This is a genomic window from Leucobacter sp. NPDC077196, assembly GCF_040687075.1.
In the GTDB taxonomy this organism is placed as follows: domain Bacteria; phylum Actinomycetota; class Actinomycetes; order Actinomycetales; family Microbacteriaceae; genus Leucobacter.
This window is the reverse complement of record NZ_JBFBML010000009.1, coordinates 56,410-108,252: the sequence shown is the minus strand read 5'-3', so window position 1 is coordinate 108,252 and position 51,843 is coordinate 56,410. Positions and strand designations below refer to the sequence as shown.

At 64.8% G+C, this 51,843-nt stretch carries 49 protein-coding genes, 2 tRNA genes, 1 pseudogene and 1 riboswitch; of the genes and pseudogenes, 24 read left to right on the top strand and 28 right to left on the bottom strand.

Going from position 1 to position 51,843, the window contains the following annotated elements:
* From AB0O71_RS10635 to AB0O71_RS10620, 4 genes and pseudogenes are all read right to left on the bottom strand, one after another.
* Positions 1-527, bottom strand: a pseudogene (locus AB0O71_RS10635) (arsenical-resistance protein); the annotation flags it as partial.
* Complete coding sequence (gene trxA, locus AB0O71_RS10630; protein ID WP_346057242.1) at positions 524-856, bottom strand: thioredoxin; 333 nt, start codon at positions 854-856, stop codon at positions 524-526. The pseudogene AB0O71_RS10635 and the gene trxA, both read right to left, overlap by 4 nt.
* Positions 853-1,830, bottom strand: coding sequence for a thioredoxin-disulfide reductase (gene trxB, locus AB0O71_RS10625; protein WP_346057241.1), 978 nt, complete (start codon positions 1,828-1,830; stop codon positions 853-855). Before trxB ends, trxA begins: the two co-directional genes overlap by 4 nt.
* 199 nt (positions 1,831-2,029) lie before the next feature.
* Positions 2,030-3,478 carry an NAD(P)-binding domain-containing protein gene (locus tag AB0O71_RS10620; RefSeq protein ID WP_346057240.1) on the bottom strand — a complete coding sequence of 483 codons (1,449 nt, stop codon included), beginning with the start codon at positions 3,476-3,478 and terminating at the stop codon, positions 2,030-2,032.
* Between the two features lie 262 nt (positions 3,479-3,740).
* Here AB0O71_RS10620 and AB0O71_RS10615 point away from each other — a divergent pair, with 262 nt between their 5' ends.
* Both AB0O71_RS10615 and AB0O71_RS10610 read left to right on the top strand, forming a co-directional pair.
* Entirely contained in the window at positions 3,741-4,127 is a 387-nt protein-coding gene (locus AB0O71_RS10615) for a metalloregulator ArsR/SmtB family transcription factor (RefSeq protein WP_346057239.1), read from the top strand.
* Positions 4,128-4,130: 3 nt separating this feature from the next.
* Positions 4,131-4,565 (top strand): low molecular weight phosphatase family protein, encoded by a 435-nt coding sequence (locus AB0O71_RS10610; RefSeq protein ID WP_346057238.1) that lies wholly within the window; start codon positions 4,131-4,133, stop codon positions 4,563-4,565.
* Between the two features lie 69 nt (positions 4,566-4,634).
* On the opposite strand, the gene AB0O71_RS10605 is transcribed toward AB0O71_RS10610, so the two are convergent.
* From AB0O71_RS10605 to AB0O71_RS10575, 7 genes are all read right to left on the bottom strand, one after another.
* Entirely contained in the window at positions 4,635-5,231 is a 597-nt protein-coding gene (locus AB0O71_RS10605; protein WP_363745058.1) for a recombinase family protein, read from the bottom strand.
* 404 nt (positions 5,232-5,635) lie between these two features.
* The gene (locus tag AB0O71_RS10600) at positions 5,636-7,003 is read right to left on the bottom strand and encodes a glucose-6-phosphate dehydrogenase (RefSeq protein WP_363745056.1); all 1,368 of its coding nucleotides are present in this window, start codon (positions 7,001-7,003) and stop codon (positions 5,636-5,638) included.
* Between the two features lie 225 nt (positions 7,004-7,228).
* A complete protein-coding gene (locus AB0O71_RS10595) occupies positions 7,229-8,593 on the bottom strand; it encodes an NAD(P)/FAD-dependent oxidoreductase (RefSeq protein ID WP_363745054.1) in 1,365 nt (454 codons plus the stop codon).
* A 90-nt stretch (positions 8,594-8,683) separates the two neighbouring features.
* Positions 8,684-9,349, bottom strand: coding sequence for an organomercurial lyase MerB (gene merB, locus AB0O71_RS10590; protein ID WP_363745052.1), 666 nt, complete (start codon positions 9,347-9,349; stop codon positions 8,684-8,686).
* Positions 9,350-9,388: 39 nt separating this feature from the next.
* On the bottom strand, positions 9,389-10,831 hold the full coding sequence (gene merA, locus AB0O71_RS10585; protein WP_363745050.1) for a mercury(II) reductase: 1,443 nt from the start codon (positions 10,829-10,831) through the stop codon (positions 9,389-9,391).
* Between the two features lie 128 nt (positions 10,832-10,959).
* Positions 10,960-11,508, bottom strand: coding sequence for a TlpA disulfide reductase family protein (locus AB0O71_RS10580; RefSeq protein WP_363745048.1), 549 nt, complete (start codon positions 11,506-11,508; stop codon positions 10,960-10,962).
* A gap of 8 nt (positions 11,509-11,516) precedes the next feature.
* On the bottom strand, positions 11,517-12,470 hold the full coding sequence (locus tag AB0O71_RS10575) for a cytochrome c biogenesis protein CcdA (RefSeq protein WP_363745046.1): 954 nt from the start codon (positions 12,468-12,470) through the stop codon (positions 11,517-11,519).
* Positions 12,471-13,069: 599 nt separating this feature from the next.
* Here AB0O71_RS10575 and AB0O71_RS10570 point away from each other — a divergent pair.
* Positions 13,070-13,459 carry a heavy metal-responsive transcriptional regulator gene (locus tag AB0O71_RS10570; RefSeq protein ID WP_363745044.1) on the top strand — a complete coding sequence of 130 codons (390 nt, stop codon included), beginning with the start codon at positions 13,070-13,072 and terminating at the stop codon, positions 13,457-13,459.
* Here AB0O71_RS10570 and AB0O71_RS10565 read toward each other — a convergent pair.
* The 4 genes from AB0O71_RS10565 to AB0O71_RS10550 all read right to left on the bottom strand — a co-directional run bounded on the left by AB0O71_RS10565 (position 13,450) and on the right by AB0O71_RS10550 (position 15,781).
* The gene (locus AB0O71_RS10565) at positions 13,450-13,836 is read right to left on the bottom strand and encodes a hypothetical protein (protein ID WP_363745042.1); all 387 of its coding nucleotides are present in this window, start codon (positions 13,834-13,836) and stop codon (positions 13,450-13,452) included. The two genes, AB0O71_RS10570 and AB0O71_RS10565, sit on opposite strands and share 10 nt — an antisense overlap.
* 130 nt (positions 13,837-13,966) lie before the next feature.
* Positions 13,967-14,275, bottom strand: coding sequence for a hypothetical protein (locus AB0O71_RS10560; protein WP_363745041.1), 309 nt, complete (start codon positions 14,273-14,275; stop codon positions 13,967-13,969).
* Between the two features lie 289 nt (positions 14,276-14,564).
* Positions 14,565-15,197: a DUF305 domain-containing protein gene (locus AB0O71_RS10555; RefSeq protein WP_363745039.1), complete on the bottom strand. Its 633-nt coding sequence runs from the start codon at positions 15,195-15,197 to the stop codon at positions 14,565-14,567.
* Positions 15,197-15,781: a DUF3105 domain-containing protein gene (locus tag AB0O71_RS10550; protein WP_363745037.1), complete on the bottom strand. Its 585-nt coding sequence runs from the start codon at positions 15,779-15,781 to the stop codon at positions 15,197-15,199. Before AB0O71_RS10550 ends, AB0O71_RS10555 begins: the two co-directional genes overlap by 1 nt.
* 644 nt (positions 15,782-16,425) lie before the next feature.
* Here AB0O71_RS10550 and AB0O71_RS10545 point away from each other — a divergent pair.
* Entirely contained in the window at positions 16,426-17,676 is a 1,251-nt protein-coding gene (locus AB0O71_RS10545; protein WP_346057237.1) for an MFS transporter, read from the top strand.
* 316 nt (positions 17,677-17,992) lie between these two features.
* Here AB0O71_RS10545 and ybaK read toward each other — a convergent pair whose 3' ends face one another.
* Positions 17,993-18,514 (bottom strand): Cys-tRNA(Pro) deacylase, encoded by a 522-nt coding sequence (ybaK, locus tag AB0O71_RS10540; protein WP_363745034.1) that lies wholly within the window; start codon positions 18,512-18,514, stop codon positions 17,993-17,995.
* A gap of 135 nt (positions 18,515-18,649) precedes the next feature.
* Positions 18,650-19,285 (bottom strand): Type 1 glutamine amidotransferase-like domain-containing protein, encoded by a 636-nt coding sequence (locus AB0O71_RS10535; protein WP_363745032.1) that lies wholly within the window; start codon positions 19,283-19,285, stop codon positions 18,650-18,652.
* A 121-nt stretch (positions 19,286-19,406) separates the two neighbouring features.
* Between AB0O71_RS10535 and AB0O71_RS10530 the strand changes: the two genes are divergently transcribed.
* Complete coding sequence (locus tag AB0O71_RS10530; protein ID WP_363745029.1) at positions 19,407-20,492, top strand: hypothetical protein; 1,086 nt, start codon at positions 19,407-19,409, stop codon at positions 20,490-20,492.
* A gap of 110 nt (positions 20,493-20,602) precedes the next feature.
* On the opposite strand, the gene AB0O71_RS10525 is transcribed toward AB0O71_RS10530, so the two are convergent.
* Together AB0O71_RS10525 and AB0O71_RS10520 are read right to left on the bottom strand one after the other, a co-directional pair.
* The gene (locus tag AB0O71_RS10525; RefSeq protein WP_363745027.1) at positions 20,603-20,974 is read right to left on the bottom strand and encodes a hypothetical protein; all 372 of its coding nucleotides are present in this window, start codon (positions 20,972-20,974) and stop codon (positions 20,603-20,605) included.
* Between the two features lie 164 nt (positions 20,975-21,138).
* Entirely contained in the window at positions 21,139-21,399 is a 261-nt protein-coding gene (locus AB0O71_RS10520) for a hypothetical protein (protein ID WP_363745025.1), read from the bottom strand.
* Positions 21,400-21,534: 135 nt separating this feature from the next.
* Between AB0O71_RS10520 and umuD the strand changes: the two genes are divergently transcribed.
* From umuD to AB0O71_RS10495, 5 genes are all read left to right on the top strand, one after another.
* Entirely contained in the window at positions 21,535-21,972 is a 438-nt protein-coding gene (gene umuD, locus AB0O71_RS10515; RefSeq protein ID WP_363745023.1) for a translesion error-prone DNA polymerase V autoproteolytic subunit, read from the top strand.
* Positions 21,956-22,393, top strand: a complete 438-nt coding sequence (locus AB0O71_RS10510) for a hypothetical protein (RefSeq protein ID WP_363745021.1) — start codon at positions 21,956-21,958, stop codon at positions 22,391-22,393. The genes umuD and AB0O71_RS10510 overlap by 17 nt, the downstream gene beginning before the upstream one ends.
* Before the next feature lie 56 nt (positions 22,394-22,449).
* Positions 22,450-23,511, top strand: a complete 1,062-nt coding sequence (locus tag AB0O71_RS10505) for a tyrosine-type recombinase/integrase (RefSeq protein WP_231291502.1) — start codon at positions 22,450-22,452, stop codon at positions 23,509-23,511.
* Positions 23,501-23,836, top strand: coding sequence for a helix-turn-helix transcriptional regulator (locus AB0O71_RS10500; RefSeq protein ID WP_010155377.1), 336 nt, complete (start codon positions 23,501-23,503; stop codon positions 23,834-23,836). The genes AB0O71_RS10505 and AB0O71_RS10500 overlap by 11 nt, the downstream gene beginning before the upstream one ends.
* 684 nt (positions 23,837-24,520) lie before the next feature.
* Positions 24,521-25,804 carry a hypothetical protein gene (locus tag AB0O71_RS10495; RefSeq protein ID WP_363745018.1) on the top strand — a complete coding sequence of 428 codons (1,284 nt, stop codon included), beginning with the start codon at positions 24,521-24,523 and terminating at the stop codon, positions 25,802-25,804.
* Positions 25,805-25,855: 51 nt separating this feature from the next.
* Here AB0O71_RS10495 and AB0O71_RS10490 read toward each other — a convergent pair whose 3' ends face one another.
* Genes AB0O71_RS10490 through AB0O71_RS10480 form a run of 3 tightly spaced genes read right to left on the bottom strand, consistent with a single transcriptional unit; the run spans position 25,856 to position 28,556 of the window.
* The gene (locus AB0O71_RS10490) at positions 25,856-26,188 is read right to left on the bottom strand and encodes a thioredoxin family protein (RefSeq protein WP_363745016.1); all 333 of its coding nucleotides are present in this window, start codon (positions 26,186-26,188) and stop codon (positions 25,856-25,858) included.
* Positions 26,189-26,229: 41 nt separating this feature from the next.
* Entirely contained in the window at positions 26,230-28,200 is a 1,971-nt protein-coding gene (locus AB0O71_RS10485) for a cation-translocating P-type ATPase (protein WP_010155381.1), read from the bottom strand.
* Entirely contained in the window at positions 28,197-28,556 is a 360-nt protein-coding gene (locus AB0O71_RS10480; RefSeq protein WP_010155382.1) for a metalloregulator ArsR/SmtB family transcription factor, read from the bottom strand. Before AB0O71_RS10480 ends, AB0O71_RS10485 begins: the two co-directional genes overlap by 4 nt.
* Before the next feature lie 90 nt (positions 28,557-28,646).
* Between AB0O71_RS10480 and AB0O71_RS10475 the strand changes: the two genes are divergently transcribed.
* The 4 genes from AB0O71_RS10475 (at position 28,647) to AB0O71_RS10460 (ending at position 32,349) form a co-directional block, all read left to right on the top strand.
* Complete coding sequence (locus AB0O71_RS10475; RefSeq protein WP_342341527.1) at positions 28,647-29,651, top strand: DUF4113 domain-containing protein; 1,005 nt, start codon at positions 28,647-28,649, stop codon at positions 29,649-29,651.
* Entirely contained in the window at positions 29,648-29,857 is a 210-nt protein-coding gene (locus AB0O71_RS10470) for a hypothetical protein (RefSeq protein WP_010155384.1), read from the top strand. The genes AB0O71_RS10475 and AB0O71_RS10470 overlap by 4 nt, the downstream gene beginning before the upstream one ends.
* A gap of 930 nt (positions 29,858-30,787) precedes the next feature.
* Complete coding sequence (locus AB0O71_RS10465) at positions 30,788-31,204, top strand: hypothetical protein (protein ID WP_143025965.1); 417 nt, start codon at positions 30,788-30,790, stop codon at positions 31,202-31,204.
* Positions 31,205-31,206: 2 nt separating this feature from the next.
* Entirely contained in the window at positions 31,207-32,349 is a 1,143-nt protein-coding gene (locus tag AB0O71_RS10460) for a site-specific integrase (RefSeq protein ID WP_074689955.1), read from the top strand.
* A 39-nt stretch (positions 32,350-32,388) separates the two neighbouring features.
* Here AB0O71_RS10460 and AB0O71_RS10455 read toward each other — a convergent pair.
* The 4 genes from AB0O71_RS10455 to AB0O71_RS10440 all read right to left on the bottom strand — a co-directional run bounded on the left by AB0O71_RS10455 (position 32,389) and on the right by AB0O71_RS10440 (position 38,488).
* Positions 32,389-32,479, bottom strand: a tRNA-Ser gene (locus AB0O71_RS10455).
* A gap of 113 nt (positions 32,480-32,592) precedes the next feature.
* Entirely contained in the window at positions 32,593-33,921 is a 1,329-nt protein-coding gene (locus AB0O71_RS10450; RefSeq protein ID WP_363745012.1) for an LCP family protein, read from the bottom strand.
* A gap of 170 nt (positions 33,922-34,091) precedes the next feature.
* Entirely contained in the window at positions 34,092-35,747 is a 1,656-nt protein-coding gene (locus AB0O71_RS10445) for a hypothetical protein (protein WP_363745010.1), read from the bottom strand.
* A gap of 113 nt (positions 35,748-35,860) precedes the next feature.
* Entirely contained in the window at positions 35,861-38,488 is a 2,628-nt protein-coding gene (locus tag AB0O71_RS10440; RefSeq protein WP_363745008.1) for a LuxR C-terminal-related transcriptional regulator, read from the bottom strand.
* Between the two features lie 96 nt (positions 38,489-38,584).
* On the opposite strand from AB0O71_RS10440, the gene AB0O71_RS10435 reads away from it, so the two are divergent.
* The 9 genes from AB0O71_RS10435 to AB0O71_RS10395 all read left to right on the top strand — a co-directional run bounded on the left by AB0O71_RS10435 (position 38,585) and on the right by AB0O71_RS10395 (position 49,809).
* A complete protein-coding gene (locus AB0O71_RS10435) occupies positions 38,585-39,463 on the top strand; it encodes an exodeoxyribonuclease III (protein WP_363745006.1) in 879 nt (292 codons plus the stop codon).
* Positions 39,464-39,528: 65 nt separating this feature from the next.
* Positions 39,529-40,386 (top strand): exodeoxyribonuclease III, encoded by an 858-nt coding sequence (locus tag AB0O71_RS10430; RefSeq protein ID WP_363745004.1) that lies wholly within the window; start codon positions 39,529-39,531, stop codon positions 40,384-40,386.
* 91 nt (positions 40,387-40,477) lie between these two features.
* Positions 40,478-41,485: a tryptophan--tRNA ligase gene (trpS, locus tag AB0O71_RS10425; protein WP_363745002.1), complete on the top strand. Its 1,008-nt coding sequence runs from the start codon at positions 40,478-40,480 to the stop codon at positions 41,483-41,485.
* A 32-nt stretch (positions 41,486-41,517) separates the two neighbouring features.
* On the top strand, positions 41,518-43,674 hold the full coding sequence (locus AB0O71_RS10420) for a DUF2156 domain-containing protein (protein WP_363745000.1): 2,157 nt from the start codon (positions 41,518-41,520) through the stop codon (positions 43,672-43,674).
* Between the two features lie 116 nt (positions 43,675-43,790).
* Positions 43,791-43,931, top strand: a riboswitch (FMN riboswitch).
* 58 nt (positions 43,932-43,989) lie between these two features.
* A complete protein-coding gene (gene ribD / locus AB0O71_RS10415; RefSeq protein ID WP_363744998.1) occupies positions 43,990-45,141 on the top strand; it encodes a bifunctional diaminohydroxyphosphoribosylaminopyrimidine deaminase/5-amino-6-(5-phosphoribosylamino)uracil reductase RibD in 1,152 nt (383 codons plus the stop codon).
* Positions 45,141-45,821: a riboflavin synthase gene (locus AB0O71_RS10410; protein ID WP_363744996.1), complete on the top strand. Its 681-nt coding sequence runs from the start codon at positions 45,141-45,143 to the stop codon at positions 45,819-45,821. Before ribD ends, AB0O71_RS10410 begins: the two co-directional genes overlap by 1 nt.
* Complete coding sequence (ribA, locus tag AB0O71_RS10405) at positions 45,818-47,128, top strand: GTP cyclohydrolase II (protein WP_363744994.1); 1,311 nt, start codon at positions 45,818-45,820, stop codon at positions 47,126-47,128. The genes AB0O71_RS10410 and ribA overlap by 4 nt, the downstream gene beginning before the upstream one ends.
* A 97-nt stretch (positions 47,129-47,225) precedes the next feature.
* Complete coding sequence (gene ribH, locus AB0O71_RS10400) at positions 47,226-47,717, top strand: 6,7-dimethyl-8-ribityllumazine synthase (RefSeq protein ID WP_363744992.1); 492 nt, start codon at positions 47,226-47,228, stop codon at positions 47,715-47,717.
* A 151-nt stretch (positions 47,718-47,868) separates the two neighbouring features.
* A complete protein-coding gene (locus tag AB0O71_RS10395; RefSeq protein WP_363745066.1) occupies positions 47,869-49,809 on the top strand; it encodes an ABC transporter ATP-binding protein in 1,941 nt (646 codons plus the stop codon).
* A gap of 9 nt (positions 49,810-49,818) precedes the next feature.
* Here the strand turns inward: AB0O71_RS10395 and AB0O71_RS10390 are convergent, their stop codons facing one another.
* Entirely contained in the window at positions 49,819-50,946 is a 1,128-nt protein-coding gene (locus AB0O71_RS10390) for an acyltransferase family protein (protein ID WP_363744990.1), read from the bottom strand.
* Between the two features lie 40 nt (positions 50,947-50,986).
* On the opposite strand from AB0O71_RS10390, the gene AB0O71_RS10385 reads away from it, so the two are divergent.
* Positions 50,987-51,595 carry an SOS response-associated peptidase family protein gene (locus AB0O71_RS10385; RefSeq protein WP_363744988.1) on the top strand — a complete coding sequence of 203 codons (609 nt, stop codon included), beginning with the start codon at positions 50,987-50,989 and terminating at the stop codon, positions 51,593-51,595.
* A 142-nt stretch (positions 51,596-51,737) separates the two neighbouring features.
* On the opposite strand, the gene AB0O71_RS10380 is transcribed toward AB0O71_RS10385, so the two are convergent.
* A tRNA-Thr gene (locus AB0O71_RS10380) sits at positions 51,738-51,812 on the bottom strand.
* Positions 51,813-51,843 lie beyond the last annotated feature (31 nt).

The following is a 51,843-nucleotide window of genomic DNA, read 5'->3' as shown; positions in this document are numbered from 1 at the left end:
GGGAGGATGGTGAGGTAGAACCATCCCAAGAGGGAGAACGCGACAACTTGGAAGATTGAGTTGATCGCTACGAGGACCGCGGCAGCTTCACGGTCACCGCAGGCGAGATCATTCCAGATAACGACCATCGCGATGCAGCGGGCGAGACCCACGATAATCAGCCCGGTACGGTATTCGGGGAGATCGGGAAGAAACATCCATGCCAGAGCGAACATCAGGGCTGGTCCGATGACCCAGTTCAGTGCGAGCGAAGAGATTAGGAGTTTTCTGTCCCCGGCGACGGCTGCGACCTTGTCGTAGCGCACTTTCGCGAGAACGGGGTACATCATGATCAGCAGCCCCAAAGCGATGGGGACCGAGATCCCACCAACTTCGAGGTGCGCGAGCACCGTGGAGACGCCAGGGATGAACCGTCCCAGTAGGAGGCCGGCGACCATGGCTAGCCCGATCCAGAGCGGTAGCCAACGGTCGAGCGTTGACAGCTTGCGTGTCGCAGATGGTGCGGTGGGGGTCGTTAGGGCGCTCATGCGAGAAGCGCCTCCATTTTTTCGACGATGACAGGCTTCGGGTGAGCGCCGATGAGCATGTCCCTGCGGGCGCCGTCCTTGTAGAAGCCGAGCGTTGGGATCGACGTCACACCAATAGCGGTGACGGCTTCGGGGTTTTGGTCGGCGTCAATCTTCACGATCTTGATGCGACCTGCGTAGTCCGTGGCGAGCTGGTCGAGAATTGGCGCGATCTGCTTGCACGGCCCGCACCATGCTGCCCAAATATCGACAACAACAGGAACCTTTGCGCACAGCACTTCAGCGTCGAACGTGGCATCGGTGACGGTAATGGTGGCTGCGAGAGTCACGCGAAAACCTCCTGGGACAGCGGATGGGTCTCCGCAATGTGATCGAGAGCGCTGAGGAAGTGTTGGGCGTCCTGGGCGGCAGCGCAACCCGTTCCAGCAGCGGTGATGGCTTGACGATAGGTATGGTCGACCAGGTCGCCTGCAGCGAACACCCCTGCAATGTTGGTGCGGGTTGATGGGTGTGCAACCTGCACGTACCCATCGGCGTCCGTATCAATAGTGCCCATTACGAGCTCCGAACGCGGGTCGTGGCCGATTGCGACGAATACGCCGGTGACGTCGATTGTTCGCAGTTCACCAGTTTGCCTGTCGCGCAGAGAGACCGCTCGCACCAATTTCTCCCCGATGAGCTCCGCGATCTCGCTGTTCCAGGCGACATCAATTTTGGGATGGTCGAGGACTCGCTGCGCCATGATCTTGGATGCGCGGAACTCGCTGCGCCGGTGCACAACAGTGACCTTCGACGCGAAGCGAGTAAGAAAAAGTGCTTCTTCCATCGCTGAGTCACCTCCACCAACAACCACGATCTCCTGATCTCGGAAGAAGAACCCATCGCACGTAGCACACCACGACACCCCGTGGCCCGTAAGCCGCTCCTCGTCAGGAAGATGCAACTTCCGGTACGCCGACCCCATAGCGAGAATGACGGCACGGGCCTGATACGTGTCTCCCCCACCGGTCACTGCCGTCTTGAGTGAACCGGTGAGGCCGAGACTGACCGCGTCATCGACAATGATGCGGGCACCGAATCGTTCGGCCTGGGCGCGCATCGATTCCATGAGGTCCGGCCCCTGAATACCTTCAACAAACCCGGGGAAATTCTCAACTTCGGTCGTGGTCATCAGAGCTCCCCCGGCGCTAATGGATCCGGCGAGAACCACGGGTGCGAGTCCCGCGCGAGCGGCGTACACCGCTGCGGTATAGCCAGCCGGGCCAGACCCCACGATCAACACATCAACTTCTTGATTAGACATGTTTCTATATTGACAGAACTCAATACAGATCGCCACCGTCCAAGATGAACTCTGTGTGCTGCCCGTGCGAACGCGCCGATTGCAACTGTGCGTGCGGCGTAGAGACCGCTATGCACCATGGGAATGTGAGGTAGACGCGCGTCCTTCACTGCTGCTCCCTCACGAGCCCCGACCGGTGAGAGGCTTCTGGCGTACTCCGCTAACTCTTCTGGTGGGCGAATAGATCGTTGTGGCCGTGCAGTGTGCCTGTCGCGAATCCGATGGTCACGGGTTCGGGTGCGCCACAGCATGAAGCGGCGGGTGTTTCTGTCACTGAGGTGGCGCAGTCGGGCGCAGAATCGTCAGTCGTAGGCAAGTCGCATGATCCGCCGAGGTCGGTGGAACACACCCCGGTTTCGGGGAGCTCTAGCCGTACGAGGTCTGCGGCTGCGCGGTCTCCGGCGAGTGCGGCCGCGATGGATCGGACCTGCTCGTAGCCGGTGGCCATGAGGAATGTCGGTGCGCGGCCGTAGCTCTTCATTCCCACGATGTAGAAGTTCGGGTCGGGATGGGCCAGGACTCGTTCACCATGGGCTGTGACGGTGCCGCAACTGTGAAACTCCGGGTCGATGAGTGGGCCGAGCTCCTTAGGCGCCTCGACGATGTGGTCCATGTCTAAGCGAAGCTCTGAAAGGAAGGACAGGTCGGGCCGGAATCCCGTAGCTGGCACCACCAGATCGACAGTGAGGCTGTCCCCGTAAGCGAGTTCCACCGTGAGGCGGGTGTCTGCTTCCAAGGATGTGACGGCGACGTTTTCGAGGATCGTGATGTCGCCGTTTTCAACGAAGCGGCGCAGGCTGGTGCCGAGTTGTCCACGCGCGGGAAGTTCATCGGCTGCCCCTCCTCCGTAGAGGCGGATTGGGTTCGCGGTTCCGCGGAGTCCCCACAACACGGTCGTGCCTGGATGCTGTTGGCGGAGCTTTCCGAGACTGATCAACGTGTTCGCAGCGGAGTGTCCGGCGCCCAACACGAGAACAGTTTTCCCAGCGAAACGCTCAAGCTCACTCCCCAACGGATCAGGCAGCGGTGACGTGATGAACCCTGCCTCACGAGCCCGGACTTCACCGATCGCCTCGATCCCCGAGCGGCCCACCGGATTCGGCCCGCTCCACGTACCCGATGCGTCGATGACTGCGCGGGCGAAAAGATCCTTCGTGCCTGCCGCGGTTTCCGTGCGGACAAGAAAGAGCGTCTGGTCACGCCCTGCAGAGCGCGTCTTGTCGACACCCGCACCGTCGGGGGCTACCCGAGTGACCCCGACGACGCGGTGCCCGAAACTGATCCGTGGTGCCAGTGCTGGATGGGCGGCAAGTGGTTCCAGATAGTCGCTGATCATGTCAGCACCAGTGGGGAGACGCGTTTCTCGGGGCGTTTCCCAACCGCCTGAATACCCATCCGAATTGGCTTCCAGAAGCCTGCGAGCCGCTGCGTCGATGTTGTAGCGCCACGTGGAGAACAATTTTATGTGCCCCCACTGGGCCATTGCGGCTCCTACCGTTGCTCCTGCCTCCAAGACGCGCACGTCTTGGTCTCGCTCGAGGAGATGTGCCGCCGCAGCCAGCCCGATAGGTCCGGCACCAATGACAATGACGGGATGCGTTTCGCTCATGGTCTTTTCTCCTGCGATTCGAGAGGCTATTTTTCGGGGGAGGATTTCGACGATCGTCGTTGCGCGCACCCGAATTCAAGGCTGCAGAAAACGGTCGAGCGCGGACAGCGCGACCGTGATCGGGCCGGTGGATGCAGTAGTTGCCCCTGCGCACGTTTCCTTCACGCCAAACATCGACGGACATCGATGTGTCGAGTATGGTTGAATATATCGACACTTGTCAATCTCTTAAGGCTGTGCTCACAGAACGCGAGGATGAGCGATGTCCACACTGGTTGCTGCGAACACACGTACGGAGGACCTTGCCGCCGCGGGCGTTCTGCCCAGCGCTCCGTGCTGTGTGCCCCCGCGAGGAGAGGAAGCTCTTCCGGCTGAGGAGGCGGAGATGCTTGCTGTTCGATTCAAAGCGCTCGCGGATCCGAACCGGTTGCGCATCCTCTCCATCGTTTCTTCGAGCCCCGAGGCAGAAACGTGCGTCTGTGACTTGTCTGAGCCGCTCAAGCTGGGGCAACCGACAGTTTCCCACCACCTGAAAATCCTGGTCGAGGCCGGACTTCTTAATCGCGAAAAGCGCGGTGTGTGGGCCTACTACTCACTCGTCCCTGGCGCTTTGGATTCTCTCGCTGCGACCCTCGTTTCGAAAGGCTGATCAATGACCGTTCTCCCCCAGGAAGCACCACAGCCGGCCGTCCTATTCGTGTGTGCGAAAAACGGCGGCAAATCACAGATGGCGGCGGGACTCATGAAGCACGAAGCGGGCGACAAGATCACGGTCACGTCCGCGGGTACCAAACCAGCGGCAGCGATCAATGCTCGCTCCGCTGAAGTGCTTCTCGAGATGGGCATCGACATCAGCGTAGAAGTGCCGAAGCCGTTGACCGAGGAGAACATGCGCGCCGCAGGCCTCGTTATTGTTCTCGGCACAGAAGCTCAGGTCCCAGCTGTCGACGGTGTGGAGATCGAGATATGGGAAACCGACGAGCCCTCACTGCGAGGTATTGAGGGCCGCGAACGCATGACACTGATCCGCGACGACATCCACGCACGCGTCCAAAAGCTCAAGGCCCGCCTACTCTCAACGCAGTAACCGCTTCGGACACTCATCCCGGATGCATTCATGTGAATCGCAGCGGTAAATGGCGCGGTTTTATCAGCACTAAATGGCACCCCGCTGGTCCATGAGTGCTCGCGATCGTCTATAGAACGTTGCCCGGGACATTCCAAGATCGCGGGCCACCTGCGCAGCGGGCTCGCCGCCTTCGACCAGGCGGATTGCGTTTTGAATCTGACTGTCGGTGACCCTGCGAGGTCGGCCGCCAAGGTCCTTTCCGGCTTCTCTGCGTTTGAGGATGGAATCTGTGACACGTTCGCGTTTAATCTCGTGTTCCATTTGCGCGAGGGCGGCCATAACGGTGAACAACATCGACCCCATGGGTGTCGCTGTGTCGACGTCGCCACCGCCGAGGTTCAGCACGCGCAGACCCGCGCCTCGGCTGCGGAGTTCGTCCGCGAAGGCAAGCATGTTCTGTGTGGATCGCCCGAGCCGGTCCAATGTCGTGATGACGAGGGTATCGCCATCGATCAGCGCGTCGAGTGCCCGATCAAACTGGGGTCGTGAAGCTCGCGCTCCAGACACTCCACGGTCAACGTAGAGGTCATCACGTCTGACGCCGGCGGCCAGAAGGTCGGCCTGCTGCCGGTCGGTGGACTGCTGCCGGGTCGAAACACGTGCGTAGCCGATCAGTTTCGCCATGGACTGCTCCGATGTGTCTCATAACTAATGGTTGATACGCCGATTCAACCAGAAGGTTCTGAGACATAGTTACGAGAATCGCCGGCCGCGGACGAACTCGCACGATTCAACGAAATTTCTGGCAATTCAGCCGTCGAGGACGCAAGAGGGGTGAGACGTCTCTTATCCCAAGGGTTGTGAGACCCTTGTGCTCCAATTGAGGGACCTTCACGGGACGATATATGGGCTGGGCATAGGCACCCCAACATCAGCGGCCCTTGCCTGGCTGAGGATTCGAGGGGCGCGTCCTTCCATCGACCCTCTTGCGGGACTTTATATGGACCGCCCTCTTTCGGGACATTCTGAATCGCAGCAGCTTAGGCCCCGGCATTCACGGGGGTTGGTCGATCATGATTGTCCCGCGGCTACCGTTCGCTGTTTCCCTGCCACTCCGGCCCGGAAGATCCTGCCCGGTATTCCTCCAGGGGCACCCGCTCAGCGGACCATGCATCGCGGACCTGATCAACAATGCTCCAAGCATGTTCTGCGGCCTCTGCCCTGACCGACAGTGTCGGGTCACGGTCAAGGATGCTTTGGAGAACTTCGCCGTACGGGTTTAGCCGCCCTCTGCAGAAATCCGTGGTGAGCCCGATCCGGTCGATGGTGAATGGGTCGCCGGGACCGTTGATGTTCATCTCCAGGCTCATTCGGTCCGGTCCAAGCCCTATTCGCAGCACGGTTGGTTCTTCGGCTCCATGTAATCCGTCTGGCATCCGCGGCACGGAACGGAAAGTGATCGTTATTTCCTGGCGGGGCTGCCCGAGCGCTTTGCCGGACCTGAGCGTAAAGGGCACGCCGGCCCACCGCCAGTTATTCGCTTCAACGGTGACTTCGGCCAGCGTCTCTGTTTTGCGGTCTGGGTCGACGCCTTCTTCGTCCACATAGGACGGTAGCTGCCGGCCGTTCACTGTTCCTGCCGTGTAGCGGGCACGTCTGCTTGCCCATACCGGATCATCTCCCCACAGTCGTACGGCCCTGAGGGCCTCGGATTTCGCGGCGCGCAGGTCCGCTGCGCCGACGCTCGTCGGTGGGTCCATCGTGACCAGGGACATGATCTGCAGCAGGTGGCTTTGGACCATGTCGACCATCGCTCCGGCCCGGTCGTAATATCCTGCCCGCCCTTCCAGTCCAAGTCCTTCGTCATAGACAATGTTCACTTCCGCTATATGGTCCCTGTTCCATACCGGCTCAAAAAGGCGGTTGGTGAAACGCAGACCCAGCATGTTAAGCACGGTTGATTTGCCCAGGAAATGATCGACCCGGAACACTTGTTCCTCCGGTACCAGTGCCGGCAGCATGGCGTTCAATTCCATGGCGCCCTGCAGGTCACTGCCGAACCCCGGGCGGAGGTCCATGGCGGCCTCCACTGGCACGGAACCTTCCAGCCCTTCGAGCAGCCACAGGATTTCCTGGCCTGATTCCGGCGGGGGCCACATCATGGCCATTTGCAGCCGTGCCCTTTGTCCCGGCCCGGCCCATTCCAGGTTCAGGACAGCGCTGGCCGGATGGTAGTGGCGGCCGCAGGATAATGGTTCGTCCCCGGCGCTGAGGGGACCAATCCGCAGCCGGCCTCCACGCCGGCGGTCAAGCAGCGGAAACACGAGCGCAGGGGCATCAAAACGCAGCGGACAGAAAAACTCAATCGCGCCGTCAGGTCCCACCAGGGCAGCTGAGAGACCGTCACCGATCGGGGCCAAAGCCCCGATATCAGGAAAAACACTCTCGCCGGTCACCGGAAAGGCCCCCGGCAGTGTTAACGCCGCCGCCGGGAGCCCGGGCCGGCGGCGTAACCGGCGGCTGATGCACCCAGCAGCATTCCCAGTCCCTGGCGTCCCCGAACCGGTGCCCGCCCGGCAGGCTGCCGGCTGCGTCTTCGATCCTGTTGCCCACAATATTCCCTTCCCTTCGATGTGTACCCGCCCGTACCTGCGGCGTCCACCGCAGGTACGGAAGGGAAGTCAGAGGTCCAGTTTTTCCAGGGCAGCGTGGTAGGCCTCGTGGTAGGTGGGGAATTGTGCGACCTGGTCCAGGAGGGTGTCGACGGGTATCTGGGCCCGGATGGCCAGTGAAGCCTGATGGATCCATTCACCGGCCATCGGCCCGACTGCCCAGGCGCCGATGAGGGTTTTCCGGTCCGCATCGGCCAGCAGGCCTAAGTGTCCGCGCGGATCTTTCTCGTAGGTCCAGGGCCGGGCGATGGCGTGGGCAAGGTCCAGCTCGGCCGAGGCAACCCGGTGTCCGCGTTGTTGTGCCTGGCGGGCGGTCAGCCCGGCGGCAGCGATTTCGGGGTCGGCGAACACGACGCGCGGTATGCCGTCATAGGTGGCGGCGCGGGGCTGGCCGAGAATGGCGTCGGCGGCGATTCTTCCCTGGTATTTGGCCACGTGGGTGAACGGCATGATGCCTGTGACGTCGCCGATGGCCCAGGTGTTCTCCGCGGCGCGGCAGTGCTCATCGACCAGCACTTCGCCGCGATCCCCCAGACTGATTCCGGAATGTTCAAAGCCCAGCCCCTTGGTGCGCGGCTTTCGACCAGTGCCGAAGATCACGACGTCGGCGGCGACTTCGCCGCCATCTTCGCCGTCTGCTTTCTCGAGTCTGATGATGCTGTCTGCGCCCTGACGCCTGGCGTGGGCAGCGGTTGCGCCGAGGCAGACGCTGACGCCGGTTTCCTGAAGGTAGGTGTGGGCCAGTTCCCCGACGCGAGGATCTTCCCGGTCGATCAGCCGCTGTCCGCGGTGGACCAAGGTGACTTTGACACCGAAGCGTGCCAGAAACGTCGCGGTTTCAACCCCGACCGCGCTGCCGCCGATGATCACCGCCCGCCCGGGCAGGGTCGAGGCGGTGTAGGTCTCCCGGTTGGTCCATGCCGTGATCTGTTCGATGCCTTCCAGGGGAGGTATCACCGCGTCGGCCCCGGTGGCGATAATGATGTGCTCGGCGGTGATGTCCCGGCCTCCGGAACGGATCCGGCCCGGCCCGGTCAGCCGTGCCTCTTCCTTGACCACTTCGGCCCCCTGCTTCGCATAGCCGTCCACCTGGGCTTCGTCGTCCAGGTTCCGGATCATGTAGTCCCGGTATTTAGCCGATTCTTCCCAGTCCAGTTCGGCTCCGCTGACGCCGGCGGCTTTTTGTACCTCCATGCATGCCTCAGGCGGCCGCAGGACGGTTTTGGACGGGATGCAGGCCCAGTAAGCGCACTCCCCGCCGATCAGTTCCCGCTCGAAGATGACGACTTTCTTCCCAGCTTTGAGCAGGCGGTCTGCGGCGACCTCCCCGCCGGGCCCCATGCCAAGTACGGCAACATCGAAATGTTCGTTCACGCTGATCTCCTTCAGATTGGCTTGATCTTTCGGGTTCTTCTCGTCAAGCGTCTGTTCGGCACATACTTTGGCGCCCGGGGGTGCGCCTTGTCAGCAGCTGCAGCTGTGCACCCGGTTCTCTGGTTTTCGGGTGATTTGCGCTTCGCTTTCGGCGAGCATTTTTTCGGCCATGTCAGATGCGAGCCGGTACGCGTCCTTCACGGGGATCACGGTGCCCCCGGGATGGTCCTTGAGCCAGGGCTCGGCTTCTTCGGGTGAGGCGAAGAAATGGACCTGGTTGCAGAAAGAGGTGCGCACAGAACTGATGTCGTCCGGATTGATCAGCGACACCACCGCGGTGGCCGGTTCAACATCGGTGACGCCGGAGATGCCGGCACGCAGGCGCACGGGAGTGCTGGCGGAGTCGTAGGCGGAATCGATCCGTGCGGAGGTGCCCAGAAGGGTAGGGAAGATCAGGGTGTCCAGTGCGCACCAGGTGTAGAGCTGCTCGCCGTCCACTTCGAAGCGGTGCCGGGTCGGGCGCTGCGTCAAGCCCATGCCGACGATCCGGCCTGATCCGTCGTACTCGGCGTCGGTCATTGCCGCAAGGGCGGCCCGAACGTCCTCAACAGGGCGGCCGGTGGCGGCGGCGAGGTCCGCTGCGTCTACCGGGTCGCCCAGTGCCAGGAGTTTCAGCAGCGGCAGCCACAGCCAGGGCTGCATGCCGGTTTCGGCGGAGGCGAGGCGGTCGGTGACCTGGCTGACGTTGTTCGTCATCGTTGTTTCCTTCCAGATGGGGATCGGGGCCTGGTGCGATCAGGAGGCGCAGCAGGAGAGTTTGGAAACGTCGGTGGTGAAGGACTGCGCTGCGATCTTGATTCCTTCGGCCATGGTCAGGTACGGGGACCAGAGGTTCGCGACCTGCTCCACAGTCATGCCAGCTTCCAGGATGTACACCCCGGCGGCCGCCAGGTCCCCAGCTTCCTTGCCGACCGCGGTGATCCCGACGATGCGGCCGGTGCTGTTCTCGGCGACGATTTTGATGAAACCGCGGGTGTCCCGGTTCACCAGTGCCCTGGGAACGTATTCCAGGGGCAGGACCCGGCATTCACACCGGATGCCCGCCTCGTTCGCTTCCTTGTCGGTCATGCCGACCGCGGCCAGTGCCGGGCTGGTGAACGTCACCCGGGGCAGGTGCCGGTAGTCGACACGGCGGCCGGCGTTGTTGAAGGCGTTCTCCACCATCAGGGTCCCGTGGGCGGAGGCGACGTAGACGAATTCCCGGTGCCCGGTCACATCCCCTGCGGCCCAGATCCTGGGATTGGAGCTGGCGAGGGTGTTCTCCACCAGGATCTGGCCGGTATCGCCGGTTTTAACGCCAACGGCGTCCAGATTCAACCCGTCAGTGACGGCGCGGCGTCCGGTGGCCACCAGCAGCTTCGCGGCACGGTATTCTTCCTGGCCTCCGGCCACCGTGGCGGCAACAGTCACTTCTGCTCCGGCGGGATCTGTGCGGACCGATGTCACGGTTGCGCGGCGGACCACGCGGATGCCCTCGTCGGCGAAGACGCCCATCAACGCGCGGGATGCTTCCGGTTCCTCGTGCGAGGCAAGCCGGGAGCGGACCAGCACGGTCACTTTTGAACCGAGGCGGGCGAAAAGCTGGGCCTGCTCCAAGGCGACGTATCCGCCGCCGAAGACGATCAGGGACTCGGGCACCTCGCCCAGTTCCATGGCGGTGGTCGAGGTCAGGTAGTCAACCTCGTCCAGTCCCGGCACCGGTGGTGCCCACGGGGCCGAACCGGTCGCGACCAGATAATGGGCAGCAGTCAGGGAGTCGCGGCCGCCGTCAGGTCCGTTGATCTCGAGGACCGGTTCCTCCGGGGTGCCGGCGAACACCGCGGTACCCTGGCGCAGGTCCCACCCGTACTCGGCGGCCAGATCCACGTATTTATCCGAGCGCATGCCCTCAACCAGGGAACGTTTACCGTCGATCAGCGCGCCCATGTCCACCGGGGCAGCCGAAGTGCTGATCCCGGGGAACCTTCCGGATGCGTCCAACGCGACATGCCGGGCTTCGGCGGCGGCCAGCAGGGCCTTGGAGGGAACACAGCCGGTGTTCACACAGGTCCCGCCCACCGTGGAGCGTTCGATCATCACGACCCGCTTGCCCAGATTGGTGGCCCGGATGGCGGCGGCGAAGGCGCCGCCGCCGGAACCGAGCACGGCCAAATCAAAATCCGGTGCTGCCTCAGGCATGAATCCTCCATCAAGTCTTGGATGAACAGCCCAAGGGCGTTCATTCGGTGCGTGCTGTCCCCAGTCTGCACCTTCCCCTGCACTGGAAGGTCAAGAGCGGGAAGCGAATAGCTGGCTATTTTCCGCTGTTACGAAAGCGCTGTGTCCAGAAATGTCTTCAGTGCATCGGCCGTCATGGGCCGGGAGTCGGCCCGGCCCAGGACTTCGCCGTCAGGTGCGACGACGACGGTGCTGTCCAGGGACATGACCGCGTACTTTTGGGTGAGCGCCCCGGTCCGGTCGACGACGAAGGGGTATCCGGGGTTGCCGGCCAGTTCACGGAACTGGTCCACCTGGGTCTTTGTGTTTTCCGGCGTGACGTCCACGGCGACGAAATCTGCCTTGCCGGCGTATTCCTGTTCCAGTTCCTCCATCGCTTCTGCCTGCGGAACGCAGGTGTAGCACCAGCTCGCCATGAAATACAGCACTGTCGGGCGGGTGGAGGGAACGGTGAGGGCCTTGCCGTCCGTAGACGTGATCTCGATACCGTCCCCAGCGTTTCCGCCCGCTGGCCCGGCGGCAGGAGTGATTTCGCTCCCGCGGTTCAATGCTGTGAGGGAAAGGATCAGGATGAGCGCCGCGGCGGCTAGGACGACAGTGATGGTGAAGATTCGCCCGTGGTTTCTGGTCGTTGTCATGGTTTTCCTTACTGGTTGTTGCGCTCTGGCGCCGTGTCGGGGAGAAGGGGTGCCGGGCTGCAGCAAGATTCGGGGCTGTCGCTGATGTCAGTCCCGTCCGCGGCCCTGCTGCTGTCTCGTGTCCTGCTTTTGCTGCGGCGCCGCAGGGACAGGGCAAGGGCGGCGAGGGCGGCGGCCGCCGCGGCGAGGGTGATGAACGGCCAGTTCCCCGAGATGACACCGGACAGCGCTGCGCTGGCTTCGGTGACTGCCCCGCTCATGATCCCCCCGGCCTGCCCGCCGTACAGGGCCGGCACCCAGTAGAGCAGCAGGTAGATCCCGGCGAGGACGAGCGCGGCTCCGCCGAGACGGTTAACAAACGGCAGGAGCTTTCGGACGTGGCGTGCCAGTGCGTCACGAGCGACCGCTGCCCCGAGGGACAGAAGGACCAGTACCACCGAGGAACCCAGGGCGTAAGCGGCGAACACCGCCAGCAGCCCGGCCAGGCTTCCCGTAGATACGGCTTGGGCGACGACAGCCAGCAGCAGGGCCAGGCTGCAGGAGAGCGCCGCCACCGCGTACGCCACCCCGTAGCCAAAGACCGCCCCGAGGCCCGAACCGGTCCCGTCCGTCTTCAGAAACCGGGGCAGGTTCAACCTCGTCCCGGGCAGCTGCCATCCGAACACCATGCCAAGGCCGGCGGCCACAATGACGACTCCGATCAGCGCCGCCGCCCAGGGCAGCGCCGCCGCCATCGACCGCAGACCCACAGCGGCGAGCAGGCCGGCCGCAACAAAGACAGTGGCGAAGCCGGCGCTAAGGGCAACCCCGGCCCGAAGGCCTGCAAGCAACGGCCGCTTCCGTCCCGCACCGGGGCCGGAACCAATGAAGTACGCCAGATAGGTTGGCAGCATTGCAAACCCGCAAGGATTCACCGTGGCAAGCATCCCGGTCAGAAACGCCAGCCCCAAAACCGCCGTCATGCCTCCGACCCCGCATCCTCAGCGACAGGCGCAGTGGGCAGGGAGAGCCCGGAGCGCGCCCGCTCCAGCGATGAATGGCTTGTTGGAGCGGCACCTCCCGCGGACGGGCTGGCCCCCGGACGGGAACGGGCGCAACAATCCGCCCCCCTGCTGGCGCGGCGCAGCGCCAGCAGGAGCAGAACCCCAGCGGTAAGGGCTGCGGCGGCAATGAACCAGAGGTTTCCGACCATTGCGCCTGCTGCAGCGAAAACACCGGCGGCACCTGCCAGAACGGGTACCCCGCAGCACACGAGCGCCACCATCACAACACCGACGGAGGACAGTAAAGCGCCTGCCGCAAGCACCAGGCCAGGGCGCTCCCGCCCCTTCACCCCAATTGACATGATCATCCCTTCCTATGTCCGGCTCTTGTCCTGGGCCCCGGCAGGAGGCCGGACGAAACCGGACGGCCAGTATTCCGTCTCAACCCATCCTCCACCTTCCACCACAGGGGAAGGTCAAACCGGGTGCGGAACCCGTCTGGGCGCCACCGCCTCTGCGGAACCTTCCAGTACAATGGAAGGATTATGGGCGCTTTCGGAACGAGATAAGGACCTGACATGCGAATCGGTGAAGCAGCGGCCGCTGTCGGTATGACAACGAAGACAATCAGGTTTTATGAGGACCGGGGGCTGCTTCCCCCGCCTGAACGCTCGGCCAACGGCTATCGAGACTATGCACAAGACACCCTAAGCCGTCTTGAATTTATCCGCCGCAGCCAGATTGCGGGGCTGACACTGGCGCAAATCCAAGGCATTCTGCGGGTCCGCGATAACGGCGTAACGCCATGTAGCCACGTACGGGACGTCCTAGGGAAACAGCTGGTGGATCTGGACCGGCAAATCGCGGAACTCACCGCGCTACGGGCGACCGTGGCCGAACACTATGCAACTGCTGAAGCAGCCGACCCGGAGTGTTGCGACGCGGAACAGATCTGCAGTTACGTCTGACCCGTCTTCATGCGTGACCGCTTAGCCCGCCTCGCGACAGCCAGTGCCGTCTGCAGCTCCGCAGCGCCTGGCTCCACGGCCCGGAAGGCCTCCGTGCCGACGGCGTTCAGTCCCATAGCCGTGCTTACCTGGCTTATCCGATAGGCACTGATCAGCCGTGTATCGCTATCAGAGGCAAAGCCCAGGGCTGCTCCGTCGCCAGCCAGGAATTCCCTGATTTCATCGACCGTTTCGTTAGGTGCAATATCCACGGCGGCATACGCGGGCCGCAGAGAGCTTCGCTGGACCTCGGCGAGTACCTGCGTTCCGGGCACGCAGGCACCGCACTCAATGGCGAAGAAAAAGAGCACCGTCGGCTTCGATCCCGGCAGCGGCACCCGTCCCCCTGGCATGTCAGGCGGTGAATCCGGACGCCGACGATGGGCCCTCCCCAGCCCCGGCTGGGGAGACGGGACGGACGTTAACGATACGAACAGGGTTACTGCTGAAGCTGCGGCAGGGCAGCCGTCATCCGCCGGTGCGCTGGGTGACCCTGCCCGGGACGGGATCTTGATCTGACCGGGCAGCGGGGGCGCAGCAGTCCTTCGTGTCAACTGAAGCGCCTTTCCGGCGGCGCTGGAGCGCCCAGACCAGGACGCCCGCGGCCATCAACACGGCGACGGCGATAACCCACGGATTAGCCAGGATCGAACCCGCCGCGCCCAGGGCGCCGGCCGCGATCAGCAGCGGCAGCCCGCAGCACAGCACATGAAGCAGGAAAAAACCGCCGACAGCCAGCGCTGTCCGGTTGCCCTGCTCCTTGGAAGTAGTTGACACGCTTGTTCCTCTCAATGCTCCGGCATCGTGGCAGGGCCGGAGCTGGCGATAATTGTCAAGCTCTCATACCCAGTATTGACCTTCCCCCACAGTGGAAGGTCAACACCGGTAAGGACTATCCTCAAAAGATTTATCCCCGGAAGCCGCGATGACCCGGACCGCCGGCCGGCCCCATGCAAGTCCGGCTGTCGGAAGTGGGGGACTCGTCAGTGATAAACCTCTGCGGGGGACGAGTGGTGGCCCTGCGGGCTAAAGGACGGATCCTGGGGGCGCTAAGCCGCCCGCTGCCCTATCGGCGGGCGGCAAGGAGTTCTTCCATGTACTCGATCTCGGACTGCTGGGCGGTGGCAATCGAGCGGGCCAAATAGGTCACGGCGTGATCATCGGTGCGTACAAGGATTGCTTCTGCCATGTCGACGCCTGCACCATGATGCACAATCATCAGCTCAAGGTAGAGCCTTTCCGCATCTGTGCCATCAGCCTGACGGAGTCTGGCCAGATCCTGCGGCGAGGCCATTCCCGGCATCGGTGTGATGCCGGAAGTGCCGTTCGTTCCTTTGCCGCTGTGAGCGCCATGGGTGCTGCCGGCCCAGGCCATCGGCGGCCCGGACCCAGCCTGGGGCAGGCCCCACACCGAGAGCCAGCCGTACATCTGGCCTGACTGCTGCTGCTGGGAACGGGCAATATCGTAGGCCAGCTGGGCTATTTCGGGGTCCTCGGTGCGGTCCCTGACGATCATGCTCATGTCTACGGCCTGGAGATGATGCACCTGCATGTCGCGGGCGAACCCGGCCTCCGGGCTGCCTTCGCCCGGGACGCCGGTTCCGGCGGTCAGGCGGCCAACCGCCCACCCGCCAAGCAAGGCCATCACCAGCACGGCCGCGGCAGCGGTAGCGCGCCAAAAAATAGGGCTTGCCGCCATCACTTGCGCCCGGGGGCGTCGATTCCCCCTGTGCAAGCGGCTCCGGGCTCTGGTGAATCCGGTGACTGCCAGTATTTGGAGACAAATAATCCAATCCGCCCGTCCTCTGGCGAGTCAACGCCGACCTGCGCTCCCCAGGCCGTGAGCATGACGGGCGACGCGGTTCCTTCCAAGGGCGAGAGTACGGTATAGGTGTCAGGAAGCGCGGCCTGCAGCGCTTTGACCTGCGCGGCGGTGACTTTGGCCGGATCGTACGTAGCCCAGATGGCCCCGTGTTCAAGCGCGTGAACAGCGTTCTCGTTGGGTACCGGCTGGCCGTAGACGCCGCAGTTGAGCCAGACCGGCGAATGGTCGCCTCCAACCGGTGGAGTCTGCTGATAGCTGACCGGCTGCCTGACATGGTTCGCGCTGAGGCCGCTGAAGGTCTGCAGGCCGGCAACTTCAATGTCCCCCCGGGCCTGCGGTGGCGGATCGTTGGCCAAGGCGAGCATGACCAGGCCGGCCACGACTCCGACTGCGATGAGGGCACCAATAGCGGCGGCGATCCTGCGTCTCGTAGTTTGCCGCGCCTGCTGTGCCTTCACCAACGCCAGTCGGGCAGCGCGGTCTTGCCATGCCTGCTTGGATGACTTGCCACTCGTCACGAGAAACCAACTTGAACGGTGCAAGGACAATGCCGCATATCTTCTGTCTCCATTCCGTGACGGGACCAGCACGGGCCGTACCGCCGATCCAGGTCGCTGATGTGTTCCGCCCAGTATTGACCTTCCCCCAGGGTGGAAGGTCAAGTCGGTGAAGAAATGCCATCAACAAGGTTCCCGCGCGGCGCGCCATCGGAATTCCCCTCCCGCAGTAAAAAAGGCTCTCAGCGAAGGTTCCTTCTCCAGAAGATAACCGCCGTCAGTAAAAGCACGGATCATTTGAACGACGACGGCTTTCCCGTTCCCGGTCGAGAGCCTGTTGCATTGTTGACCAACCATTCACTTAGCTGCCTCCAACTGCACGGGATCGGGCGTTTCGGTGACCGATTCTCCTACCGAACCAGTGTCTCGTAACCTCGATGTCGCATATTCCTAGCGTTTCAAGACAGCCGGCAGGAGAAGACAGCTGATATGTCGGCCGGCTGCAGGGCGCGTTCTGCGCCATTGAAGGATCAGTTGAGGGTCAGCGAGGGTGACATTTAGCGCCGCAAAAAGACCGCCATTTACTGCTGCGATTCACAGCATTCATGAGCGACGCCCAGGCCGCAATACCTACACGCTTGAGGTCAAAGCAGCGAGGCCAGGCAATCGCGGGTTTAGGTGTGGGGCAGATCCTCTCATGGGGGTCCACCTTCTACCTCCTGGCAGTACTTGCTGACCCCATCACGACCGACACTGGCTGGCCGAAGTCGATAGTCGTAGCGGGTGTCTCCGTGGGGTTAGTAGTGGCAGGGCTCGCGTCCCCTCGCATCGGCGCCCTCGTGGCCGGCAATCACGGACGTGCCGTATTGATATTCAGCGCCCTACTGCTGGCCGCGGGTCTCGTAGTCCTCGGGTGCGCTCAGAGCCAATGGTGGTATCTGGGCGCGTGGGTGATTCTCGGGCTGGGGATGAGCGGTGGACTGTACAACGGGGCATTCGCGATTCTCGGCCACACCTATGGGGCTTCAGCAAGGTCAGCCATCACGTTCGTCACCCTCTTTGGCGGATTCGCGAGCAGCGTCTGCTGGCCGCTGAGCACTCTGCTCGTCAACGAATTCGGTTGGCGCTGGACCGCTTTCGTTTACGCCGGCGCACACCTACTTATCACCGCACCCCTCTATGCGCTCACGATCCCTACTCGCCCGGACGCGTCACCAACACCGAATAGGCCCACGTCACAGAATTTGGAGGAGCACCTCAGCAGGGCACCCCGTTGGCCGTTGATTGTTCTGGTCGCCATGGTCATCACTCTGGGAACGTCCATTGCCGCGTTGATGTCGATGCACATGTTCTCGTTGCTGGCTGGCGTCGGTATTGCCGGCGCTACTGCCGTTGCTCTTGCCGCGCTCATTGGCCCGTCCCAAGTGGGAGCCCGGTTGATCGAGCTCATCGTTGGGCGCAAACATCATCCACTGTGGACGCTACTCATCGCGACCTTTGCGACAGCGGCAGCAATTCTTCTCCTCGGGGTCGGAGCCCTCACTCCTCTCCTCCTGGTAATTATCTACGGGGTCGGGATCGGGTTGAGTTCCATTGCGAGCGGGACCGTACCCTTGGCGCTTTTCGGACAACACGCCTACGCCAAGATTATGGGCCGCATCGCGCTTCCATCCCTACTCGCGCAAGCGGCAGCACCGATCATCGGAACCGCGCAAATCGAGCACGTCGGTCACATATACACACTGATATGGGTCGGGGCAGCCGCGTTGATCGCGTTCTTGCTGACGGTCTTACTGATGCTACTTGAGCAACGCAGACGGCAACCCCTCATGGTTCACAAAGGCCATCCGATGTGAAACCTGCTCGAACCGGTGCGTCTCGCAAACATTGCTCGCGATGCATAGTTTGGGGACACGGATTACGAGACGCAATTCGCCCCGAAATCGAGGAGCCTAGACACCGTCTAATAAACGACCGTATACGGCCAATAGCCATACGGCCCGGGCACACTAGGGCATCATCTTGGCCGTGGCGGCACTGACCATCTCTGCGAAAGTATGACCAACGGGATCCAACTCGTTTGCCGGGATTTGATTCCTCGTGCCTGATGGTTGGCAAAGTGTATGGGACGTCAACGAAATTGGCCGCTGGGAGAGCTGCGACGGTGAGGGATCAAGCTTCTCTAATACCTCTTCCGAATTGAATCCGTGCTGTAACCGCACCCGTGAGTGCGACAAGGTTGGAAGGCGCAACTTCGACCTCGAGGCCGCGCCGACCGGCGCTGACGAGCACTGTCTCGTGGTCCGAAGCGCACTCGTCCAGCACCGTGGGAAGGCGCTTTCGCTGAGCGAAGGGAGAGATCCCTCCGACGACGTAACCGGTGACCCGTTCAGCCACGTCCGGTTCGACCAACGCAGCTCGTCGGCCCCCGACCGCTGCAGCCAGCGCCTTGAGATCGAGTCGCTTGAACACCGGCAGAATCGCCACGACCAATGCACCGTCGACATCAGTCAGGAGGGTTTTGTAGATCCGTGCCGGATCCACTCCCAACGCGGCGGCCGCCTCCAACCCGAATGACAGCTCGCTAGCCGGGTTGTGCTCGTAAGAGCGCAAAGTGTGAGGAATGGCTGCCTGTTGCAGCAGCCGCAGCGCAGGGGTGGCGCCGGCACGTCGCGCTGACTTGGCAGTTCTCATAGACCAATCTTGCTTCTCCGAGGGTGGCCAATTACGGACGTTTGCGGATGAGTTCACACCGCTAAGCCCCAATCGACCGATTGTCAGGGCAATCCCACTGACCCCTATTGGCCGGAACGCTGTAAATGAGGCTCGTCATTTGGATGAGCGGACGATTCTTTCCCCCTGGTCATCGACGACGAGCGCTTGATCATCTCGCAGCGGTTGCAGCTCGTAGTCCGTGCTGAACGTCTGCAGAACTCGATTGATCAACTCGGTGGGATATGGCGGCAGCTTCCCGTCTGCATGAGGAACGATGGTCGTGCCGATGAGGCCAAGACCTTTCGTGTCGCGCAGGAGCGGGCCGTCCGCGGGATCATCCATCAGAGACAGCGGAGCTACGTCGGGGCCAGCGATGATCGAGCCGGCGCTGCTGCCGATGTAAGGGAGCCCTGCTCGCACATGGTCGGTTATCACGGCATCGTTACCGGTCATTCTCAACGCTTCAAGGAGCGCAAAGGTGCTGCCGCTGGCAACGTACATTGCATCGATCTCTGTCAAGACTGCGTCTAGCTGTGAAGGCGTGAGACTGCGAGCTTCGATGTAGGCCACATCATGACCGAGGGCCTCTATGCGCTCGCGTTCTGCTTCCACAAAGGGGGCAGCGCTGTAGCTAGCCTGGGCGTCTGTCACATATCCGATCCGGAGGCGGCGGCGGCCGGCGATCTCAATCGTGGCTGCGAGGAACGTTTCAACCGCGCCGGTATTTGTGGACAAAAGCAACAGATTCATGCTGAAACGCTATCTTCACGACCGGCCACACTCAAACGGTCCGCAAACGACCGGCGGACACGGTCCAATAAGGACCGTGTCTTGACGAACAGCTTCGTAATTTACTGCATAACATCAACGTGTGACAGAGCCGCAAAGTGACATTGACGTCACTAAGCCTTCAAAAATCTCATTACGAGAAGTCGTTTTCGCGTCCGGTGGATTGTTCGTGGGGGCCTGCGGCGTGGGAATCGGCGCCGCGGTCTCAACGGCGTACTGGCCTGCAGCTGGACAGTACTTCCGAGATTTTTTTCTGAGCCCTGCTTTGGCCAGCTTCGGAGCTGTCGTCGCAGCTTGCATCGCTTTCGGTGGCCTCCGGATGCAGTCCAAGGTGTCACAAAAGTCAATCGAAACAACCAAGGCAATCGCCGAAGCCGACCTTACGCACCAGAAGGAAACGAATCAGTTTACGCGCGAACGAGAGGCGACTCTCGCAGAAGAAACCTCATGGTGGAGGAGCTTCGATTGGATCTCAGGCCAAGCGATAACCCCAGATCCCAATGGACTTACCTTAGACCGCAGACTTCTCTTTTCTGCAGCACAAAAGCTAGCTTCCGACCTTTCGGATGACCAGTCAGTTCGAGGGTTCGCTCTTTCGAGCGTGGCAGATGCTCTGTCTCGCCCCGTCGAAACTACTGACGCACCTCAGGATGAAAGTGATTTGGAGAGCACAGCAGACTCCCCAAACACTGACGTGCAGCAGTGGACCCCAGCGACAGTGGCTGCTCTTCGTAGCTACGTGAACGCCACCCGCGGTAGTTCGAGCGAATCCGCGGTCGCCGAGGCGGCGCTGTATGAGGAAGAAATCCTTGGTGCTCTCTCGGCGCGCTATGAGATGTTCGATAGCGAGTCCCGCCCGAGCATGCGTCGCGTTCGTCGGGGCCCTGTCGATGCGCAGGTCATCTTCCCAAGCAAGAAGCGCGTTGGGATCTGTATCAAGGGCTACGACCCAGGTAGCAAAAACGCCTTCTACAAACTTCTCAGCGTTGCAAAGCAGATGGATGCTCGCTTCACCACGGAAAGGGCCGTCGTACTCGTATCCCCCGTTGATGTACCTGTTGAAAAGTCCATCGTAGGGAGAGTAGTGATCGTTAAGTGGGCAAGAGCCACTGATACCGATTTCCTTATCGACACGATCTCGCGCCTTGGACGCTACTCCACCGCGTAACCCAAATGCCCATTTTCGATTGGTAACGACTAACCAGCACTTAGGGGCCCGCTTAGGCAGCCGAGTACTCCCTCCAGCGACTGACAACCGTAACTTTCGGTGGACATCATTTAGCGCGCGAGAACCTGCCCACCGAACAAGATTTGTGCGACACCGAAGCCGATGAGGCTGACGACTGCGGTAGCGCCGAGCCCGCAGATGAGCCCTTCTCCCCGCCACCACCTCCAGCCCGCCCTCAGGAGTAGGGATAATCCGATCAGGTGTGCGACTACCAGTGGCACTCCACCGATAAGTGCCGCGAAACCTGCCATAGTCGTCCCGGCAGCTTCGGCTTTGCCCTGCTCGGTGATTTCCTCGAGGGTGGCAAACCCCATCCAAGTCCAGGCGACGGTCATCACGCCCACACCAATGCCCACGTACGTCCAGAATGCTGTTCGCGCGCGTTTCAGCTCGTACGTTTCGTACGGTGCTCGTGAGGCCACACCCAAGAGCGTACGCTCCCGTTCAGCTGGCAGGATGGGCCGATATCTAACGTCTGGCTACTCCCATCGCACCCGTGCACCGAACACCCAATGACGACCGCCCGTCGAACCAGCACCGTTCCTCGCCCATTTCGGTTCTCCACGTTGCCTTCAGCTTTGTCCGTTCACGGGTCGCATGCTTCCACTTGCTGCTCAATATCAAGGCGCATAAGGCGAGCCCTGTCAGCGAGCGACTGATAGTGGGACTCTTGGCTCGCAATCTCTGGGTTTCCATTGAACTGCATCCGCACCCGTTCGTCGTCTGCTTCGTTCTGCATGACTCCCTCATACTCCTCGAGCGCTTGCACAAGAACTGTGTAGTCGTCGTCATGGGCGAGGTTAAGCAGCACGGAAGCCACCGAAGGCTGGGGGTGATCGGATGTCATGAATCGGATCTTACCGACCAGAGCCGAGGGTTGTAACTAAGAGCACGGCGCGCAACACGCCAGTAAATTGGCGCCTTGTCGGAAGCGCAACGCATAATAGGCACTCGAACATATGTTCGATGATTGTGGGGCGACATGCGAGTGGAAGATGTGCGGGTTCTCGACCCCGACGCGCCTGCAGTGCCGATTCCGCTCGCAGGCATTGAAGCCGCCTGCGGGTTCCCTTCCCCCGCTCAGGATTACGAGACGACCGAGATCGATCTGAACGAACATCTGATGCCGAACCGGGTCTCGACGTTCTTGATTCGCGCGCGCGGCAACAGCATGACTCAAGCCGGGATCTACGACGGTGACGAGCTCATCGTGGACCGCTCGATCAAACCGGAAGACGGGCACGTCGTAGTCGCTGTCGTCGACGGTGAGATGACCGTGAAGCGCCTTCGCTTGACGCCGGTGGGTGTGGTCCTCTCGGCGGAGAATCGGCAGCACCCCGACATCAAGGTCGCGGAATTGTCGGAGCTGCACATCTGGGGCGTCGTAACGAGGAGCCTGCATCGTGTCCTCCGAGCGTAAGCGAATGATCGCGCTCGTGGACTGTGAATCGTTCTACGCAAGCTGCGAGCGGGTCTTCGATCCAACTCTCTACGGCCGCCCCGTCGTGGTGCTCTCGAACAACGACGGTTGCGTGGTGGCGATGTCGCGCGAGGCGAAGGCGCTGCAGGTTGAGATGGGCGCTCCCTGGTTCAAGATCAAGGATTGGGCAGCAAGTGCCGGCGTCGTCGCCCGCTCGAGCAATTACGAGCTGTACGGTTCGCTGTCTGCCCGGGTGATGAACCATCGCATGTTGCAAGAGATGCAACTGTTCATGCTTGCAAACGACGACTATTGGCCGCTCTCGGTGCCGAACTGCCCTGACCTTAGCAAGCGAGATGGTGCGGTTGCGGGGTATCGACTTGACACGGTGATGCACTGCCCCATACTTTGTTGCATCTAATGCAAGATTTTGGCGGGTCTCCTGCGGCGCTTCGGCTGATCACATCGGCGTCGAACGTGACGTTGGCGAACCCGGAGCAGCAGGTCTTCGGCGCGATGGTGGACGGCTGGCGGAATCAGCAGCTGTCTCGCGGGCTGCGTGAGCAGACCATCAAGAACCGTTTGGCGACGGTGACGCGCTTCCGTGATTTCGCGGACAAGCCGCCGTGGCGGTGGACGGTCGCCGATGTCGATGAGTTCACGGCCGAGGCCGCGTCGAGCGTTCGGGCGTTGTCGACGCTGCGGCATCACCACGGAGCGATCCGCGGGTTCTGCGACTACCTCACGAACCCGTTGTACGACTGGATGGCGATCTGCGATCGGGAGTTCGGCGAGGTGCCGTCGCAGGTGTGTCTCCCGTGGAACACGGTCGCGCATCGGTTCGAGTTCGAGGGCGATGGGAAGCGTCGCCCGTTCACGTACGACGAGGTCGAGCGGCTGTTCGACACTGCGGATGCGCGGGTGGAAATGCTTGTGACGTCGGGGCGGAAGGGTGCGCTCGGCGCGTTGCGGGATGCGCAGTTGCTGAAGACGGTCTATGCGTTCGGTCTGCGCCGGACCGAGGCCGTGATGCTGGACACGGTCGATCTGCACCACAACGCGAAGATGCGGCAGTGGGGGCGTTACGGCGCGATCCACGTGCGGTGGGCGAAAGCGGCCGGCGGAGGCGCGCCGAGGCGGCGGACGGTGCTGCTGGTGCCGGAGTTCAACTGGTGGGTGCCTGGCATGCAGCAATGGCTCGAGCAGGCCCGCGACCGGTTTGCTCCGGGTGACGGTCTGGATGCGCTCTGGGTGACCGAGCGGCGGACTCGGTTGTCGGCTGGCTATCTCGACCGGAGGTTCGCGGAGCTGCGCGACGAGGCCGGCCTGTCGAAGGATCTGACGCTGCACAGCCTCCGTCATTCCTACGTCACGCACCTTCTGGAGTTCGGGTATGCCGACCGCTTCGTCCAGGAACAGGTCGGGCATATGCACGCGTCAACGACGTCGATCTACGCATCCGTCAGCTCCGACTACAAGAACCGAGTGCTCGCCGAGGCGCTGAGGGCCCTCATCGAAGGAGAAGCAGATGACCGTTGAGCTCGAGACCGGGTGGAACCTGCGAAGCGTGATGGCATCGCGCGGGATCTTCCAGACCTCCAAGCTGAAGCCGCTGCTCGAGGATCGCGGCGTCGACCTCTCGCGTGAGCAGGTCTACCGGCTGGTGACGCAACCGCCGCAGCGAGTGCGCCTCGACGTCCTCGCGGCGCTCTGCGATGCGCTGGAGTGCTCGCTCGATGACCTCGTGACGATCACGCGCCGCGAGGCGGCCGTCCCGGTCGCGGTGGGCGAGGAAGCAACGCGCGGGTCGATCGGCGATCTGCGTCCGGTCCGCGCCACCATCCGCCGGCCGCGCACGAAGTAGTCCGCGGTGGCAAAGCCCCCGCAGGAGCCGAGAATCGCAGAAATCGTCGCTCTCGTCCGTCCGATCGTCCCCCAGATTCAGACCGAACGCCTAGCGGAGATCGTGGTGGCGGTCGCACCCGTGCCGCTGACACAACGGCTGCTCGAGCTCGCACTCATCAAGCAGCCCGGGGTCCTCGAAGGGAAGCACCGGAACGTCCCGGTGACGGTCCAAGACCTGGCCCACGCGCTTGTCGACGAAGGAACAGACACAATCGTGCTGCCAACCTGCGAGTCGTGTGGACGCGCGGTGCGCATGCCCCACAAGACACCGACCGGCGGTCGGCATTGTTCCCGGTGCGAACGGAACGCCCGGTCCGTCGCCTGCGCGACATGCGGTCGCGTCCGACCGGTGCAGCGCACGATCGACGGGCGGCGTTACTGCCGTGAATGCTGGCGTGCCGATCCTCGATCGTTCGACGACTGCTCACGGTGCGGGCAACGCGCGACCATTGTCGTCCGTCGCCCCGAGCTCATCTGCCTGGGCTGCTACACCGCGCCGATCAAGACCTGCGGGCTCTGCGGAGAGCCTGGCCGCGTCGCCACGCACATTGACGGTCGGCGGGTCTGCGCCCGCTGCTACTACGCGATGCGTTCACCGCAGCCCTGCCCTGAATGCGGACGCAAGGTGTTCCTCACTGGATTCATGAACGGTCAGAAGGTCTGCGCCGAGTGCGCGGGCTCGCCGATCACGATGGCGTGTCCTGGATGCGGCTCGATCGAAGAGATCCGCAAGCATCACCTCTGCGTCGAGTGCCGCCGGCCGATCGCGATCCGGCAGCTCCTTGCGGATGAGGCGGGAGGGATTCGTGCCGAGCTGCAGCCGCTCGCAGAGTACCTGATCACGCACCATGGCAGCGCGGTTTCGCTCGAACGCTGGTTGCACAAGAGCAAGTGCGCGACGGTGCTCCGGGAACTCGCGGACGGAACCGTGTCCCTCACCGCCGACGCGATCATCACCAGAGCACAATCCGGCCAGTCAGTCGCGTTCTTGCTGTCGCTTCTGGTCCGCGCTGGCGTGCTGCCCGAGCTGGATGTCGAGGTCGCTCGTTTCGATCATTGGCTTGAACACTGGCTTCCCGGAATCGAAGATGTCGAGGATCGACTGATCTTGCGCCGGTACTGCACCTGGGAGCTTCTGCGGTCCACCCGAGCATTCCGGTCAACTCCCGGGAGCCGGTCTCGATCTGCGTCGGGCTTTCAGAAGCAGCGAGCAGCGATGAAGTATTGCGCCGCGTTGCTCCAGGAGATCCGGTCGCGGAAGGAGACTCTCGCGACGTTCCCCCAACGGTCCCTCGACGCCTACGTCACCGATTCTCCAAGCCAACGGGATGCGCTCGCGCCGTTCACTCGCTGGCTCCGACGCCACCGGCTGAGCACCCTCAAGGTCGAGTTCCGAATCAGTCGCCTGGAGGGCCGCGACTACGCCTCTGATCACCGGTGGCAGATGGCTCGGCGATTCCTCACCGATCCATCAGTGGACCCGAGTACCCGAGCCGCTGGACTGCTCGTGCTGCTCTACGGCCTCCATCTCACCCGCATCGTCGCGCTCACCCGAGATCAGGTCGACGCGACCTCACGGCCCGTGAAGCTCACCATCGGGACCGAACCCATCGAGCTACCAGAGATCCTCGGAGAAGCGATCGTCGCGCTCGTCGAGAGAACCATGCAGCGCCCGGAGGCGTGGCTCTTCCCCGGCCGCAATCCCGGCCACCACCTCACACCCGGACCGATCAGCCGACGGCTCCGTGACGAAGGCCTGCGCTCAGGGAGCGCCCGCACGACAGCGCTTATCGAGCTCAGCCGTCAGATGCATCCCCGCATCGTCTCCGACCTGCTCGGCATCACTCCCGCCGCGGCAGCCGCTTGGGGACGCCTCGCCGGAGGGGACTGGACGGAGTATCCAGATCTCCGTTCCAAGGCAGACTGACCGCTCCCCGCGCCCAGTCTGACCTCCACCGCCGACGAAGGCAGACCTCACTTAAAGCGCACTGCCTTCACCCTGCCCTGTCGTCGCGTCCTCGATCGCAGCACGGAGCTGTGCGACGCTCGGAGACCCGGACGGGCCATCGGCAGTCCGATAGACCCTGCAGGCGAGACCGACGAAAGCATGCCCCTCGGCGAACGGGTCAACTCCATCGATAAGGACCGTCGGGGAGCCCCGGAAGCCTACCCGTGCCGCGTCCTCGGGCGTTTCCACCGAATGATGGGCGATCGTCACGTCCCCGCCGCAACTGTTGAGCGCCTGAGCAAGCCGCTGCTCCAGCAGGTCACGATTCGGGCAGCCGTCGAAGGACTGAATCGTGATCTCCATATCGAGCTCCTCTCAAGAGCGTCGTGGGCTTGGTCCGAAGGTCAGACTCTTACTGGGGAGTCCGCGCGCGAGTCGACTGACGCGGTCAGCGCTACCCTCTTCGCACGGGCAGCACGCAGGCCGTTGGCGATGACGACAACCTCGGCGACCTCGTGGACCAGCACGACGGCCGCCAGGCCCAGGATCCCGGTGATGGCCAGCGGCAGGAGCACGGCGATGATCGCCAGCGACAGCACGATGTTCTGGTTCATGATCGCCCGTCCGCGGCGGGCGTGCCCGAGCGCCTGCGGGATCAACCTGAGGTCGTGGCCGGTGAAGGCGACGTCGGCGGACTCGATCGCGGCGTCGGAGCCGGTCGCGCCCATCGCGATGCCGACCGTGGCGGACGCCAGGGCGGGCGCGTCGTTGATACCGTCGCCGATCATGCCGGTCGGGCGTTGCGCCACCGACGCGGTGACCTCGGCGGCCTTGTCCTCCGGGCGCAGCTCGGCGCGGACGTCCGAAATGCCCGCGATCCGGGCGAGCGCGGCCGCGGTGCGGGCGTTGTCGCCGGTGAGCATGACGACCTCGACGCCCTGCGCCTGAAGAGCGGCGACGGCCTCGGGGGCCTCGGGGCGCAGCTCGTCGCGGACACCGATCACACCGACCACACTCCCGTCGCGAGCGACCATGACGCAGGTCTGCCCGTCGGCCTCCATAGCGGCGACCTGCTCGGCCAGCCCGTCGGGGGCGATCCATCGCGGGCTTCCGACCGCGATCTCGTGGCCGTCCACCTGCCCGGTCACGCCATGCCCGGGCTGCTCGGTCACCTCGGACGCCGTAGGCGCGCCGGGAGCGGCGCTGGTGATCGCCGTCGCGAGCGGATGCGTGCTGTTCTCCTCCAGAGCCGCGGCCCAGCCCAGCACGTCGTCGCGGGCGACCCCGGGAATCGTGGCGACATCGGTCACCGCGGGCTCGTTGCGCGTCAGAGTGCCGGTCTTGTCGACGGCGATCCGGCGCAGGGAGCCGAGGCGCTCGAACGCGGCCCCGCTCTTGATGATGACGCCGAACTTGCTTGCGGCTCCGATCGCCGACACCACGGTCACGGGCACAGCGATGGCCAGCGCGCATGGCGAGGCGGCCACGAGCACGACCAGGGCGCGGGTGATCCAGGTCTGCGGGTCGCCACTGAGCAGGGAGCCGAGCACCCCGACCAGCACGGCGAGGACCATCACGCCGGGCACCAGGGGTCGGGCGATCCGGTCGGCGAGCCGAGCACGCTGGCCGCGGTCCTGCTGGGCCTGCTCGACCAGGCCGACCAGGGTTGTCAGCGAGTTGTCCGCGCCGTCGGCGGTGGCGGTGATCTCCAGCGCGCCGGAGGCGTTGATCGACCCGGCGGCGACCTCGTCGCCGACCCCGACGTCCACGGGAATCGACTCCCCGGTGATCGCCGAAGTGTCCAGGCTGCTGCGACCCGCTGCCACGGTGCCGTCGGTGGCGACCCGCTCGCCGGGCCTCACCCGCAGGACATCCCCGGCCTTGACGTCGCGGGCGGGCACCTCGACCGCGGTATCGCCCCGGACGACCGTCGCCGTCTCGGGGACGAGCCTCAGCAGTGCCCGAAGCCCCGACCGGGCGCGGTCCATCGCCTTGTCCTCCAGGGCCTCGGCGATGGAGTAGAGGAACGCCAGGGCGGCGGCTTCCTCGACGTAGCCGAGGATCACCGCGCCGACGGCGCTGATCGTCATCAGGAGCGAGATGCCCAGCTTGCCCTTGGTGAACAGGCCGCGCAGCGCGCCCGGGACGAACGTCCACGCGCCGAGTAGCAGGCCGATCCACAACAGCGCCAGTGCAGTGATCCCGGCGGCGGCGCTCTCCCCGGCCGTCCATTCGGTGATCAGCCCGGCCAGGAAGAAGACGCCCGAGGCGACGGGCACGAGGATCGCGGGATCGCGCCACCAGGGGCGTTCGACTTCTTCGCTCTCCTCCACGGCGACGGGGGCGTCGTGGTCGCAGCCGCATGCCGCGCTCATGCCTTCGCCTCCGTCCCGCAGCAGCCCGGCACGGAGCACCCGGGATCGACGCACGGCGCGCTCTCGTCTACCGCCAGCGTCACGTCCACCAGCGTCGTCAGCGCCGCAGCGAGGTGCGGGTCGGCGATCTCGTACCGGGTCTGCCGACCCTCCGGCTCGGCGACCACGATCCCGCAGTCGCGCAGGCACGTCAGATGGTTCGACACGTTCGAGCGGGTCAGCTCCAGCTCGCGCGACAGCACGGCCGGATAGCTCGGCCCGTCCAGCAGGGTCATCAGGATTCGGGAGCGGGACGGGTCGGCCATGGCGCGGCCCAGCCGGTTCATGACGTCGAGGCGAGAAGCAATGGTCAGCATGCAATGAACTATACAGTAACGACTGAACAGTCTCCACGTTCGCCGACTCCCAAATACGCGACTCGGCAACAATCGTAGCTACCAGTAGAGATCATCGGCAGGTACTCCGCGTGGCAGGAGGTGTATTCGATCGACGAGTCCTTCATCGGGATGCACGGCACGGTCTCCGAGCTCACCGCGATTGGGCACGAGATCCGCGCCGAGGTACTGCGCTGCACCGGGATCCCCGTCCGTGTCGGCATCGCCCCGTCAAAGACACAAGCGAAGCTCGCCTCGCGGGGCGCGAAGGCCGACCTCTCACTGGGCGGTGTGTGCCATTTGGGGGCGTACTCCCCCGACTGGTTGGAACGTATTCTCGCGGGCACGAAAACGACCGACCTCTGGGGCATTGCCGGCCGCACCGGGAAGCGCCTCGCTGCGATGAGCATCTTCACCGCGAAAGATCTCCGCAATGCTGACGCGAAGTGGATCAGGAAGAAGTTCTCCGTCGTGATGGAGCGCACCGTGCTCGAGCTGCGGGGCATCCCGTGCATCCCGCTCGAGGAGCAGCCACCCCATAAGGATCAGTTGATCTTCTCCCGTTCGTTCTCGCGGGCTGTGTCGACGCGCGAGGGGATGCAGCAGGTGTTCTCGATATACGCGCAGCGCGCGAGCACGCGTCTCCGAGAGAAAGGCCTGGTAGCTGGCATCGTGTCCGCGTGGGCGTCGACGAGCCGATTCCGGGAAAGAGAGTTCCACACCGCGCACGTCGCAGTTGGGATGTCGACCGAGACAGATGGCCCGATCGGGATATCGAAGGCAGCGTTCGCGGTGCTCCCGAAGATTCGGCCCGGCTCTGAGTACGTGCGAGCGGGGGTCGTGCTCACGGGGTTGCAGACCAAGACGAACGTCACTCCCCTGGCTTTGTTCGAGTCAGAGTATGAGGGTCGACGGATCGGGGAAACGCTCGATGCGATCACTCAGAAGCTCGGCCCGCGCGCGATTGGGATCGGCCGTGGCGGGCTCCAGGGCGCTCCGGTATGGACGATGAAACGAGAGATGCTGTCCAGGCGTGCCACAACGCATTGGGATGAGATGTGTGAGGCGAAAGCATGAAGATTAGATCGAGTGATGATTTCGGGCAGGACCGTTCCCGGTTTGACGCGGCGGCAGCCGATGAGACCCTCGCGGAACTCGAAGCACAGTATGCGGCGGGCGAGCTCGAACGGCATGCGTATTTCCTCAAGAAGCGCGCGTTGGTGCGTCAGTTCATGAAGGCAACGACGAACCCCTCGCGCCGGCTTGGCAGCGAGGGGTTCTGACGTCTCTGACGGCTAGAGTGCGGGTCTGCCCCGGCGGAGGTGCTCTGCACGCGGCTGGAGGCGTTCTCCGCTGTTGTAGGCAAGTTCGATGCGGTGGATTTCAGCTTCGAGCGCCTGCGACACGAATTGATGGAAGGTGGACACATCTTCGTGATACGAGGCTTCCTTATACGCAGCCCGCGCTCGGCCTTTCAGCTCTTCGCTCACTTTTACACCGAGCTGTACCTTTTGTCAGATTCTGTTTCAGGTCACGTGGGACTAAGAGCAGCTTTGGGTACGGCCTCCTTCATCGGAGTTGAGGGGAGCTCTGAGGCGCCTGTCTTCGGTGTCGAGAACGTAATCGATTCCGCAGAGCCTGGGGCCTTCTGCGGAGGTCGCCCTTGCCAGCAAGAATCGGCCCGCGCCCCTGGACCGTATTCCCTGAACGTTTCCCGCTGGTCGCTACCCTCCGATTCCCATTTTTTTGAGCACAGGAGTCGGAGTGGCTGTCAAATTCATCGAATGAATCGGGCTCAAGATAAGTGTCGCGACGCTACTGTTCAGGCCCCGCTTAACCAGAGCAATACGCTCATGGCCGATGCATACATGAGTCGCATGCTAACCGGTTCCCCATGCGACCCGCTTCGTTCGCAGGCGGATACACACAACGGTAAGGCGCTCTTCAGGCGACTTCCGCAGTACCACCGCGCTCAGTACTTCGCAGCCATGCAAGCACGTCCGCCTCGACGTATAAAACTTTTCGGGGACTCGGCTTCAAGTACTTTGGCCCTGAAGCCTTGAAACGCAGCCCTGCCCAGTAACTGACTGTCGTGCCCGGAACGAGCTCCGTAAGCGATTGTGGAGTTAGCAACCGTTCGCCCACCATATCCCCCTTCAGCATTATGTACATGAAAAGTGTACATGTAGTTTTTGTTCCGATACACTTTTCGAATGAAACCGAAGGGCGTGGATGATCTCGACTTTGATCTACCATCCACGGCCGAAGGTGCCGGTGGGTCCGAAGCTGAAGGTGACGTTGCGATTCTGGCGGAAAACGTAGAGCGAGGCGAAGAGTTTGTGAAGTCCGCGTTCCCGATATCGCTTCTCGGAACAGAAGTGCTACGCGGGCTGGAAGACACGAGTCGAAACCCCCAAAGGTCGGAGAGAGCCACACAAGTGAGCTTTATGCATGTTCGCGTAGGTCGATGGACTTCTGCTCTTTTCCAAAGCGAGAATGCTGGCATCATCATTTCCGCGATGATGCGTGACGAAGAAATTGAAGCTCCACTGCCCGACCTGTCGTTCCTTCTAGCAGCAGGCAAGCACAACCAACAAGCCTTGCACTCCGCTGCAGTGCTCGAGGTTTAACCATGGGCAGCATCTCTGCCTATCGGACAGCAAAGGGCGAGAAACGGTATCGCATCATCTACCGGCGCCCCGATCATAAGCAAACCAGTGAACGGGGGTTCAAGCGGAAGCGAGACGCCGAGCTGCGACTCGCTGAAGTCGAGATCACAAAGGCCCGCGGTGAATACGTAACAGCCACCGAGGGCAGAGTCACTGTGCGCGAACTCGGTGCTGTCTGGCTTGCTTCTAAAGAAGGCGTCTTGAAGCCCTCTAGCTTTTCTTCCCTACAAGCTTCTTGGAAGAACTACGTCGAACCAAAGTGGGGCAATCGCGCGATCGCCGACATCCGTCATTCTGAGGTGCAATCCTGGGTGTCTAACATCGGCATGAGTTCCACGGTCGTCGCAAGAGCATATGGAATCCTCGCAGGCATTCTCGATTCGGCTGAGAGAGATCGACGCGTCGCGAACAACGTGTCCCGCGGCATCTCTCTCCCTCGAAAGTCACTTCAGAAAACGCGGCGATATCTAACGCATCGAGAGCTCTGGAAAGTGGCTTCAGCGGCAGGACAACACCAAGTGCTCGTGCTCACACTTGGCTATTGCGGCTTACGGTGGGGTGAGCTCATCGGACTCCAAGTATCAAGTATTGACTTCAACAAGAGCCGCATCAATGTCGCGAGGAATGTAGTCGAGGTAGACGGGAAATTTCACGAAGGCACGCCCAAGTCTCACGAGACTCGCGCGGTACCCGTTCCCGCGGAAGTGCTCGAGCGCCTCAGGGTTCGATCCACGACTAGACAACCAACAGACCTCGTTTTCGATAATGGGTACGGGGGCTACATGAAGCGGGTGCGAGCAAGTACAGGTTCGAAATCGTGGTGGAAGAGCGCGTTAGACGACGCAGGAGTGGATCGAATGGTGCTCCACGACCTTCGTCATACGGCAGCTTCGCTTGCGGTGAGCGCCGGAGCGAATGTGAAAGCGGTGCAGCGGATGCTCGGTCACGCGTCTGCAGCAATGACCCTCGACGTCTATTCCGACCTTTTCGAGGACGACCTCGAAGCGCTTACCAAGCGCCTCGATCAGGCCATTGCCACCCAGGGTGTTGTCAATTTGTTGCCAGAACCTCGGACGCAGAAAGCGAGAACCCCCGAACTCCGTTGATTTCTCAACGATATTCAGGGGTTCTCGGTGTTGTTCAATTGGCGGAGACGGGGGGATTTGAACCCCCGGTCGAGTTAACCCCGACCCTTCATTAGCAGTGAAGTCCATTCGGCCGCTCTGGCACGTCTCCATACACGAACAACGTCATCCACTCTACCCGAACGAACGGGCGCGGTGGAAATCGGACGAGCACCGTGGGAACTGATCAGACTCCGCACTCAGACTCAGACTCAGTACTCAGACTCAGTACACGGTACGCCCGAGCGAGCAGACCGCCTTATCGCCCTGCACTCCGGTGACGTTGTCGGGCAGCGCCGACTCTCCGGTGCCTCCGGTCGCGGGGTCCGTCGGTTCCGCAGCGGGATCGGTGGTCGCGGGGTCCTCGACGGCCGGATCGGGAATCGGTTCGCCGGTATTCGGGTCGATCGCAGCGCCTTCTTCGGGTGCCGGGGTCTCGGTTCCCGTCTCGGGCACCGCGCCTTCCTCGCCCTCGACTGCCACGCCCTCGCCGACGCCGTTCACAGCGAACGGCTGACCGCTCTTGATCACTTCGAAGAGCGCATCACCACTGGTGTAGTCGGGGGTGAGACGCCCTGACTGGTAAGGGTGGTCGAACGACGGGTACTGCACGAAGTTGATGTTCTGCAGGTCGATGTCTTTGACGGTGTTGGCGACTTCCTGCATGAACTGCACGCTCGCCATGTTCTTCGACATGGTCATGTTCTCGACGGCTGCCTTGGCGAGGCCGTAGACCTTCATCGGGTCGGAGAGCGTGTCGGCGCTCTTCAGCTTCTGCACCAGGGCCGACATGAAGACCTGCTGGTTGCTGATGCGACTCGTGTCGCCGCCATTGCCCACGCCGTGGCGGGTGCGCAAGAACTGCAGCGCGTCGAGGCCGACGAGCGTGTTCTCGCCCGCGGGTAGATCGAGATCGGTGTGCTCATCCACGATCGGCTGGGCGAGGCAGACCTCGACGCCGCCGATAGCGTTCGAGACGCCGATCACGCCGTCGAACGTGATCAGTGCCGCGTTCGGAATCTCCATGCCCGTGAGCTCCGAGACGGTTTCGGCAACGCAGGGCAGCCCACCATTCGCCAGCGTGGAGTTGAGCTGCTGCTCGCTCATCGCCGAATAGTACTCGGGCTCACCGTTCGGCCCCGGGCAGCTGGGGATCGGGAGCATGAGGTCGCGCGGAAAGCTGACGACCGTGGCGTTCTTGTGATCTGCCGAAACGTGCAGCATCATCGTGACGTCGTTGAGCTCGCCCTCCTCGCCGTCGTCGATCTCCTGGCCCGCGCGTGAATCCGAGCCGACCAGCAGCACGGTGAGCGCCCCGTCGATCGTTTGATCACCCACGCCGACGGCGCTCGATTCATTGCCCAGCTCCACGGTGTCGATGTCTTGCACCAGACCCCAGACGGCATACGAGACGGTGGCGACGCCGCTCAGCACCACCACGATTGCGGTGGTGAGCAGTACGCGAAGCACGTTGCCCCATGCGCTCGAACGACGGAGCTTGCCATGGCGCACGAACGAGCCGCGTTCAAGTGCTCCAGCAGGTTTCTGTGTCATTCAGCTTCCCAGAATCGTGCGGGCAGCACTGATCGCGCCCGACATAACGATTCAATGTACATGCTGGCACTGGGTGTGTCCTTGGAGACTCAGCTGAAAACGCCGAAGCGCGTAGCACCGGAGGCATCGAGGGATCCCCCAATGCCTCCGGTGGCGGGTCGCGCCGCGGACTACGCGCGACGCTTGCGCGTCAGCGACACTAGCAGTGCGCTCCCGACGATCACCGCGAGGGCCGCGGCTCCCACCAGGGCCGCGTCATCGGGCGCTCCCGTCACTGCGAGCAACGGCTGCTGCTGCGTAACGGGCATCGGCGCTGCGGGTGCGACCCGATGCGTCATCGACGGGACCGGCACTGGCTGCATCGGCGGCTGAACGAGCATCGGCTCGACCGGCTCGACCGGCGGTGCAGGCGGTGCAGGCGGCTCCGGCGGGTTGACCGGTTCCGGAGGCGTCACCGGCGTCGTCGGCTCGCACCGCTCGAGAAGTACGGAGCCCGAGGCGACGATCGTGTCACCCCTGAGCAGTTCCACCGTGTAGGTTCCCGTTCCGCTGAGCGGCAGATCGTAACTCCCATTGCCGCCCACCGGCACGGTCGCGGTTCCACCTGATCCTCCGCTGATTCGCAAGACGTATGCGCCCTCGTCAGCTTGCGCTGCGCGTGCTGCGTCGTCCTCTGGCTCGACGAGCCCGCTGACGATCACGGTGATCGACCCCGGCAGCTCCGCGTCGACCGCGACGCACGCGAGATCGGGCACCTCGATCACGGGCTTATCTTCTCCGCGAGGGTCGGGGCATCGAGCGACGACGAAGCTCGCCGAGCTGGCGATTGCCTCGCCGTTACCGATAGTGACGGAGTAGCTGCCGACTCCACTGACCGGAATGGCGTACGTACCATTCCCAACCACCTCGATCGAGCTGCTCTCACTGCCACCCGAGACGGTCAGCGTCCAGCTTCCGGCCTCGGTGAGTCCGGAGACCGTGACGGCGACGGTCTCGGGAAGCGGAGCGTCGATGGCGATACAGGCGATGGGGTCGATCGACAGCACGGGCGAACCGGGTTCGGGGTCGGGATCGGGATCGACCGGCTTGCAGCCGTTCCCCCAGATCGCTTGGCCTGCTGCATCCCAGTTCTGGCCGCCGTACGACTTCTCAGAGCCGTGCTGGTTGTATGTGAAGGGCGGGATGATGTCGCGGCCACCTTGGTGACCGATGTGGCCGCTGGCCGTGCCGTTCGCGTTCACCGTTTGGGAGACGTAGGGGTTCTTCTCCGAGCCGGTTGCGTGGCACAGCGTGACCTTGTTGTGCGGATTCTCGCTGCCCTTCCCCGTCTTGGCCTTCGCGTCTTCCGCTAGAGCGGACTCGGGCGCCGCCGCGGGTGCGGCAGGCTCGACGAGCGGCTCGGCCGCCGGCTCGGCGGGAGGATCAGCCGCGGCTGCGACCTCGGCTTCAGGTGTCACGGGCGCCACCGGTGGTTCGGCCACGGGTTCGACCACGGGTTCGACCACTGGCTCGGGCACGGGTTCAACCACTGGCTCGGCCACGGGTTCGACCACCGGCTCGGGCACGGGAACGGCCAGCGTCTCGGGGGCAACCGGCACGGCGGCGGGTTGCGCAATCACGGGTTCGGGCTCGGGCTCGGTCACCGTAGCCGCATCCGCGGCGGAAACCTCTGTGCCGTCGACCGCAGAGATCGGCTCTGCCGCGACAGCGGCGCCGATACCGGGTCCGAGCGTCAGCGCCACCGCGCCGACGAGTGCAATCAGCCAGCGGCTGCGCCGCAGTCGAGGGGCGGCACCTGCGCCGTCGCCCTGAATCGAAGTATGCATGATTCGTCTCGCTTCTCAGGTGCGCTCGGCACGTGAGAAACCCCCTGGCCGCACGACTTCGGTCAACCTGTTCGCAGGTTATGCGCGCGTTGCGTAGAGCGAATCGGGGAGAATTACGTATTTCGCGGTGGCGGCATCGATGAGCGGTTGCGGGCGACCCAATCGCGCAGCTCGTCGCGATTATCGACTCCGATTTTGCCGAAGGCATGCGAGAGATGGGTCTCCACCGTGCGCGATGAGATGGTGAGCCGCTCGGCGATGAATCGACTGGAGTACCCGAGCGCTGCGAGCAGCACGATCTCTCGTTCTCGCGCAGTGAGGCCCGGGGCGGGCGGCACCGGCAACCAGATTCCGAGGTCGGCGAGCAGCCGGATCTCTGGCTCCGCGTTCTCCTCGAGGCTCTGCGACATCTGCACCAGATGCGCGACGAGCGCGCTGCCGAGCGGGCCGTCGACCTGTTGCGCGAGCTCTCGCGCAACCGCGAGCTCGTCGACCCCGACTGCGCCCGTCTCGAACGCGTGCACGTGCCGCGCGAGCAATTCGATGTAGGGCAGCTGCTCGCGTGCCGCCCAATCCGCGAGATCGGCGGCGTCTGCGGTTGCTCTCGGCTCACGCAACCACTGCCGCGCGCGGAGCGCGAGCATGCGCCGGTGCCCGCTCACCGCCATCGCCACGCCGCGTTCCGGCGACCCGGAAGCGCCGAGGGCGCGCACGGCCGCATCCCGCTCCCCCAGCACAGCCAGTGCCAGTGCGAGTGCGGCGTGCACGAGTGGCGCGAGCGTATACGGGTCGCCAGAGCCGAGGCGATCCGCCAACCGCTCTCCACTGGCCACCGCCTCCATCCACCGCCCCTCTTGCAGCGCGAGCAGCACGGCGCCGACCTCCAGCAACCCCGAGTAGTGCGCCTCCGCATGCGCGTCGGCCGAGGCTTCCGCGGCGAGCCCCTCGTACACTCTCCGCGCGCTCTCACGGCTGCCGCTCACCCAATAGCCCAGCAGTGTGCAGAATCCTTGAATGTCGACGAGATCGCTCCGCGAACGCGGCCCCAGACGGCTCAGCGCCCGCGCGTGCTCGGCACTCAGCACTGCATCCTCGAACGCACCGCGCTGCTCGAGAATCAGGGCGGCCATAGCTCGGCCAGACGACCGAGCCCACTCGATGCCGAGGTCCGCGGATACCTCGAGCGGTGGGCACGCCTGGGCCGCGTCTCGCAGCCGGCCGGTGTAGGCGAGCACATGCACCCTGGTGCTGCCGAGCATCGCTCTGGCCGCTGCGTGGCTCGTGCGCGCTTCGAGCGCGTCGAGGTCGCGCAGCACCGTGTCGATATCGCCGCCGTCTCGCACCCGCTCCCGGTACAGGGTGGTGGCGAGACCGACCTCCAGCGTCGGAGTCATCTCGCCGCGGCGCTGATCGTCGGCGAGCAGTGCGGCGATGCGCTCGAGCGAGTCGCGCCGCGCAGGCTCCTCCCCGAGGAGTCGTGCAATGCGCACGGCTCGAAGCGCGGCGCTCCCGGCCTGCATCCCGTCGGCATCGGCGTGCCCGGCGATGACGCGCGCGAGACGCAGCATCAGCCTCGGGTCGCCGCCCTGGGCCATCGCCTCGAAGGCGCGCCACACCCACGGAAACGGCACGTTCCGACCGGCAGCCGTGCCGAACACCACGAGGCGGATGAGCCGCTCGGTATCGAGTGCCGGGTCGCCGCCTCCGCGATCCTCATCGAGCAACGCGAAGATGCGGTCGTCGAGTTCGATGCGGCGCACCGGAGACATCCCCGCGCGCAACGACGCGGCGAGCAGGGGGTGGCCCAGCGTGAGCGACTGCGCTCCCGATCGTGCCTGTGACACCACGAGGCCGCGTTCGAAGAGCGCGGTGAGTACCCCGGCGTCGATGCTCCGCAGCAAGGCGGTCTCGAGGATGGGCTCCGCCTGCGCGATGAACTCGAGCGCTCGCCACTCGGCCTCCGTGCACGAGTCGGCGAGCAAGCGGGCGTACTCCCCCGTCACGACCCCATCGCGTCGCGCCGCCCAGACTGTGCCCCGTCGGCGCCGCAGCTCTCCCGCTCGATCGGCGGCGAGCGCGAGCACGGCGAGCGCATATCCGTTGCCGCCCGACACCGTGTGCCATCGGCGGAGCGTGTCTGGATCGATGCGCTCCACGCCGAGCATGGTGGCGAGGAAGGCGGCGCTCTCATCGATATCGAGCGGACCGACAGTGAGCCGGTGCACCTGCGGCCCGCTTCCCACACGCTCGATCGCACTTGAGAGCTGGCGCGCAGTCGCGATGATGCGCACGGTGCGGGCGCGCGCGAGCTCGGTGAGGATGCTCAGGTCCTGCGGCGAGTAATCATCAATGTCTGGGGCGACCAGGATCACCGACGTCTGCGGATCCCCGCCTCCGATGGTCGCCAGCACGTGCTCGACGCGAACCCGTTGCGACACGTCCTCGTCGGAGTGCGCCGAGGAGTCGAGCGCGAACAACGAATCGAGGGCGAACACCGAGGGGATGCCGCTCGCCGGGCGCGGCGGCCGCGGCAGCACGTGAACAGTCACGGTGCCGGCGTGCTCTGCGGCGATCGTCAGCGCAGCCTGTTCGGCGAGGTATCCCTTGCCGTTTCCCGCGTCGCCGAGCAGCACCGTTACCGAGGCCTCGGGCCGGGCGATCTCGACGACGTCGTGAAGTCTGCGGCGCGGAACCGCGATGCGTTCCCCAACCGCTCCACCCTGCACCCCGCGCGCCGCCATGACGCTCCCTCCGGGCCCCGAAAGCCTCGTGGGCCTTGCCCAGAGTCTGACTGCGTGCGCCGAGTTGCGCAAGCGCCCGGCGGTAGGCTGATATGTATGCGCATCGCCACTTGGAACGTCAATTCGATCCGCACTCGTTTCGGCCGCGTGGTCGATTGGCTCGTGCGCGAAGACATCGACGTGCTGGCGATGCAGGAGATCAAGTGCCGCCCCGAGCAGTTTCCGATCGCCGCGTTCGAGCAGGCGGGGTACACGGTCGAGATCCACGGCCTCAACCAGTGGAACGGCGTGGCGATCGCAAGCCGTCACGAGATGACCGATGTCGCGCGGGAGTTCGCCGGAATGCCGGGCTTCGGCAAGCCGGTGAAAGGCCAGGAGGCCGTACAGGGCATCGGCCCGAATGGCCTGCCGCTCGAAGCGCGCGCCCTCGGCGTGACGGTCGGCGACCTCCGCCTGTGGAGCCTCTACGTTCCCAACGGCCGCTCGCTCGACGACCCCCACTTCGCGTACAAGCTGGCCTGGCTCGAGGCGCTCCGCGAAGACACCCGGGTGTGGCTCGATGAGGATCCTCAACTGCCGCTCGCCCTCATGGGCGACTGGAACATCGCGCCGCTTGAGACGGACATGGCAGATCCCTCGTTTCGGCCGGGAGCCTCCACGCACGTCTCCCCGGAAGAGCGCTCAATGTTCGCCTCGTTCGAGCCGCTCGTCACCGATGTCGTGCGGCCGATCGTGCCCGAGGGCTACACCTTCTGGGATTACCAGGCCGGCAAGTTCTCGAAGAACCAGGGCATGCGCATCGACTTCATCATGGGATCGCCCGCCTTCGCCGACGCCGTGACCGGTGCGTCGATCGAACGCGACGAGCGCAAGGGCGATGCTCCCAGCGACCACGTTCCGGTCGTCTGCGACATCGACGTCGACCTGCTCGGCGGCACCTTCGATGACGACTACGACCGCCCGATGGTGTTCTGAGCCCGCAGCGCTCGAAAACGCGCGGCTCTCGATACCGTCCGCGCTCCCGACGTAGACTGGCGGGTATGGCTGAAACCTTGCGTGTTGCATCCGTCAACGTCAACGGCATCCGGGCCGCATTCCGGAAGGGCATGGGCGAGTGGCTCGATGCCCGCGGTGTCGACGTACTCGCGCTGCAGGAGGTGCGGGCCGACGACGCCCATCTGACCGAGCTGCTCGGTGATGAGTGGCACTTCATTCACGACCCGTGCCAGATCAAGGGGCGCGCCGGTGTTGCGATCGCGAGCCGCGTGCCGGCGATCGCCCACCGGGTCGGCCTCGGCGCACTCGACGCGCAGGAGCAGGTCCAATCATCTGGCCGCTGGCTCGAGGCCGACTTCGATCTCGGCGGAATCCCGCTCACCGTCGTCAGCAATTACACCCACTCGGGCGAGGTGGAGACCCCGCGCCAGGAAGCGAAGTGGGCCTTCCTCAACGCGATGAGCCAGCGCATGAGTGAACTCGCGGCCGAGCGCGAACTCGTCGCGATCGTGGGCGATTTCAATGTCGGGCACCGCGAGCTCGACATCAAGAACTGGAAGGGCAACGTGAAGCGGGCCGGTTTCCTGCCCCGTGAGCGCGCCTACTTCGACCGCTTCTTCGGCGCCGCGGGCGAGACCATCGTGGGTGTCGACGGCACTGAGGGCCCGGGCTACGGCTGGGTCGACGTGGGGCGCCGGTTCCACGGCGAGGTCGACGGCCCGTACACCTGGTGGTCGAACCGCGGGCAGGCGTTCGACAACGACACGGGCTGGCGCATCGATTACCAGGTCGTCACGCCAGCGCTCGCGGAGCGCGTCGAGTCGTACACGGTCGACCGCGCTGCCTCGTACGACGCCCGATGGTCGGATCACGCCGCCGTCGTCGTCGACTACCGCATGTAACACGCAGCGCGCTCGGCCGAGCGCGATCCAGCCGCCACCGCGGCTTCCCCTCACGAACCACGCTTCGCAGCATCTCCCGCAAGGAACTCCCATGAGTGCACACTCCAAACCCGTCCTCTTCTCAGGCATGCAGCCCTCGAGCGATTCGCTGCAGCTCGGCAACTACATCGGTGCGCTGAGCCAGTGGACCCAGATGCAGGAGGACTTCGACGCGTTCTTCTGCGTCGTCAACCTGCATGCCATCACGGTTCCTCAGGACCCTGCGGAGCTGATCGCTCGCACCCGACGCACCGCCGCCCAGTACATCGCCGCCGGCATCGACCCCGAGAAGTCGACGCTGTTCGTGCAGTCGCAGGTACCGGCGCACGCCGAGCTCGCCTGGGTGCTGAACACGGTCACCGGTTTCGGCGAGGCCAGCCGCATGACGCAGTTCAAGGACAAGTCGCAGAAGAACGGCGCCGACGCTGCTTCGGTCGGCCTCTTCACGTACCCGGTGCTGATGGCCGCCGACATTCTGCTCTATCAGGCCGCAAGCGTGCCTGTCGGTGAGGATCAGCGCCAGCACGTCGAGCTCACGCGCGACCTGGCGAATCGCTTCAACTCGCGCTTCGGCGACACGTTCATCGTGCCCGAGGCGCAGATCTCGAAGGGCACTGCCAAGATCTACGATCTGCAGGAGCCCACCGCCAAGATGTCGAAGTCGGCGGAGTCGGAGGCCGGTCTCGTCAAGGTGCTCGACCCGGCCAACGTCACCAAGAAGAAGATCATGCGTGCGGTGACCGACGACGATGGCGAGATCCGCTTCGATCGCGACGCAAAGCCCGGCGTCGCCAACCTGTTGACGATCTACTCAGTGCTCAGCGGTCGCACGATCGCATCGATCGAGCAGGAGTACTCGGGCCACGGCTACGGCGACCTCAAGAAGGGACTCGTCGAGGTCGTGGAAGAGAGCCTGGCGCCCGTGCGCACGCGCACCGAAGAGCTGCTGGCGGATCCGGCTGAGCTCGACCGACTGCTCGGTCGCGCCGCGGAGCGCGCCAATGAGGTGGCGAATCGCACGCTCGACCTCGTGTACGAACGCATCGGGCTCATTCGCTAGCCGCGCCGCAGTCCGGTCTTTAGACTGAGTCCATGACTGCCCCCGTGGTGCCGAAGAGCGCCGATGAGCCCGCTGCACGCCGGCGCTCCCGCGTGCTCGAGGTGCTTCGTAGAACGCCGTTCACCGCGTCGTTCATCGTGGCTCTCCTGGCCGTCGGAGTCGCCACGGGAACCCTCTGGCGCCCGGCCTCCGAGCAGAGCTGGTACCCGCAGGTCGCCACCGGCATCCCGTCGTTCGCCGACGGCCGGTGGTGGACCCTGCTGACCTCGCCGTTCTTCGTCGATCATCCGCTCGTCTACCTCACCCTGCTCCCCCTCGTCGTCGGCGGACTCGGGTGGGCGGAGTGGCGATTCGGAGCGCTGCACACCGCTGCGCTCGCTCTCGGCGGCCACATCGTCGGGGTGCTCGGCGCGGCCGGGATCCTGCTGCTCGTGTCGACGACGGGCTGGCACTGGGCCGTGCGACTCACCGAGTCGGTCGATGTCGGCCCGTCGTGCGCCGCCTTCACCGCGCTCGTATTCGCCATCGCCACCCTTCCCGCCCCCTGGCGCCTGCGCGCGCGCATCGCGATCGGGCTCTGGGTGGGCATCTCAGTGCTCTACCTCGGCGAGCTCTACGATCTCGAGCACGCCGTCGCGATGACGGCCGGCCTCCTGGTGAGTGGCTGGCTTCCCGCCTTCCGGCACCCCGCGGGCCGCCCCACCCAGCGCGAGTGGCGGCTCATCGGGCTCTCCGGGCTGATCGCCGTCGGGGTGATCCAGGTCTTCGATCTCATCGTCCCCTTCAACGGGCCACTGGGCGAGAATCACCCGACGGCGTCGCTGATCGACGTCGCGATCGACGTCATCGTCATCGCGCTCGTCGCGAACGGCATCCGCAAGGGGTACCGTATCGCGTGGATCGGCGCCCTCATTCTCGGCGGGTTCAACCTGCTGACCGCGGCCCTCGGGTTCGCTCTGCTCCCCGCACTCGTCGAGACGGGAACGCTTGACTCGCCGCGTCAGGTGTTCGCGCTGCTGCTCGCTCCGACGCTGCTCTGGGCGGCGATCCTCGTCTTCCTGATCATCGGTCGAGGCGCATTCCGCGTCAGGTTGCGCCAGTCGCGCCGCGTGTTGCCTGCCGAGGCGCTGTCGCGCGACGAGCTCACTCACCGGCTCGAGCGTTTCGGCGGAGGCACGATCTCCTGGATGTCGACGTGGGAGGCGAATCAGCGGATCGCAAGCGGCGCCGGCGCGATCGCGTACCAGTCGCACGCCGAGGTCGCGATCATGCTCGGCGATCCAATTGTGCCGGAGGGCGGCCACGCCGACGCCCTGGAGCAGTTCGCGCATGCCACTCAGCAGGCCGGCCTCATACCGTGCGCGTTCTCGGCCGGCGGAGTCTCGGCCGCGGCGAAGCCCGATGGGTGGCGTTCGGTCATCGTCGCTGAGGACACGATCGTCGATCTGCCCGGGCTCGCGTTCACGGGCAAGGCGTGGGGCGCCGTGCGCACCGCCATCAACCGCGCGGGCCGCGAGGACATCTCCTTCCGCATGGTGCGTCTCGCCGAAGAGCCGTGGAACGTACTGGCGCAGGTGCGTGCGATCTCTGAGCAGTGGACGGGCGACAAGGGCCTGCCCGAGATGCGCTTCACGCTGGGCACGGTCGACGAGGCGCTGGATCCTGCCGTCCGCGTCGGCCTGGCCGTCGACGCCGGGGGCAACCTGCACGGGATCACCTCGTGGCTCCCGGTCTACGGGCCCGCCGCGGCGCGCGACGACGGCTCAGGCGAGACCGAGCCGCGCATCGTCGGCTGGACGTTGGACCTCATGCGCCGTCGCGACGGTGGTTTCGGCCCGGTGATGGAGTTTCTCATCGCCTCTTCAGCACAGCACTTCTCGGAGGCCGGCTACGAGTTCGTCTCGCTCTCGGGGGCACCGTTGGTGCGGCCTGAGGACGCGCAGGCCGGTCCTGTCGATCAGGTGCTCGACCAGCTGGGCGCGCTCATCGAACCGCTCTACGGGTTCAAGTCGCTGCACCGCTTCAAGCAGAAGTTCAACCCGCGCTCCGAGTCGCTGTATCTGCTCTATCGCGATGAGGGCGACCTGCCGCGCATCGGCATCGCACTCACGCGCGCCTATCTGCCGGACGCGTCGATGCGCGACCTCGTGTCTTCCGCGGTCGGTATGTCTGCGCACGGCGCGTCCTGACCGCCGCGCTTCCTGGCCGCCGCGCTTCCACGTCGGCAGAGCAGCCGTGCGTTGCGCCCCCGGCGAAATCAATGCACACGCATGCACGCCGGCTCGCAATGAGGACTACGATGATGATCGTGTTCCGGGGTCGGTGTGATTCCGAACCGGCGGTGAGAGTCCGCGAGCGTCGCACCTGCGATGCTGAACCGGTGAAACTCCGGTACCGACGGTGATGGACGCCTCATGCGTTCGAGTCCGGATGAGAGGAACGCGTGAGTCACGGACGTCCGTGGACCCTTGCGCACCCGGCACGTAGTGGAACGGCGGACCGGGATGCTCGAGCAGAGCCTCATCGAGGACGGCATGCGGCGCGGTCTCGCGATTGCGCGGCGCGGCCCCTCAACCACGCCGAACCCGCAGGTCGGATGCGTGCTGCTCGACCGAGACGGTCGCATTGTCGCTGAAGGGTGGCACCGAGGCGCTGGCACCCCGCACGCTGAAGTCGATGCGATCGGCCGGATTCCCGCCGAGTGGCGCGCACGGGCCGCCGAGCTCACTGCCGTCGTCACCCTCGAGCCCTGCAACCACACCGGCCGCACCGGCCCGTGTGCCGCGGCGCTGATCGCAGCCGGAGTCGGCGCGGTGGCGTACGCACTCTCCGACCCGGGCCAGGAGTCGTCGGGTGGAGCTGACACGCTGCGCGCAGCCGGCGTCGATGTGCACGGCGACGTGCTCGCTTCAGAGGCTCGCGAGTTGCTCCGCACGTGGCTCGCGAAGCAGGATCCCGCGGCCGCACCGCATGCGACGACTCGATCTTCCCCCGCCAGCGCCTCCGCGCGCCCGCGCGTCATCGTCAAGTGGGCGCAGACCCTCGACGGCCGCGCAGCCGCGAGCGACGGCTCGAGCCAGTGGATCACGGGAGCTGAGGCTCGCGCCGATGTGCATCGTCGACGCGCAGCAGCCGACGCGATCCTCATCGGCACTGGCACGCTGCTCGCCGACGACCCGGCGCTCACAGCCCGTGACAGCTCGGGCAACCTGCTCGTGCCTGCCGACGAGCAGCCGATCCCGGTCGTGCTGGGGCGTCGGGCGATTCCTGCCGGGGCACGGGTCCGGGCGCACCCGGCGCTCTCCGCGCACGGCTTGACCGAACCGCTGCAGTGCCACGGAACCGATCTCGCCGCCGACCTCGCGTGGCTCGCCGCGCGCGGCGTGCGCAGCGTCTTCGTCGAGGGCGGCCCAGCCATCGCGAGCGCGCTCATCGCGGCCGGCCTCGCCGACGAGGTGCTCGTCTTCGTCGCCCCTGCACTGCTCGGGGGATCCCGGCTCGCCATCGGCGACATCGGCATCTCGAACATCGCCGGCATCGTTCGCCTCGCCCAGGCAAGGTGGGAACCGCTCGGAGACGATGTGCTCATATCCGCCGCACTCACATCATCCCACTCCGCTCCCCCAGCTCCCGGCTCCGCCACGGAAGGATCCTGATGTTCACTGGACTCATCGAAGAAATCGGCGAGGTCGTCTCGGTCGAGCCCGTCGACGATTCACTGCGGCTCGTCGTCGCCGGGCCGCTCGTGACGAGCGACGCCGCCCACGGCGCCTCCATCGCAGTGTCGGGCGTGTGCCTCACGGTGATCGACCGCGGCCACACGGCCGACGATCGAGCGACTTTCACCGCCGACGTCATGGCCCAGTCGATCGCGATGTCCACGATTGGAGACGTCGCCCCGGGCTCCCGCGTCAACCTGGAGCGCGCAGTGCGCGTCGACACGCGCCTCGGCGGCCACATCGTGCAGGGGCACGTCGACGGCACCGCCACCCTCGTCTCCGCGACGCCCCACCCGGCATGGCGGGTACTCCGGTTCTCGCTCGACCGCGCGCTCGCTCCGCTGCTCGTCGACAAGGGATCCGTCACGCTTTCCGGTGTCTCGCTGACCGTCTCGGCGATCGCTCCCGAATCTGAGCCCGACCAGTGGTTCGAGGTCTCGCTCATTCCCGAGACGCTCACCGCGACGATCCTCGGGGACCTCGAGCCCGGTGACCGCGTCAACGTCGAAACCGACATCCTCGCCCGTCACGTCGCCCGCATGCTGCGCCTCGGAGTTTCCAGCACAGGTGTCACCGACGCATCAGCCCAACCGAACACCGAAGGACACCGCGCATGAGCACACCCGACCCCGTAGCAGCCCCGAGCACCGCAGCGCCGCGCACGCCCGGCATTTCGACGATCGAAGAGGCCATCGAGGCGATCAAGGACGGCCGGCCGGTCATCGTCGCCGACAACGAGGACCGCGAGAATGAGGGCGACATCATCATCTCGGCGGAGCTTGCGAGCGCCGAGTGGATCGCGTGGACGGTGCGTTGGTCGTCTGGCCTGCTCTGCGCGCCCATGACGAACGCCATCGCCGACGAGCTTGACCTGCCGATGATGGTGTCGCGCAACGAGGACGTGCGCGGCACCGCGTACACCGTCACCGTCGACGCCGCCCACGGCGTCACCACCGGCATCAGTGCGAGCGACCGCGCCACCACCCTGCGCGCGCTCGCGAACCCCGACGCGAAGCCCACCGACGTACGCCGACCCGGGCACGTGCTGCCGCTGCGCGCGGTCGACGGAGGCGTGCGTGCTCGCGACGGGCACACCGAGGCCGGCGTCGAGCTCATGCAGCTCGCAGGCCTGCGACCGGTCGCTGCGATCGCCGAAATCGTCGCGGACGACGGCGAGATGATGCGCCTGCCAGAGCTCATCACCCTGGGCGATCGCGAGGGCGTGCCGGTCATCACGATCGAGCAGCTCATCGCGTACCTGAACGCCCACGATCCCGAGGGTGCCCCCGCCGTGCAGCAGCAGCGCCGCGGCGTGAGCCTGCGCGCCGACACGCTGCTGCCGACCGAGCACGGCGAGTTTCGCGCGATGGCCTACCGCGACCGGCGAGCCGGCATCGACCACATCGCGCTCGTCGCGCCGCTGCCCGACGGATCGCTGCCCTCGGGTGAGACGCTCGTGCGCGTGCACTCCGAATGCATCACCGGCGAGGCGTTCGGCTCGTTGAAGTGCGAGTGCGGCCCGCAGCTCGACGCCTCCCTCGACCGCGTGCAAGAAACCGGCGGCGTGGTCGTCTACCTGCGCGGGCAGGAGGGCCGCGGCATCGGCCTGGCCAACAAGCTCCGCGCGTACCAGCTGCAGGAGCAGGGCGTCGACACGCTCGACGCGAACCTGCAGCTCGGCTTCCCCGCCGACGCGCGCGATTACACGGCAGCGGCCGAGATTCTCGCGGACCTCGGCATCGACCGCGTGCGGCTGCTCACGAACAACCCCGAGAAGGTCTCGCAGCTCGAGGCGCACGGCATCACGGTGACGGAACGGGTGCCCCTGCTCGTCGGCGTCACCGAGGAGAACCTCGCCTACCTCGCGGTCAAGCGCGACCGCATGGGCCATCAGCTGCCCGAGAACGTTCGCGACACCCAGTAGGCAGCGCGATCCGGCGTCCGATCAGCTTTCCCTCCCGGCCCGGTTCGCCCCAGCCGCACCTCACACGCACCCACCCACCCACTCGAAGGAGCACATCATGAGCGGAGCCGGAGCCCCGGATCTCAGCGTCGACGCCACCGGCCTGCGGGTCGCCATCATCGCCGGCAGCTGGCACGGCGAAATCATGGAGCACCTCGTCGCAGGCGCCCAGCATTCGATCTCGGCCGCCGGAGCCGAGCACGAGACCTTCACCGTGGCCGGCGGGTTCGAGCTGCCGCTTGCGGCGCAGATCGCACTCGCCCCGCGCGAGACGGGAGGCGGCGGGTACGACGCGGCCGTGTGCCTCGGCATCGTCATTCGCGGCGGAACCCCGCACTTCGAGTACATCAGCTCGGCGGTGACCGACGGGCTCACGCGCGTGCAGCTCGACGCGGGCAAGCCCATCGGGTTCGGCGTGCTGACCACCGACACGGAGCAGCAGGCGCTCGACCGCTCGGGCCGGCCAGGAGCCCCGGAATCGAAGGGTCGCGAAGCCGCCGAGGCCGCTCTGCACCTAGCGGTAGCGCTGCGCCGCATCGCCTCGTCGTAGCCCGCCGCGCACCCCACACATGCGAGCGGGGTCACTCTTCGTGCGTGTCGCACTCCCAACACGCACGAAGAGTGACCCCGCTCGCAGATTGGGGGAAGGCGCGACGGCGTAGGCTGAGTGGGTGAGCGGGCCAGCAGCATCAGCAGAACACATCACTTCAGACGATGCCGGATCGGCCCAGACCGCCGAGCGGAGCGCTCCTCGCGGGCCGCGCGCCTCGCTGCGGCAGCTCCTCCCCTACCTCTTCGAGCAGCGCCGCCTCCTCGTCGTCGCCCTGGTGCTCGGCCTCGTCGCAGCGGTCGCCTCGCTCGTGCAGCCGCCCCTGCTCGGGCAGATCATCACTCGCGTGCAGGAGGGCCTGCCGCTGGCCGGCCTGCTCGGCTTCCTCTCCGCGATCGTCGTGGTCGGTGCCGTGCTCAGCGGGCTGCAGCACTACGTACTGCAGCGCATGGGTGAGGGCGTGGTGCTGACGAGCCGCAAGCGGCTCATCGCCAAGATCCTCCATCTGCCGATCTCGCAGTTCGATCGCCGTCGCACCGGAGACCTCGTCTCGCGCGTCGGCAGCGACACTACCCTGCTGCGCGCCGTGCTGACGCAGGGCCTCGTCGAGGCGGCCAGCGGCATCCTCATCTTCGTCGGCGCGCTCGTCGGCATGCTCGTCATCGACCCGGCGCTGTTCGGGATCACCTTCAGCGTGATCGTCGTAGCGCTCGTGGTGGTGGTGGCGGTCTCCTCGCGCATCCGCCCCGCTGTCGCTCGCGCGCAGGAGAAGGTCGGCGACCTCGCCGCGCAGGTGGACCGGTCCATCTCGTCGATCCGCACCATCAGGGCGGCGGGGGCGGCCGAACGCGAGCAGGCCGCGACGGAGCGCGACGCGACCGAGGCGTATCTGCTCGGTATCAAGGTCGCTCGCATCTCGGCCTTCATCGTGCCCGTGTCGTTCCTCGCGCTGCAGCTCTCGTTTCTGATCGTGCTCGGGCTCGGCGGCTTCCGGGTCGCCACGGGAGCGATCACCATTGCCCAGCTCGTCACGTTCATCATCTTCCTGTTCTTGATGGTGACGCCGCTCGCCCAAGCGTTCGGGGCGATCTCGGCCGTCAACCAGGCACTCGGAGCGCTCGGCCGCATCCAGGAGATCGCGAGCCTCGAGACGGAGGCGGAGCGCGACGCCGACCGCTCACCCCTCGGCCGACTCGTGCCGCTCGACGAGGTGCGCGACGAAGCTGCGCCCGCGATCGAGCTCGACGATGTGCGCTTCACCTACCGTTCCGCCGCCCCCGAGCGCGCCGACGCGCGTGAGCTCGTGCGAGGCGGACGGGGAGCGCGCCGCGACGCCGAGGCCGCGCCGGCAGAGCTCATCGAGACCGAGGTGCTGCGCGGAGTGAGCTTCGCGGTGCCGCGAGGATCGCGCGTGGCGCTCGTGGGCCCCTCCGGCGCGGGCAAGTCGACGATCTTGGGGCTCATCGAGCGCTTCTACGATCCCGAAGCCGGCTCGGTCGCGCTGCACGGGGCCGACGTGCGCACGCTTGACCGCGGTGAGCTGCGCCGCCAGATGGGGTACGTCGAGCAAGACGCGCCGGTGCTCGCGGGCACGCTCCGCGAAAACCTGCTGCTGGCAGCCCCCGAGGCGAGCGACGCGGCCTGCGAGCGCGTGTTGCGGGCGGTCAACCTCGGCGGCCTGCTCGAGCGCGGGGGCGCGTGGAAGACGGGGGATGCGAGTGCTGCGCTCGCCACTGCGCTCGACATGCCCGTCGGCGAGAACGGCGTGATGCTCTCGGGCGGCGAGAAGCAGCGACTCGCGATCGCGCGCGCGCTGCTCACGGCTCCGCCGATACTGCTGCTCGACGAGTCGACCGCCAGCCTCGACGGCGTGAACGAGCGCCTCATGCGCGAAGCGCTCGACGCGGTGTCGACTGGGCGGACGCTCGTGGTGATCGCGCATCGGCTGTCGACCGTCGTCGACTCGGACAAGATCGTGGTGCTCGACGAGGGTCGCGTCATCGGCGAGGGCACGCACGACGAGCTGGTCGCCAGCACTCCGCTGTACCGCGAGCTCGCGCAGCATCAGCTGCTTGTGCCCGAAGACCGCTGAGCCGCGGCGTCACCGCGCGCCGCGATCGGCCTCCTGCCGCGCGCTTCCGAACAACCAGTCGAGGTTCGGCACCAGCACCCAGCGGAACGCGCGTTCGACGGGAGCGAGTGCGAGCAGCGCCGCGAGTGCGACAGCGCCCACGATGAGGATCGCGACGCCGAGTTCGCCGAAGCCGCCCACTGCGTCGATGACCCCGGTGTGGCGCAGCACCCAGATGATCGGTCCGTGCAGCAGGTAGACCGAGAGCGTGCGCGCGCCCCAATCGGTGATGACGAGGCGTCGGCGCGGCGTCACGCCGAGCACCGCGAACGTCATCGCCGCTGCGAGCGCGAGCAGCACGGCCGTCACGGCGAGGCCGCCGAGGGTCGTCTCGAGCCAGTGGTGCGGACTCCAGTCGCCGATGGGAGCATCGGCGAAGCGCCCGTCGTACCCGTCTCGCCAGGTCAGCCAACTATCGAGGCGCCACCACGACCTCAGGCCCGGAAGCACGAGAAAAACGGCCGCGATGAACGCGAGGATTCCCCATGACGCCACGCGGACCCATCGCCGGGGCAATGCGAACCACTGACCGCTGAGCCACCCGCGATCCCGCGCGAGCCAGCCCGCGATGAAGAACGGCAGAAACGTCAACGTGCGCGCTGCTGAGAACTCGGTGCCGATCACGGGTATCACTCCACCGAGAAGCGCGATCACGATAGATACGAGCAGCGGATGCCGCAATTGCGCCATATACGGCAGCATGATGCGCATCGTGACGATGGTGACGAGGTACCAGAGCGTCCACGACGGTGACACGAGGAACGTATCGGCTGGGGTCTCGTCGATGGCCGCGAACCCGATCACCGCCCAGATGCCCTCCCAGAGCACCCAGAGCACGATGAGTTGCACGGTCGCGCGAATGGTTTTCGATGACGCGTTCGCCCGCGAGAAGTAGCCGCTCAGCAGAATCAGCGCCGGCATGTGGAAGAGGAAGATATACGTGTAGATGCCGTAGGCAAGGGCCGAGTCGTGCCGCACGGTCGAGATCGCATGACCGATGACGACGAGCGCGATGAGCGCGAAGCGCGCGTTGTCCCAGAATGCGACGCGGGGCGCGCCCGCTTTTCCGGGCGCCGATACCGTCGTCGGAGTGCTCATTTGTGTAGCCTAGCGACGTCTCTCCGAGTACCCTGACCGCATGTGCGCTTCATACGGCCTCGGCGGTTCGCTCCCTCTCGATCTCGAGCCGCTCAGCGAAACCGAGCACGCGACGCTCATCGATGCGTGGCTCGAGCAGCGATCGGGCAACGCGAAGATCACGGGCAAGAACGCACGCAACCTCAATCCGGTGATCACCGCCGATGCCACCGGAGCCCGTCATGTGCAGCTCGCATGGTGGTGGTTGTGGCTCGACGCGAGCGGACCTGTGAAGTTCTCGGCCTTCAACTCGCGCGACGATCGTCTGCTGCGCTCGTGGAAGCGCCCCTTTCAGCATCGGGCGATCCTCCCCGCGAATTGGTACGTCGAGAAGCAGGGACGCTTCCACCTGCCGGGTGACGAGGCGTTCGGGATCGCCGCACTCACGTCGACGGTCACGCTCGAAGACGGCTCGGAGCTGATCAGCTATTCCATGGTGACGCGGGATGCCGTAGGGGAAGCCGCGGAGGTCTGGCCGCGCATGCCGCTCGTGCTGCCGCGCGAGATGCACGACGAGTGGCTCGACCCCGAACGCGCTGGCGACGCGGCGCTCGTAGCGGAAGCCCAGCACGCCTCTGACGGGATCTCGCGTGCGTTGACGAGGCAGTGAGCATACGCGCCGGAGAGATTTCAGGAGACGCCGCGCGCACGAATCTGGTCAGTCCAGTTCCGGGGGTGACGGGAAACCCACTCACCCCTCCGGCTTCGCCCTCACCCGGAATGCGAAAGGCCCCCGCCGAGGCGGGGGCCGATGGAGCCGACTTCGGGATTTGAACCCGAGACCTGTTCTTTACGAGGGAACTGCTCTACCCCTGAGCTAAGTCGGCGGAGTGCAAGAACGCTCTCGCACACGAGAGA

Coding starts and splice junctions, on each gene's coding strand:
- trxB (WP_346057241.1), bottom strand. CDS start 1,830: ATGTCTAATCAAGAAGTTGATGTGTTGATCGTGGGGTCTGGCCCGGCT.
- AB0O71_RS10620 (WP_346057240.1), bottom strand. CDS start 3,478: ATGAGCGAAACGCATCCCGTCATTGTCATTGGTGCCGGACCTATCGGG.
- AB0O71_RS10615 (WP_346057239.1), top strand. CDS start 3,741: ATGTCCACACTGGTTGCTGCGAACACACGTACGGAGGACCTTGCCGCC.
- AB0O71_RS10610 (WP_346057238.1), top strand. CDS start 4,131: ATGACCGTTCTCCCCCAGGAAGCACCACAGCCGGCCGTCCTATTCGTG.
- AB0O71_RS10605 (WP_363745058.1), bottom strand. CDS start 5,231: ATGGCGAAACTGATCGGCTACGCACGTGTTTCGACCCGGCAGCAGTCC.
- merB (WP_363745052.1), bottom strand. CDS start 9,349: ATGACGAACAACGTCAGCCAGGTCACCGACCGCCTCGCCTCCGCCGAA.
- merA (WP_363745050.1), bottom strand. CDS start 10,831: ATGCCTGAGGCAGCACCGGATTTTGATTTGGCCGTGCTCGGTTCCGGC.
- AB0O71_RS10580 (WP_363745048.1), bottom strand. CDS start 11,508: ATGACAACGACCAGAAACCACGGGCGAATCTTCACCATCACTGTCGTC.
- AB0O71_RS10575 (WP_363745046.1), bottom strand. CDS start 12,470: ATGACGGCGGTTTTGGGGCTGGCGTTTCTGACCGGGATGCTTGCCACG.
- AB0O71_RS10570 (WP_363745044.1), top strand. CDS start 13,070: ATGCGAATCGGTGAAGCAGCGGCCGCTGTCGGTATGACAACGAAGACA.
- AB0O71_RS10555 (WP_363745039.1), bottom strand. CDS start 15,197: ATGGCGGCAAGCCCTATTTTTTGGCGCGCTACCGCTGCCGCGGCCGTG.
- AB0O71_RS10545 (WP_346057237.1), top strand. CDS start 16,426: ATGAGCGACGCCCAGGCCGCAATACCTACACGCTTGAGGTCAAAGCAG.
- ybaK (WP_363745034.1), bottom strand. CDS start 18,514: ATGAGAACTGCCAAGTCAGCGCGACGTGCCGGCGCCACCCCTGCGCTG.
- AB0O71_RS10535 (WP_363745032.1), bottom strand. CDS start 19,285: ATGAATCTGTTGCTTTTGTCCACAAATACCGGCGCGGTTGAAACGTTC.
- AB0O71_RS10520 (WP_363745025.1), bottom strand. CDS start 21,399: ATGACATCCGATCACCCCCAGCCTTCGGTGGCTTCCGTGCTGCTTAAC.
- umuD (WP_363745023.1), top strand. CDS start 21,535: ATGCGAGTGGAAGATGTGCGGGTTCTCGACCCCGACGCGCCTGCAGTG.
- AB0O71_RS10500 (WP_010155377.1), top strand. CDS start 23,501: ATGACCGTTGAGCTCGAGACCGGGTGGAACCTGCGAAGCGTGATGGCA.
- AB0O71_RS10495 (WP_363745018.1), top strand. CDS start 24,521: ATGAACGGTCAGAAGGTCTGCGCCGAGTGCGCGGGCTCGCCGATCACG.
- AB0O71_RS10490 (WP_363745016.1), bottom strand. CDS start 26,188: ATGGAGATCACGATTCAGTCCTTCGACGGCTGCCCGAATCGTGACCTG.
- AB0O71_RS10485 (WP_010155381.1), bottom strand. CDS start 28,200: ATGAGCGCGGCATGCGGCTGCGACCACGACGCCCCCGTCGCCGTGGAG.
- AB0O71_RS10480 (WP_010155382.1), bottom strand. CDS start 28,556: ATGCTGACCATTGCTTCTCGCCTCGACGTCATGAACCGGCTGGGCCGC.
- AB0O71_RS10470 (WP_010155384.1), top strand. CDS start 29,648: ATGAAGATTAGATCGAGTGATGATTTCGGGCAGGACCGTTCCCGGTTT.
- AB0O71_RS10465 (WP_143025965.1), top strand. CDS start 30,788: ATGAAACCGAAGGGCGTGGATGATCTCGACTTTGATCTACCATCCACG.
- AB0O71_RS10460 (WP_074689955.1), top strand. CDS start 31,207: ATGGGCAGCATCTCTGCCTATCGGACAGCAAAGGGCGAGAAACGGTAT.
- AB0O71_RS10450 (WP_363745012.1), bottom strand. CDS start 33,921: ATGACACAGAAACCTGCTGGAGCACTTGAACGCGGCTCGTTCGTGCGC.
- AB0O71_RS10445 (WP_363745010.1), bottom strand. CDS start 35,747: ATGCATACTTCGATTCAGGGCGACGGCGCAGGTGCCGCCCCTCGACTG.
- AB0O71_RS10440 (WP_363745008.1), bottom strand. CDS start 38,488: ATGGCGGCGCGCGGGGTGCAGGGTGGAGCGGTTGGGGAACGCATCGCG.
- AB0O71_RS10435 (WP_363745006.1), top strand. CDS start 38,585: ATGCGCATCGCCACTTGGAACGTCAATTCGATCCGCACTCGTTTCGGC.
- AB0O71_RS10430 (WP_363745004.1), top strand. CDS start 39,529: ATGGCTGAAACCTTGCGTGTTGCATCCGTCAACGTCAACGGCATCCGG.
- trpS (WP_363745002.1), top strand. CDS start 40,478: ATGAGTGCACACTCCAAACCCGTCCTCTTCTCAGGCATGCAGCCCTCG.
- AB0O71_RS10420 (WP_363745000.1), top strand. CDS start 41,518: ATGACTGCCCCCGTGGTGCCGAAGAGCGCCGATGAGCCCGCTGCACGC.
- ribD (WP_363744998.1), top strand. CDS start 43,990: ATGCTCGAGCAGAGCCTCATCGAGGACGGCATGCGGCGCGGTCTCGCG.
- AB0O71_RS10410 (WP_363744996.1), top strand. CDS start 45,141: ATGTTCACTGGACTCATCGAAGAAATCGGCGAGGTCGTCTCGGTCGAG.
- ribA (WP_363744994.1), top strand. CDS start 45,818: ATGAGCACACCCGACCCCGTAGCAGCCCCGAGCACCGCAGCGCCGCGC.
- ribH (WP_363744992.1), top strand. CDS start 47,226: ATGAGCGGAGCCGGAGCCCCGGATCTCAGCGTCGACGCCACCGGCCTG.
- AB0O71_RS10390 (WP_363744990.1), bottom strand. CDS start 50,946: ATGAGCACTCCGACGACGGTATCGGCGCCCGGAAAAGCGGGCGCGCCC.
- AB0O71_RS10385 (WP_363744988.1), top strand. CDS start 50,987: ATGTGCGCTTCATACGGCCTCGGCGGTTCGCTCCCTCTCGATCTCGAG.